Source organism: Streptomyces macrolidinus (genome assembly GCF_023887685.1).
Classification (GTDB): domain Bacteria; phylum Actinomycetota; class Actinomycetes; order Streptomycetales; family Streptomycetaceae; genus Streptomyces; species Streptomyces macrolidinus.
Map to the genome: position 1 here is coordinate 1 of NZ_JAMWMR010000024.1, position 57,354 is coordinate 57,354.

The window sequence follows — 57,354 nt, forward strand, 5'->3', positions numbered from 1 at the left end:
GGCCGGGTCCAGGACGATGCGGTCGATCTGCTCGGCGGTGAGCCGGCCGCCGTCGAAGACGAGGCCGAGCTTGAGCGCGGGCCAGTCGATCCGCTCGGTCAGGAAGTGCGCACCGAGGAGCCGAGGCGTCTCGGCGAGGCACAGGCCGGTCTCCTCCAGACCCTCACGCACCGCGCAGTCCCACGGTGTCTCGCCCGGGTCCATGTTCCCGCCCGGCCACTGCCATACGTTCGGATCGCGCGCCGCGCGCAGTTGGATCGGGCGGTCGGCTTCGTCGGTGACGAAGAAGCAGCCGTACACCGTGGCCTTGGGCAGCATGGCCACGTACTCGGCGGGCGGCAGCCAGTCGGCGCTCAAGGGCATCTCCCGTGGATCTACCAGGCGTTGGGGTCGGTGAGTTCGGTGAAGGGCTGGCGTGCGGCCCTGGGGATGCCGAGACGTTCGCGGGCCCGGTGCACGGCGGCGAGTTGGTGGGATGCCGACGGACCCCAGTCGAAGAGCTCCGCGGCCTGCTCCGGGGTGGCCAGAACGCGGACGTAGGTGCAGCCGGTGGCGGGGTCGGGCCGCACGGGTCCGACAGAGGTGAGGGCGGCGGCGTACCGGACGCGTGCGTACGGCTCGGCCGGGTCGGTGAGATGACCGAGGAGCAGCGGCTCGCCGAGCCGGGCGTCGGTCTCTTCGGCGGCCTCGCGGATCAGGGTGGCGACGGGGTCGCCGTGGTCCTCGGGTTCGGGTGTGCCTCCTGGGAGGCAGGCGCAGCCGTTGTGGGGCCCGAGGAGGACGAGGACGCGGCCGTCCGGCGCGAACAGCCAGCCCCAGGACTGGCGCACCGTGAGGCCGTCCGGGGCCGGGCCCGGATGGAAGGGGTAGTGGCGCGAGTGCCGGGCGGTGCTCAGGACACGGGTGTTGTCGAGGACGGTGGGGGCGAGCGGGAGGCCGTTCTCCAGCAGCACGGTACCGCCGCCGTTGATCCGTGCCCGCAGTGCGGACAGGGCTCGGCGGGCGTCGCGTGGGGTCATGAGGTCGGGCAGGCGCGCGGGTTCGACGAACTCGATGGCCTCGATCTCGTGGTCGGGCAGCCGGACGGCGGCGATCTGGGCGTCGGTCCAGGTGCCGCCGTCGTAGACGTAGAGGATCTCGCCGGGGAACCGCATGGCGCTCGGTGCGTCGAAGCTGTCGGCGGAGACCCAGTCGACGGCGAGGCCGCGCTCTACGGTCGTGGTGACGCCGAGTTCCTCCTGCAGTTCGCGGGCGGCGGCGTGGGAGGGGGCTTCGCCCTTGTCGACGGCGCCGCCCGGCAGGAGACAGGTATCGAGGTAGTCGACGTGTTCGACGAGGACCTGCCCGCGCTGGTCGGTGATGAGCACGGAGGTGCCGGACCACAGGGAGGCGGAGGCGCGCAGGGCCCCGTAGTCCTCGTCGGTCATCGAGGTGCCGGGCAGCTCGTCGGAGGCGGAGGCGGAGGGCGTTGTGGTCATGTCTCTCCGATCAGGCGGTGAGGCGGTGGTCAGGTGGCGGTCAGTTGATGCGGATCGCCTGGGACGGGGCCAGGCGTGAGCCGGGTGAAGTACTCGGTCTCGATGATCTCGCGGCGGGTTGCTTCGGGCAGGCGGGCGAGGATACCGGGCAGCGACCGCTCACGCGCGACCTCGCTCTGATGTGCGAGGATCCCGCGCCACTTCACACCGACCCACGGCGCCACGTCCACGACCGTGGTCACGTACGCGTCCGGAACACAGAGCAGGCTCTTTCCAACCCCCGTCAGAAGTGGCCCCAGTTGACCGACCCCGCTGTCGGAGTGAGTACCCGCGTACAGCGCTCGGGGCTGCCACGGTTCCCCGGCTTCCCGGTACACGTGCGGGAGTCCGGCCACTTCGAGGGCGAGGAGGGTGATCTGGTGTGTGCGGCGGTGGTCCGGGTGGCCGGTGAGTTGGCCGAGCGCGTCGTGGGTGACGACAATGTCGGGGCGGAACTCCCGTACGTGCCGCACAAGAAGGCCGACAGGTTCGTCGAGCGGCGCGTCACAGAGGCGGGTTCGTCCGGGCGCGGAGGTCGGGTTGCGGGCGTCGGCGTAACCCAGCATGCGTGGCTCACCCGCGCCCAACGCACGCAGGGCGTCGGCGAGTTCGGCAGCACGGTGACTGGTCGCGCTCCATGTGGTGGTGACGACCGCGGTGCGGGCGCCGTGGGCGGCATGCCGGGCCAGCACGCCACCCGCGAGCAAGGACTCGTCGTCGGGATGGGCGAACACACCCAGCAAGGACGGGGGAGAGGGCAGCGTCACGGAGCGTCTCCTTCCACTGGACGGGTCCTCAGATGATGGCGGCTTCGGGGCTTCCGTGGCACACATTCGTTTTGCCGTTCACCGACCGGTTGCCCCAGCACATGACGCGCTCGCTGACGACGGATCCAACCATGCGAGAAGCTGGGGAAGTTCGATCATCGTTTGCGTGAATTCGCAGTAAGCATATGTCAATTGAATGTGCGGTAACGAAGATGGCGGGTGGTTGATCATTTGGAAGACCCTTGACAGGGGAAGTTGTGCGATTGAGCATCGGTGTGCCTCCGCTGACTGGTGGGGGTTCAGTTACGGACGAGACAGGGGGTTTCGTATGTCCGCGATTGTTTCCACGCTCAAGCACACGAAGTACGTCATGGGTTCGATGACGGCGGTGCTCTTCAGCTTCTGCGTCAGCTGACCCGCGGGTGGGGTGGGCGGCCAGGTCGTCCACCCCACCATGGGACGGGACCGGGGAGCGGGGTGAGGGCGGGAAAGGGACCATGTTCGACGCGGGGATACGACAGTTCCGGATGGCGCTGGCCATGGTGCTCGGCCGCCCGATCAACGTGCGCTCCGCCGAGCGCCTCGTAGCCGACGCGCTCGCCACACTCGCCGAGTTCGGCTCACCCGGCGAGGACGTCGAACAGTTGCTGCACGGCGCCTCCTCCGGTGAGGCGCAGATGCGCACCGACCTCGCGAACAGGGCCCTGCGCCGCACCGCGAAGCGCCTCGCGGCGAAGTCACGCTTCTACGCCGACCACTTCGCGGCGGCAGGTGTCGACCCGGCCGCGCTGAACCTCGACACCATCGACACCGTGCCCGTCACCACCAAGACCGACCTGGTCAAGCGGTCCCGGGACTTCCTGTGCAGTGAACCCTTCCTCGCCTCCCGCACCACCGGCACGACAGGCCGGCCCACCGAGGTCTGGTACTCCCGCTACGAGGAGCGCCTGTGGCCCTCACTCGTCGCCCTCTCCCAGGTGCTGCGCGGCAACATCCGCACCACCGACCTGATCCAGTTCAACGTCAGCTCCCGGGCGACCGGCACCGCGTACACGGAGATGCAGGTCGCACGCATGGCCGGAGCGACGATCCGGATGGTGGGGCTGATACCTCCCGCCGAGACACTCGACGTCACCGCGGGAACCGACGAAGCCGCACCGACGCTGATGGTCACCTACCCCAGCTATCTGGCGCAGTTGGTCCGCCTGGCCCGCGAACGCGGCCTCGGCCCCGCGGACTTCCGGCTGCGCACCATCACGGTCGGCAGCGAAGTACTCTCAGCCACCCTCGCGTCCGCCGCCGAGGCGACCTTCGGCGCCACCGTCGAGGACCTCTACGGCATGACCGAGATCTCCCCGGTCGCGGGCGCGATCTGCCGACAGCGGCATCTCCATATCGACGCGGGCGTCGGACTGGTGGAGGTGTGCGATCTCGACACCGGACGCAAGGCCGCGCCCGGAGAACTCGGCACGATCGTCGCCACCCCGTTCTACCCCTACCGGGAGTGCATGCCGGTCTTCCGCTACGACACCCGCGACCTGGTGCGCCAACTCCCCGACGCGCCGCTCGACTGCGAGATGCGGAACGTACCGGCGACCTCGCACATCCTCGGCAAGGCGGACCATGTGCTGCGCACCCATGACGGCCCGGTGACCCCGCGCGACATCGTCGAGGTCCTCGACGCACTGCCCGGCGCCCGCTGGCCGATGCGCTACCGCGCCGACGTGGTGGACGGCCGGCTGCACGTGGAGGTGGCCGCCTCCTCGCTCCCGGAGACGACCGGCATCGCGCGGTACTTCGCCGACGCGGGCATGGACGTCACGGTCGATGTCGTACCGGTGGACGGCACCCGACTGCGGCGCTACCGCAGCGACTTGCTCGAGCACAGCTTCTCCTCCCTCGGGGGCGCCGTATGACCACCGCACAGAACGTGTTCTTCGTCCTGGTGACCCTCGCGATCGCGCTCGGCGTCTCGCTCGCCTCGGTCGGCTACTTCCGCAAGGTCACGCTGCCCCGCCCCGCTGTCGGCGTCTTCAACGGCAAAGACATGGTCATCATGATGGGCTTCGTGATCGCGCTGCCCTTCCTCTATCTCGCCCTCCCGGACTGGCTGTTGCCACCCGTCCTGGGACTGACCCTGGCCGGTGGGCTCAGCGTCGGCTACGGGGCGGTCGTACGGCGCGGGTCGATGCGCTGGGCGATCATCCTCTGTCTGCTGGCCGCCGACTGGATCACCGCGCGCGGCGCCGAGGACGACCCCACCCACGCCCTGCCGTACTGGCTGATCAACAGCGCGGTCATCATGCTGATGGTGGTCGGCGCCGCCAACCTCAACACCCAGGGCGGCCTGAAGCTGCGGCACGTCTCCCGCTTCGCGCTGGCCCTCGCCGTCTACGACCTCTTCTTCGCCACCGTCGTACCGCTCACCCAGAAGCTGTTCGGCGCCGTCCAGGGCTACGCCTTCGCCCCGTCGGCCGGGGTGCGCATCGGTGAGCTGGGCGGCGTCGTGGGCATGGGTGACCTCCTGGTCTACGCACTCTTCAGCACCGTGGCGTACAAGGCGTACGGACGTCGGGGGCTGACCGTGGCCCTCTGCCTGGTCGCCGTGTTCGGCGCGCTGGCACCGACGTTGGCGCCGATCACGGTCGAGGCCTTCACCGGGCACCTTCCGGAGATCGTGCCCGCGCAGATCTTCTTCGGCCCGGCCGCGTTCATCGGCTACCTCGCGCTGCGCCGCATCGGCCCGGAACGACGCATGATCGAGGTCCGCCCGCCCGCGCGCGTCACGTCGAGCGAGGCCGATGAGGAACGGGAGAGGGCGGGCGGGGATGGCGAACAGGAGAGGGCGGGCGCCGGAATTCGCTCATGAATTCGTGTAATTCGCGTCATGCGCGTCATGCGCGTCATGCGCGTCATGTGTGTCATGTGTGTCAGGGGTGTCAGGGGTGAATTCCAGGGCTCATCTGTCGGTGACCGCCGACAGCCAAGCCGTGTCCTCCGGGCCCGGTGCGTCGGGTCCGGGCTCGGGCAGCCGCCGGACCTCGCCCGTGCGCAGGGCGACCGTGGCCCGTGGCCGCATCGGTCCGTCTCCTCTGCGTGAGAGCAGGACGAGTTCCCACACCGTGGCCGTCATGGCGTCGAGCCGGGTGGCGCAGTCGGCGGTGACGCGGCGCGGATTCCGGGTCCGGCCCAGGGACAGATGAGGGGTGAAGTGCTCGGCGTGTCCGACGCAGCGCGGGAACCGCTGCTGAAGCGAGCGGTACAGGCCCGCCCACGGCGCCTCTCCGGCTGCCGTCGGATCGAGCCACACGGTGAAGTACGCCCGGTGCCGGAAGGTACGCAGGCCCTCCAGCCGGGTCGTGAAGACCGGGGTCTCGGCCGCCGCCGCCGCGAGCAGCGGGGCGGCCCGCTCGAAGTCGGACTCCGGTACGAAGCCGAAGAGCACATTGACGTGCGGTGGCCACCGGTGGATCTGCGGGTCGTGGTCCCGGCGGATGTCCTGGATCGGCGGCCACAGCTCCGCGGGCGGGATCCAGGCCACCGCCGTACGGGAGGTCGGTGACACATCGAGGACGCCGACGGGCTTGCTGCTGCCGCTGCTCGCGGCGGTGCCCGGGTCCGCTTGCGCGTCCCGTACCCGGCCCGCCTCCGACCGGTCGACGCGGTCCACGCCCGTGGCCCGGTCCCAGACCACCTCGCCGTCCGCCTCGATGAACACCACCCGGTGCCACGGGATGTCGCCGCCGGGTACGAAGGACGGCAGCGGGATGCGTTCGACGGTGCCCCCGCGCTGGCCGATCCCCAGCACGAACCGGGCCGGATCGAACCTCGGGTCCCAGCAGACCTGGTGATAGATCTCGTCGCTGGTACGCATCACGACCCCTCTCCACCCTCTGCTGGTCACCATCCTGGGCGCTCAGGGTCATGGATTCCACCGCCGGCCTACCGGTCTACCGGGCCTGCTCGGGCTCCGCGTCGGCAGGCCCGAGCACCGCGGCGCGGGCCGGTGCCCGTACCGCCCGTCCCACCTCCGCCCGCAGCGCCACGAACTCCGGCAGGCCCCGCGTCGCGATCTGGTCGCGCTGTGCGGGGAGTCCGACCGGCAGGTCACGGGCGACGCGGGAGTCCGGGCCCGCGGAGAGGACGACCACACGGTCGCCGAGGTAGACGCTCTCGTCGATGTCGTGCGTGACGAACACGATCGTGGCGCCGTCCGTGCGGTGCACCTCCAGGAGCAGGTCCTCCAGGTCCTCGCGGGTCCGTGCGTCCAGGGAGCCGAAGGGCTCGTCCATGAGCAGCAGAGAGGGGCGTACGACCAGGGCGCGCGCGATGGCGACCCGCTGCTGCATACCGCCGGAGAGCTGCCAGGGGGAGCGGCGGGCCGAGGCCTCGAGGCCGACGCGCTCCAGCATGTGCTCGGCCTCGGCGCGCCGCTCGGCCCGGCGCAGGCCCTGACGGCGCAGCGGCAGCGCCACGTTGTCGCGGACCGAGAGCCACGGCAGCAGCGAGCGGCCGTAGTCCTGGAAGACGACCGCGAGCCGGTCCGGCACACCGGTAACCAACGTGCCGTCGATCGTGACCGCGCCCTCGCGGACGGGCAGCAGCCCGGCGATCGTGCGCAGCAGCGTCGACTTGCCGCAGCCGGACGGGCCGACGACACACAGGAGTTGACCGTCCGGCACGCTCAGCGACACATCGCGCAGGACACGGTGCTCGCCGTACGACTGGCTCAGGGAGTCGAGTCGGAGCATCCGGGTCTCACCTCGCCCACGGTTCGTAGAGCACACCCTCGCTGCCGCTGACACGCAGATGGAGGAGGTGGGGGCCGTCGTCGTCGCCGAGCGAGGTCACCGCGCGGTCCAGGGCCGTGCCGAGGTCGCCGGGGCGGTCCGCGTAGTGCGCCGGGCAGCCGAACGACGCGGCGAGCCCGGCGAAGTCGATGCCGCCGATGTCCGTGCCGGGCACCGGGGCGACACCGATCCGACGGCCGAGCGCGCGCACCGCCCCGTACCCGCCGTTGTCGAGGACGACGAAGGTGACCGGCGCCCGGTGCCGGGCCGCCGTCCACAGCGCCTGCACCGAGTACAGCGCCGAACCGTCGCCCAGCACGCACACCACCCGCCGCCGGTCGGCGAGCGCGCGGCCCACGGCCAGCGGGAGGCCCCAGCCGAGCGCACCGCTGCCCGTGGTGAGGAATCCGCCCGGCAGATCGACCGGCACGCGCGCGTGCAGCGCGTCCCGGTGACTGGGGGCCTCCTCGACGAGCACCCGGTCGCGGGGCAGGCGCCGGCGCAGCTCGGCCAGGACCAGTTCGGGCGTGAGGCCTGCGCTCACGCTCACCGGCGCGGGCCGCCCGCGGGCCGGGGGCGGTTCGCGGTCCGACCGGCCGACCAGCTCGGTGAGCCGCGCGAGGGCGGGGCGCAGCGTGGTGATCAGGCTCGTGCCCGTCGGCAGCCACGCCGCCTGGACCGGATCACAGTCCAGATGGAAGAGCGCGGTGCCCGGCGCGAGCGGGGGGCTGTCGTCGGCCACGTGGTACGTGAACACGGGCGCCCCGAGCGCCACCACGACATCGTACGGAGCCAGACGCGCCGCCAACTGGCCCGCGACCGGCGGCAGGAAGCCCTGGAAGAACGGATGGGACTCGGGGAACCCGGAGCGGCCGGACAGCGGGCTGATCCACACGGCCGCGCGGAGCCGCTCGGCCAGCGCGACCGCCTCCGGGAGCACGGCCTCGTCGTCCACACCGGGGCCGATCACCAGCGCGGGCCGCGCACAGGTGGCGAGGCGGTCGGCGAGCGCGGCGAGGGCTTCCGGGTCGGCGGTGAACCCACTGTGCACCGTCCGGGGCTCGACCGGTCCGGCCGCCCGGTCCCAGTCGTCCTCGGGGACGGACACGAACACCGGCCCGCGCGGAGGCGTCATCGCGATGCGGTGCATCTCGGCGAGGACGGCCGGCACATCGGCGGCCCGGTCCGGCTGGCGGGCGGACTTCACGTACGGGCGCGGGAACCGGTCGGGTTCGTCGGCGCCGAGGAACGGGCGCAGTTGGAGCAGGGAGCGCGCCTGCTGACCGGCGACGATCACCAACGGCACCCGGTCGCGGTACGCGTTGAAGACGGCGCCCAGCGCATGACCGACACCGCCCGCCGAGTGCAGGCTGACGAACGCGGCGCGCCCCGTGCCCAGGGCGTGGCCCGCGGCCATGGCCACGGCGCAGGACTCCTGCAGCCCGAGGACATAGGTGAAGTCGTCGGGCCAGTCGCGGAACATGCGCAGTTCGGTGGAGCCCGGGTTGCCGAAGACGGTGGTCATGCCGGTGTCGCGCAGCAGCCGGACGACCGCGTCCAGGACTGTCGTCGTCACGTCTTCCTCCCTGTGCCGAGCAGCCGCCTCTCGACCGCCAGCAAGCCGGTGTTGAGCAGATGACCCAAGACGCCGAGCAGTACCAGCACCGCCCAGACCGTGAGCAGGTCGGAACGCGACTGGGCGTCGGTGAGCAGGAAGCCGATGCCGTTCTCGGTGCCCGGCAGCAGCTCCGAGAACACCATGAGGATCAGCGTGAGCGACAGGCTGAGCCGCAGCCCGGCGAAGACACGGGGCAGCGCGGAGGGCAGGATCACGTACCGGAGCCGTTCGGCCGGGGTGAGCCGCAGCACGGCGGCGACGTCCAGCCGCAGCGGATCCGTGGCGCGGGCGCCCTCCGCGGTGTTGACGAGGATCGGCCATACGGCGCTGAACACGATCGACGCGACCTGCATCGGCGTACCGAAGTCGAGGACCACGACGAAGACCGGGACCAGGGCGGGCGGCGGAACGGCACGCGCGAACTGCACCACCGGATCACACAGCGCCCAGGCCCGCCGGGAGCGGCCGATCGCCACCCCGAGGGTGATCCCGGCGACGGCGGCGAGCACGAAACCGGTCGCCATCCGGCCGAGGCTCGGCCCGATGGTGTCGAACGCGGCGTCGGTGAGGAACAGATGACTCACCGGGCCGGAGAACCACAGGTCGTAGGCGTGCCGCACGATGCGGGACGGCGGCGGGAAGAAGACGCTGCCGCGCGCCCGTGCCGCAGACTCCCAGACACCGACGGCCACGGCCAGGACCGGCCAGCGCAGCAGGGCACCGAGCGCGGGCCGCGTCGGCCCGGCCGACGGCACGGTCGTCACGTCCGCACCGCGCGCCGCTCGGGCGCCCACGGGAACAACCGCCGTTCCCCCCACACCAGTACGCCATTGACGACCAGGCCGAGCGCCCCTGCCCACACCACGCCCGCGAGCACGTCCCGCGTGCCGTCCGTGGCCAGTTGGGCCTGCGCGATGAAGATGCCGAGGCCCTCGCCGAACCCGGACAGCAGTTCCGTGGCCACGGCCAGTACGAGCGCGACGGCCGCCGAGATACGGACACCGGCGGCGATGAACGGTGCCGCACCGGCCAGTTCGACCCGCCACAGCACCGCGGCCCGTCCGAAGCCGAAGGCGCGGAGCGTGTCCTTGGCCAGCGGCTCGCTCTCACGGAGGCCGTACATCGTGTTGAACAGGATCGGCCATACCGAGGCGTAGGCGATCAGCGTGACCTCGGTCCGGGTGCCGGAACCGAGCAGCAGCGACACCAGCGGGATCAGAGCCACGGACGGCAACGGCCGCAGGAACTCCACGATCGCGCGCATCGCGGCCTCCACGACGGGCACGCTGCCGAGCAACAGGCCGAGCGGCACGGCGATCACACAGGCGAGGGTGAGCCCCAGCGCCCAGGCGCGCACCGTGGCACCGATGCCGTCGAGGAACGCGGAGTCTCCCGCCAACTCGACGGCGCGGGCGAGGACTTCGGACGCGGGCGGCAGATACGTGCGCCGTACGATCCCGGCTCGTGACACGGCCTCGCACGCGCCGAAGGCCAGCAGTACGCCGAGGACGCCGAGTCCGACGTCCCGACGGCCGCGCCGACTCACTTGACGAGCAGCGTCGACGGGTTCACGGCCTTCTTCAACAGTCCCTGCTTCCGCATGAGTTCGGTCAGGCGGCGCAGTCGGCCCGGATCCGTGGCAGCCGGATAGGCGGGCAGTCCGATCGACTTCGCCTGCGCCGCTGACACCTTGGCGTACTTCGGCAATTCCTCGCGTACGGCGGACGGGTCCTGGTGCGCGATCTTCGACGCGGCCTCGATCGCGCGCCGGAACGCGGCGGCGGTGTCCGGGTGTTGTTTCGCGTACCGCGCGGTGGTGACGTATCCGCTGATGGGCAGCGACTCGACGGGGGACGCGCCGCCGTCGACGAGGACACGGGCCTGCAAGCTGTCCTGGATCGCGCTGTCGAAGGGCTCGACCACATGCACCGCGTCGACCCGGCCCTTCTCCAGGGCGGGCCCCATCTGCGGGAACGCGATCTGCCGGTAGACGGGCCCACCGGCCCCCTGCTGCTCGAGAATCGCGTTCAGCGTCAGCGTCTGGATGTTGTTGAGGATGTTGACCGCGACCTTCTTGCCCTTGAGGTCGGCGGCGGTCTTGAGGGGGGAGTCCTTCGGCACCAGCACGTCCATCATGTGCGGAGCGACCCGTACGCCCTCCGCGAGGACGCGTATGTCGAGGGCGCCCTCCTCGTACGCCTGCAAGAACGTCACGTAGTTGGCGCTCGCGATCACGTCGACCTGGCCCTTGGACAGGGCGGGCAGCGCCTGGATGCTCTGCTGCACGGGCTGGATACGGACCTTCAGCCCCTCCTTCTCGAACAGGCCGCGGTCCCGGGCGATGTACAGCGCCGCCGAGTCCGTCAACGGCAGGGCGGCCACGGTGACTTGGGCCCCCTTCCCGTCACCGGCCCCACCCGAGCCGCCGGCCCCGCAGGCCGCGACCAGCAACGCGAGTGCCGCCACGGCCGCCGCCGTCCTTGTCGTTTCCGTCCTTAACCGACGTAACGTCATAACCTCCTGTCTATCAGGGACATGACGGTGATCGCCACAGTCGGCGCGTCGCTCGTACGACAGGTACGGGCCGCCTTCACCCGGCCAGGTACCGGAGTTGCTCGTCGACAGCGGCAGCGAGCGGTTCGGCGAGCCGGCGGTCGGGGTCGGTGACCGCGCTCAGGACGGCTCCGGTGTGGTGGTGGGTCATCGTGACGGCCAGCGGATGGCCCGGCCCCAGCGGCGGGAGGGCCGCCGCGGCGGTGAGCCGGGCGGTTCCGAGAGTGAAACCTCCCGGCGGGCTGGGCACGCTGCTGCACAACAGCGAGAAGTACCGGGGAGAGTCGACGTATCGGCCCGCGGCCGTGCCGAAGGCCGTGAACCGCTGCGGTCGTGAAGAGACCACGTCCGCCTGGGCGTTCGCGCGCTGGTGAAGGCGCGCTCCGCGGATGCGCTGCTCCATGGCCGTCAGCCGCCGGTACGGATCTCGGTGGGTGGGCAGCGGCAGACGGACCGTCGCGTAGTGGTTGCCGAGCAGCGCCGCCTGCGCGGCGGTGCGCACATCGACCGGGACCAGGGCGCAGACCCCGGGAAGCCCCGGGAACCGACCGGTCAGCCCCAGATCCTGGAGCGCGCCCGCGACCGAGGCGAGGAACACCGCCGTGTTCGACGCCCTCGTACCTGTCTTGAGGCCGTCGCGCGCAGCGGTCAGCACCTCGCGGGGCAGGCGGCTGAAGGCGATGTCACGACGGGGCCCGACGGGACCGTGGAACGGCAACGGCCGTCCCTTGGGCAAGAGGTCGTCCAGCGCCCACGCGACCCTTCTGCCGAGCGACGGTGCGGACGGTGCGACCGACACCCGCTCCTGCCGTGCGGCGCGCGCCGGTTCCGGCAACGGGCCGGTGTCCAGGAGCGCGTAGAGCACGGTACGGAGGGACTGGCCGTCCAGCAGCGCGTGATGGGCCCGCAGCAGGAGGGCGAACCCGTTCTCGGCCGGGAGCAGGTGCAGTTGCCAGGGTGGGCGCCCGTGATCCAGTGGCTTCGCCAGGAGTCGGTCGAGCTTCAGTGGCGCAGGGCTCATGTCGCCGGGGGCGGTGATGTGGTGTTCGACATCCAGTTCGTCGGATTCCCGCCAGTGCGGCCAGTTGTCGATGCCGGTTCTGTCGTCGGTGAGGGAGTGGGGCAGGGTCCGTAGCCGCCGGAACGGCTGGAGACGTTGACGCGCTCGGGCGCGCAGCGCCTCCAGCGTGGGTGCCGGTCCCTCGAACCAACTCACGTACAGGGCGGTCATACAGGCCGCGCCACCGCTCTGCTGCCGGTGGAGCCATGCGTCCAACGGCGGCATGGCCGCGATCCGTGTCGGATCGTCGGAGCCGGGCTTCTCGGCGCGGGGGGACGCGGGCGGGTGGAGTGACACGGAAGGCTCCCGGTCTGCGGGTCGTTCGTTCGGCTGTGTCGCCGATGCTCAGGCGCGGCGGGCGAGGGCGTCCGCGACGGCTCCGGCCCCGTCCTCCCGCGCGAGTTCACGGGCGACGGCTGCCGCGTTGCGGCGCAGCGCCTCGCTCTGCGTCGCTGCGGTGAGCGCGTCGGCCAGACGGATCTCCGTCAACTCGGCGTAGGGCAGGGCCCGCACGCTCACGCCGAGGCCCACCAGCCGCGCCGCCCACCAGGGTTGATCGGTCATGACCGGTACGGGGACGGCAGGCACGCCCGCGCGCAGACCGGCCGCGGTGGTGCCCGCTCCGGCGTGATGGACGACCACGGAGGTGCGCGGCATCAGCCAACTGTGCGGAACGGCACCGACGGTGATGATGTCGTCGTCGATCACGTCCAGCCCTGCCCAGCCGGACTGGACGATGCCCCGCAGCTTCGCACGACGCAGCGCACCGGCCGCGAGCCGACCGAGCCGCTCCGGGTCGCCCGGCATCATGCTGCCGAACCCGACGAGGACGGGAGGAGGCCCCGCGGCGAGGAAGTCGGCCAGCAGATCGGGCGGTTGCCAGTGCGGGCACTCGTGGGCCCACCAGTAACCCGCCACCTCCGACCCGGGGCGCCAGTCCGCCGGCCGCGGCAGTACGGAGGGGCTGTAGCCGTGCCAGATCGGCCAGTTGCCGCGCTCGCGCTCGGTACGCAGTCGACGGCTGCTGCGCGGGGCGAGCCCGAGACGACCGTGCACCGCGCGCACGGCCGGACCGTAGAGGGCGTCGAACGCCGTGTTCGCGATCCTGGCGCGGAGCCGGTTGGCCGGGCCCGGTGGCCGCCAGGCCATGGAGCAGGGGGAGAAGTCCCGGCTGGGGACGTCGGGTTGGAGGAAGGCGCCCATCGTCGGGATGCGGTGGTGCCGCGCGACGACCGAGCCGATCGGGGCCGCGAGTGTCGACAGCAGGACCAGATCGGCCTTGGGGTCGACAGCGGTCAGGATCCCGTCGACCAGGGCGAGCGCGGCCTGCTCGCCGGCTTGGCGGAGTGAGCGCAGCGTCTTCAGCGGGACGTCCGGCCGTCGTCCCCGAGCCTCGCCGCGACGGGTGTGCGCGGTGATCAGAGCCTCGAACGGATCCGCCTCCATGGGGCGCATACGCAGACCGCAGCAGGACACCATGGTCGCGAACCGCGCATGGGTGGCGATCTCGACGTCGTGGCCCTCAGCCGCGAGGCGGTGCGCCAGGCCCGTGTACGGGGCGACGGAGCCGGTGGTGCCCACCGTGACGATCTGGATCCTCATACGTCACACCGCCACCAGCGGCGAGATCCGCTCGGCGGTGCGGAGGTACTCGAGCGCCTCCAGCGGCTCACCGCACAGGAACCGCATGAACAGATCGACGAGTTCGACCGGCCGCTCCACCGGCAGCATGTGATCGGCGTCGGACACCACCGCGAACCAACTGTCGGCGCAGGTGGCGGCGAGGGCGCGGCACTGACCGGGCGTCGTGAAGCTGTCGTGTTCCCCGGCGGCGACCAGCACGGGCATCATGGGCGGCTCGTTCAGGTCGAGCCCTTCGTGGCGGAGCAGACGCCGGGTGTTGGCGATGAACTGCTCCTTGTCGTGCGGAGTCAGGTTCAGCAGCCGCCGCAGCAGGAACCGCCGCACCCGCGCCCCCGCGACCACCGACGCGACCGTGTCGACGTTCATGAGCAGGCCCAGGGTGACATCGGTGAACTCCTCGGTCTGTCCGGCCGTGAGGAGGTCGACGCTCCGGCACATCCTGGCCCGCGCCTGGTCCGGGATATGGGTCATGGTGCCGACGAGCACCATCTTCGCCGCGAGGCCGGGACGCCGCTGCGCGAGCCGGTAGGCGACCGCGCTGCCGTACGAACCTCCGACGAGGTTCACCGAGGGCAGGCCGAGGTCGTCGAGCATGTGACCCAGGGCATCCGCCAGGAAGTCGGTTCCGTAGTGCTCGGGAAGGACGGGGCTGGCTCCCCAGCCGGGCAGATCGACGGTGATGACGTCGGCGAACCCCAGCATCTCGCGCTCCAGACGCCCCCAGCTCTCCTTCGTCTGGAACGCGCCACCCACGAGCACCAGCGGCGCGACGCGCGCCGACCTGCTGCGCACGCATCGCGACTCGCACCGGAAGTCACCCCACTGATGTCGCCTGACGACAGCCTCACCCGGGCTCCCGTCCCGGTCGGCCGCGAATTCGGTCACCGACCTCATAGAACCTCCATTGCTCGGCATTACTCATCGAATTCTGCGCAATCATTCCAGATCCGGAAGGGCACTTACTCGCGTCGAATGCAGAGATGGATGTCGAATGCAGAGATGAATATGGAGGTGCTATGAGGATCATCGGCTGAGCGAATTTGCTCGGCGGTCCGGTATTGAGTGAATTCGCTCGACGATCGGGCGGCCGTGCGAGTTTCGCGGGCGGCGGTGCGAGTTCCGCGCTCAGCGGATATACCGCGCCAGCCCCGTCGCCTTGGTCATCAGCCATTCGAGAGGCCCGCGCCGCTGGAAGCGCGACCAGAGGGTCGCGAACGCCATGGCGGCCAGGATGAAGCCGACCAGCACGTGCAGGGGCGATCCGGGCAGCTCCTCGATGCCTAGGGACCGGATGGCGAAGAGGTGGAAGACATACGCGCTCAGCGACATGGAACCGACCGCGATGACCGGCCGGGCCAGGGTCCGGAGCCGCGGGAGGGCGTCCACCGCGGCCAGGCACACGGCCACGACGAGGATCACCACACCGGTGTTGCCCACGATCGACAGCGTGGTCTCACTGTGCGGGGACGCGGCCAGCAGCCAGGCAGGGGTGTCCCCGGACGGGGAACCCGAGGTGTCCGACCACCACATGCTCGTCCCGTCCCCGGCCCCCGCCGACGCACCGATGGCGTCGGCGACGCCGGGGAGGTGCAGCGCCAGCCAGGAGCCTCCATAGCCGATGACCATGAGGGTCGTACCCGTGACGGCCAGGCGGGCCCGGACGACGGTGGACGCCAGATCCAGGCGGGCCACGGCCATACCGGCGATCACGAACGGGACCCACGACAGCGCCGGGTAGGCACCGGTGAAGAGCAGCGAGACGAGGCCGTCGGCCTCACCGGGCGCGCGGACGTCGTCACCGATCGTCTGCTGCACGACATAGAGGACCTGTGGCAGCACGAGTGCCGTGCCCGCGGCGATCGCCGCCAGAGGGCCCGGGCCCAGCCGGTACAGCGGCAGCACGAGCAGGAAGTACAGACCGTAGAAGGCGAGGATCACATCGACCGGGGTGCCGCTCACGGTCAGCCAGGTGCCGAGGCCCAGCAGGATCGCGGCCCGGATCACTATCTTGGCCTGTGCCTGGCGCCCGGCCGACCCGGTCTTCGGCGCGCCGCGTCCGGTGATGAGGACGACGGCGAAGCCCGCCAGGAACGCGAAGAGCGCGGAGGACCTGCCGTGGGCCAGCTCCATCAGGAACCCGGTCACACCGCCCTGCTCGGGGTCGGGACCCACATGGGCCGCGTACATGCCGAACACGGCGAGTCCGCGCGCCAGGTCCAGCCCGATCAGGCGGCCTGCGGGTGCCTTCCCGCTGTCGCGTACGGGGGCAGGCGCGTTCACTGCGGGAGCTGCGACGTCTGAGTACTGAGCCATGCCGTCCAGAGGTGGGAGTGGGTGTGATCGCCGGGTGACCGGCGGATGTACGGGCCGCCCCCACCACGCGGCGGGGGCCCACCCGCCGGGTGTCCACGGCCGTGCCACTGCTCACGGAGCCGCCTCCGGGCTCGGTGCCGCAGTACAGCGAGTACGGACAGCCATCGGCGTGTGTACTACGAAGGTACCGGCAAGGATCGCGATACAGGAGGTATGGAGCAGAAGGTGTGACTCGACTCATTTCCGGCACGCGCAAGGCCGCCGGAGTTCCCCCGAGACCTGTCATATGCATGCCCTAGGGTTGCGGACATGTCATCGCAGCAGCCGCAGTACAGCACTCCCGTCCCGTCGGCCTCACCGGCACAGGCACCGGCATCGGCGGCGCCCCGGCGCCCCGGCCTCGTCCCGGTCGCCCTGCTTGTGACGGGTCTCCTGGTCGGCGGGGGCGCCGTGGGCGCGGCATGGGCCCTGAGCGGTGGCGACGGGGCCGCCACGGGGTCCGCCCCGGCGGACGACGCGCGCGACGCGTGCCGCGCCCTCGACGGATTCGACGAGTCGAAGTACATCTCGAAGGGACCGGAGTCCGAGATCGCGGTGAACCGGTTCACCGCGGCCGGTGCGCTCTCGCAGGCGGCGGCTGCGGGTGACAAGCAGTACAAGCCGCTCGCCGAAGCGGTCCGGCGAGCGCAGGACCTCCATGCGCGGACCTTCGAGTTCGGCAAGGAAGTGAAGCAGGAGCTGGCAACGGCCCGGAATGTCTGCGCTGACCTCTGACGAGGCCCGTCGCTCAGCGAGCCGTGGTGCGTCGGAGCGGGTGATCCGGTTCACGGACTCCCGTGCCGAGCGCCACGGCCCGGCGCAGGGGCACCGCCGAAGCGAGGACGAACAGGCCGAAGAGGGTGATGGGGAGCAGCCCGACGGGGCGCAGCAGCCAGGTCCAGTCTTCCCGCACCTGCGGCCAGTTGGTGATCCAGTTCGCGGTGACGTCCAGCGCCATCACCGCGCAGGCCGACCAGATGCCCACAGGCCGTAGGAGTCCCACCAGGACGACGACCAGCGGATCCAGGACGGCCAGGCTGACGAAGAACACCTGCAACGGGAGCGGGGCGAAGGACGCGTAGACGTGGATCCCGCCCCTGAGCAGGTCCAGGACATGAGCACAGGTCCCCTCGAGGAAGCCGATCACGTACACCGCGAGGGCCCGACGCACCCACCGCGGCTGGTCCCTCCACCGTTCCCGTGCTCCACCCCTCACCTGGCCAACCTATGCGGCGCACCGGCATCGATCAAGGTGACGGAACGGGGTGGGCGGGCGTCCTGTCCGGAGCCCCGCTCATGCATGCCCCGGTCATGCGCTTCACCAGTCCCAGGCGTCGAAGTAGGCGGCCACGCCCGTGCGTCGGGCCTCCGCCACGGCGCTCAGGCGTGCGAAGTCCCGGGGCGGCATCAACGCCTTCCAGTCGGGCAAGGGCAGGACCCGGACCTCGTCGTGCTCCTGCGGGTTCACGACGATGGCGCGGATCTGCGCCGTGGTGAGCCGACCGCCGTCGAAGACCAACCCCATCGTGCTGTACGGCCATTCGGCGCCGGGCAGGCTGTAGACCATCGCCAGCAGCCGGGGCGGCCCGGACGGCGTGAGCCCGGTCTCCTCCTGGCACTCGCGCACGGCCGTCTGCCAGGGGCGCTCGCCCGGATCCATCGTGCCGCCCACCAACTGCCAGGGGTGGAAGGGGGAGTAGACGGAGTGCAACTGCAGCGGCCGGTCGTTCTCGTCGGTGAAGTAGAGGCACGCGAAGGCCGTGGCCTTGAGCACTGTCTCGGCGTACTGCTCGGGCGGCATCCAGACGTGTTCGTGATCCCGCTCGCTCGGGACGGCCGGTTCGTCGGTGGCGCGCAGCCGCGCGATGCCCTCGGCGTCGGCGGGCACGGCAGCGTGGACCACCGGTCGCCCGGCCGCGGCCGACGAGTCGGCTGCGGTGAACGGTTCGGCGGGTGCCAACGAGTCGGCAGGGGCCATGTCGCGGTTCATGAGACGTCTCCTTACGGCGAGTTGAGTACGCGGCACGGGGCGTGCGGTCGGGTCGGATTCCGTCGCCTCCACGGGCGGCACGAGGCGGAGACGGTCGGCTCCCGGGTCGTGGGCGATCGTGTCACCGGGCAGTTGGAAGTGAACCGCGAGCCGTGCGCCCGCCGCGTAGGCGTCCAGTCCGGCACGGCAGTACGCGACCATCGGGGCGGGCAGCGCGTCGAGGCGCACCCACTCCATCGCGTCGCAGACGTCCGGCTCCGCGATCCGTGGTTCCCCCGTCCACCGTCGCACCTCGAAGAAGACCCCGGTACGGGAGGAACCGGCCGGGGACCGGTGGTGCACGGTGACGGCGGCCCGCACGTCCGCCGGTTCGACGACGACGCCGGTCTCCTCCCGCGCCTCACGCACCACGGCGGTGACGACGTCCTCGTGCGGGCCGTCCAGATGCCCGGACGGCAGATGCCACAGCTCGGCAGCGTAGACCGCGCCGGCCCGCCGCGACAGCAGGATCTCCGGTCCGTGGCCGGTCTCCCGGCGCAGGATCAGATGGACGTCCAACGGCTCGGTGTGCCGCCCCGCCCCGCCTGTGCCGCTCATGCCTCACCCCAGCCCAACTCCGAGTACACACGGCCCGCGAGGACCCCTTCGATGGCCACGCGGGCGTACGGGACGATCTCCGTCGGCAGCTCTCGCGGCTCCCACCAGCGCCACTCCACGCACCGGTCGGGCTCCAGCACCCTGGGCGTGCCGGTCCAGGACCGGGCCCGGAAGACGAGTTGCATACGGGGCCGCGCGCCCGGGGAGCCGACGACGTGGACCGCGTGGACGAACTCGACATCGGCGGAATCGATGACCAGACCGGCCTCTTCCTCGGCCTCCCGCACCAGACAACTGACGGCGGACTCCCGCTCGCAGTGCCCGGCCAGGAAGTGCCAGACGCTCCCCGCGTACGCCGAGTCGGGATGCCGCAGACCGAGCAGAAGGCGGCCCTGGTCGTCCTCCAAGTGGAGGTGGACGCCCACGACATGGAGCTCCGTGCCGTTCAACGGGCGCGCGGTGTCGGCCGGAACGTGCTCGGCAGCGTGTCGGCGGATCAGGGCGCGCGTGGACGGAGCCAGGCGCAGCCGGTCCAGCAGATCGGGGGTGAACCACCGGAGAAGGACGCCTTCGTGCAGGTCCACCGCGTCGGGGTCACCGTTCCAGCGGCCCGAGTAGACCTGGATGGGCACCGAGAGGCCCTCGACGCTCGTCTCCTCCTCCATCGCGTACGGCTTGAGGTCGACGACCTCCAACCCAGGTGTCTCTTCCGCGAGTTCGCGCCGCAGCGTGGCTTCCGGAGAGGCGTCGCCGGGCTCGCGGCCTCCGCCGAGGAGCGCGAACGCGCCTGGTTCCCAGATGCCGTCGTAGTGATCCCGGAGATGGAGCAGATAGCGTCCGCGGCCGTCGTGGATCAGGGCGGACGCGTTCACCGGCTCAGGTCTGCCGTCGAGCGAGGAGTCCAGCAGCTTGGCGCGCACCGTGGGCTGCGTGACCTCGGCGAACGGTTGCCACACCGCCCCGGACACCTCTTCCTCCTGTAACTCGATCACCGGTGGCTGGTCGGCCGCGAGGTAGAACACGTACCGGAAGTCGTAGTGCCGGTGGACGGGTTCACCCTTGGCCGGGTTCGCGTCGAAGGTGTGGATGTCGATGTCCAGCGGCGTACCGAGGAACTGCGGGGTCAGGCACAGGGCACCGGGTCGGATCCCGGTCTCCTCGCGCAACTCCCGTAGCGCAGCGACCTGCAACGAGCCGTCGTCCGCCTCGACATGGCCGCCCGGAGCGAGCAGCAGTCCGGTCACCTTGTGCGCGATGTGCAGCACACGCCGGTCACGATCGATGACGACCGCGCTGCATGTGACATGGCCGGGGAGGGTCGCGCGGTCGTACGGGTCGCCGGGGCCGTCGAGGGCGGCCAGCAACTCGGCCAGGGCGGCGCGCTCCCGGGGATGCCGGTCCAGATACGTATCGACGGTTTCGCGCAGGTGGGACCGGGTGAGCGGCATGTCATCTCCTCATACTGGACGGGGACTTGGGGCACGGGTGGACCCCAGGGGGAAGCAGCCAGGACCGTCGTCTCACGAGGCGTCTTCCTCGACGGGTGAGGCGTCTTCCTCGACAGGTGAAGACGGGCGACGGGCCCCGGGCACCGATACACCCGGCGAGGCCGTGAGCCCGTACTGGGCCGCCTGGGCGATGAACATGCCTTGATAGAGGCCCCCTTGACGTGCCATCAGCTCATCATGCGTGCCCTCTTCGGCCACGCTCCCCTGATCGAGTACGTAGATACGGTCCGCCTTGGCGGTCGCGGCGAGCCGGTGGGTGACGAGGACGACCGCGTGCCCCTGCTTGGCCAGGGACCACAGCCCCTCGAACGCCGCGATCTCCGCGTGCGGATCGAGCGCGGACGTCGGCTCGTCGACAAGCAGGAACGGCGCTCCCCGGTACAGGCTGCGCGCGGTGCCCAGCTTCTGCCACTGTCCGCCCGAGAGCTGCACCCCGCGCTCGTAGCCCTTGAACACGATCGAGTCCCAGCCGTGCGGGAGGTTCTCGATGAGCGAGAGGACGTTCGCGGCCCCGGCGGCCTCCTTGACCCGGTCCATGTCCCGGACGCGGTCGCCCGCGCCGATGGCCACGTTCGCGGCGGCGGTCATCTCCCAGCGGGGGAAGTCCTGTGCGAGCAGCCCCACTTGCCCGAAGATCCGGGTCCGGTCCGCCTCCCGCAGTTCGACCCGCCCGCCCTGCTCGTCCTCCCACCACACCTGCCCCTCGGTGGGCAGCAGCAGCCCGGCGAGCACCTTGGTCAAGGTGGTCTTGCCGGAGCCGTTCGCCCCCACCAGCGCGGTCACCTCGCCTCTGCGGACCGACAGGCTCACCCCCTTCAGCGCGGGGGAGTCGGCTCCCGGATACGTGAACGACACGTCGTCGACGCGTACGTGGTCCACGGCAGCGGGCAGGGGGGTGCCGGTGGACGGGATGGCGTGCTCGGTGGCCACGTCGATGGCCGACTCGGTGTCGGTGAGGAACAGCAGTTCCTCGTAGAGCCGGTTGACCTGCTGGATGAGGGAGGTCAGGCGCGAGGTCGAGTTGCGGATGGCAATGACCGCGGTCCCGCCCACGGCGAGCGGCAGCCCACCGCTCGCCAGCAGCCACCACAGGAGCCCGTAGCACGCGAGCGACGCCAGCCCGGCGAACCCACCGGCCACCAGGTCCGTGGAGGCCTGCGCGCGTGCCAGGCGCCGCTGCTCGGCCTCGGTCTGCCGCGACATCTCCTCGTAGCTGCCCAGGAGTTTGGTTCCGGCCGCGTGCACGCGGATCTCACCTGCCGCGTGCGGGCGGGTCAGATAGGCCAGGAGCGAGGCGATCGCCCGTCGGTGGTCGACCCAGTGCAGCCGCGAGATGTAGTCGCGGCGCGCGGAGCGGACCGCGCCCCACCCCTTGGGCAGCGCGATCGCCAGCAGCATCGGCAGCAGGGTCCAGTGCAGCGACGCGAGGACGACCGCGGCTGCCGCCATGCCGATGAGCACGCTGCCCACGCCCACCGACAGCCGCAGCATGTTGCGGGCGGAGTCGGTACCGAACCGGCCAGCCTCCAGGACGCGTTGGACCTCCGGCCGCTCGGTCGCCTCCACCTCGACCCCGGTGACGGCCGTGTAGTACCGCGCCGACACGGCCCGCTCCACCTGCGGCTCCAACCGGCCCGACATCGCCGTCGACCACGCCGACAGCAGCGCCGTCGCCACCGCGGTGACGGCCAGTACCAGCAGCGAGGGCAGTGCCTCATGGAGCTTGTCGGCGGTCGGGCCGTTCGCGAACAGCTTCGTGAGGACACTGTTGACCGCGACCAGCCCCCAGGCGGCCGTCACCCCCTGCCCGAGCTGGGACACCACGACACCGGTCAGCGCCCGGCGGTCCGTCTGCCATCCGGTGCGCAGCACCATGGTCACCATGCGCGGCAACGCGGCTGCCATGTGCCCGAACGACAGCCGTGCCAGCGGCCCTTCGTGGCGTACGAACGACTCGTCGTAGCGGAGCCTGCCCCCGTACAGCTCGCGCTCCGCATTCGAGATCCCGTCCTCGACCGCCTTGGCTCGCGTGTTCTTACGCGCCTGACGGCGTTCTCCGGCCGATGTCAACGTCGGTCCCCCTGGCGCTCGCGGTTCTGTCTCCGGGCTCAACGACGCGGCGCGAATTTCGAACACATGTATTTCGGTCGCTCCGGGAACCCCGGTACTGAGCGGGTTGCGACGGCTGCGCACCGCACCGGCCCTTGTGCCGCAAGAGCGCTCCGGTGTGCCGGAGTTGGCCGAAACCCGACGTCTACGCCGCTCCGTGCAGGCGTCGTGCTGTCGTGGTGACCGGGGCCCCTCGCACCGAGGTCACGTCCGCGGAGTGAGCGAAGGCGTCGCACGGCGGGCGGCCGGGCGTGCCCGGCCCCCGGACTTCACAGGGCGTTCGGCCGCAGCAACAGGCATACGACGCCGACGAGGGCCATCAGCCCTTCCACGATCCACTTCGAGGGGCTCGCCCCGAGCAGCGCGCCGTGGATCAACTCGGAGAACGGCATGGTCAGCCAGAGCCACCCGAAGGTCGGCAAGGTGAGCAGACCCGCCGGTCGTCCGCTGACCGCGACCCACACCGCCACGCCCAGGAGCAGCCACAGGACGGACAGACGCCGTCGCACGGAGTCGTCGGCCGGAGCCTCGTACGTCGCGGTGTGCCCGCGCACCGTCATCCGCACCACCGCGCCGTGCCATATCCGCAGCTCCGCGGGGTCGCCACGGCGCACGTCGTCGTACGTGTCCTTGCCGATGCCGCGCCACGCCGTGCGCTCCCCGTAGCGCAGGTGCAGACGGTAGTACGGGGTGCAGCTCCGCACACCGTTGGAGTCCGTGGTGCAGTTCTGACCGGCCTCCTTGCCGGTGACCGTTCCTGTCGCCTGCGCGACGCAGTCGGCCGCCGGTCCGTTCCGGCAGGCAGGCGCGTGCCGGAAGGTCACGACGGCGTCGTACGCCTCGGCCACCCATCGCGAACAACCGACGAGTCCGACGACGGCCGCCGCGAGGATCAGTACCCGCAACCACCGCCACATGCGCATGTGCCAAGCTCTCATGACCTTTCGCCCCCGTGTCTCTCCCCGTTGGAGCGCTTCCAGGCCGGTGACGTCTACGGGGGAGGGTGCCCTCCCTGGCGTCGGTGGGAAACACCGACGAGCCGGACAGACGACCGCTGTTGACGAACTCGGGGCGAGCGGGCGCGAGTCAGCGCACGACCGGAGGGGTCCACCGGGCGTGGCGCAGGATGGTACGGACGGTCACGGCCGAAGGGGCCAGCCGCATCGCCGTGTTGCGTACGGTGATGGCTGCGGGATGGGTCAACTGCTGCCCCATCCGCCCTGCTTGGCGGGCCGCGCGGGCAACTGCCTGGCTGCGCGGGCGGCGCTCGGTGTCGTACCGGGCCAGGGCGCCTTCGACGGTGGACTCGGCGGAGAGCGCGGCGGTCAGCACAGCAGCGTCCTCGAGCGCCTGGCAGGCGCCCTGACCGAGGTTGGGTGTCATGGCGTGGGCGGCGTCGCCGAGCAGGGCGACGCGTCCTGCGGTGTAGGCGGGCAGGGGGACGACCAACTCGTCGATGTCATGGTGCAGTACGGCCTCGGGCCTGGTCGCCGCGAGCAACGAGGGGATCGGGGCATGCCAACCGCCGCACCTGCGACGTACTTCCGTCAGCGGGTCGGCGAAGCGCGTACGGGCGGGGGAGTTGAGGACGGCGTGCCACTCCGCCCGGCCGTCCGCGAAGGCGATGTGGCCGAACTCCGCACCCGGGCCCCAGGTCAACTCGAAGTCGGCGTCCAGGGCGACGGGGCCTTCGGTGACGGCGCGCAGCACGGTCGATCCGCTGTAGGCGGGGCCGGGGTGGTCGGGGAACAGCTCGGTGCGCAGACGGCTGTGGAGACCGTCGGCGCCCACGACCAGGTCGGCGTCGAGGTCGCCCTGCTTCAGACGGACGCGCGGCCGTCGCGGGTCCGCACGGTCGACGGACACCGCCTCCGCGCCGACCGACAGGCACTCGGGCGGCAACGCGTCACGCAGCAACTGGTGCAGTACGGAACGCGGAATGCCGACGATCGGGGTGCCGAGCGCGCGCTCCAGGGCCCTGCCGTCCATCCGCGCCAGGCGGCTGCCACGAGGCGTCCGGGTGGCCCCGGTGTACTGCGGATGCGCCGCCGCGCGTACCGCCGCGCCGACGCCCAGGACGTCCAGCGCGCGGATGCCGTTGGCGTGCAGCGAGATGCCCGCTCCCGCGTCGTCGAGGAGCTGGGCGCGCTCGAGGACCGTCACCTCCCAGCCGATGCGCCGCAAGCCGATCGCCGTGGCCAGCCCTCCGATGCCTCCGCCGACCACCACTGCCCTGTTGCCCATACCGGGCACCTCCCCTACCACACCCGCACTCTTCTACATCTGTAGAAGGAGGCTAGTGCACCTCTTCTACGTCTGTAGAACCGGGGGTGTAGAACAGGGGAGTGACCACAGACCGACGCACCGCGCTCGCCGACGCGGCCATCCACGTCCTCGCCCAGGAAGGGGTACGCGGGCTGACGCACCGCGCCGTGGACCGGGCCGCCGACCTGCGGCCGGGCACCACGTCCGCGTACTACCGCACACGCCAGGCGCTGCTCACCGGGCTTGTGCGACGCCTTGTCGACCGCGACCAGGCAGAGCTTCAGACGCTGGGAGAGGTGGGGCCGAGGCCTCGGAACGCCGATGAACTGGTGGCCGCCATCGCCCTGTTCGTCGACGCACGCCTGACGGGCGAGGGCCGCGAACGGTCACTCGCCCGTTACGCCTGCGCCGTGGAGAGCGCGCGCCATCCGGAGCTGCGGGAGATCCTCACACCGCGCCGCAACGCCGCTCGCGACATCGTGCGCGACTTCCTGACGGCCCGAGGTGTCACGGACGCGGAGGGGCGGACCCTCACACTGCTGGCCTGTGTGGACGGCCTTGTCTTCGACCGGCTGGTCGGCGGCGGGCGCGTACCGGAAGCGGAGATCCAGGGACTTGTCGAGGCCGCTCTGCGGTAGACGACGGAAGGCGCGGTCGGGGAGGCGGGTCGTTCACGCGATGCGGCCGACCTCGACCGCGACCGGTCGGACCATGACGAACAAGCCGGACAGTCCTCAGAGGTTCGCCAGCAACTCCGCGACCCTGTTGACGGCTTCGAGGACCGGCTGGCCCAGTGCTCCGGCGGTCGCGGCGATGGTGGCCACGGCGATCAGGGCGCGGTGCCGCTCCTGCGGGGGGCTCGCCTGGGAGGAGAGTGCGGGCAAGGAGTCGTCGATGACCCGCGCGGTCGCGGGCGCCACCTGGTTGCGCAACTCCCGCAGGAGGCAGGTCAGTTCCTCGATCGCTTCGAGGAGAGCCGGGGGCACCGGTTGCGCCGCGCCGGAGTACTGGTTCATGACGATGCCCGTGTTGTTGGTACCGCCGTACATGTTGACGGTCTCGCCGCTCACTTCTTCAACACCCCCACATTGCCCACGCCGCCGTACATGTTGACCCGGTCGCCATAGTGGTACTCCCTGCGGTTGAACTGGACGGTCTCCACTCGTGTATGGATCGTCTTGTCCGGGTTCTCGACAGCCTCCACGATGGCGCCGACGAGCCTGCGCAGTTCAAGGTGGTCCGGCAGTGTCACCAGCGCGCTCGCCGCTCCGGTCGTATCGATGACCAGCGCGAACTTGCTCGGCGACGTCAGCACCTTCACGAACCGCGCGAAGAGCGCGACCGCCGCGAGGATGCCCAGGAACCGCAGTTCCGGCGCCGCCTTCGCCACCGCGAGCCCGGCGCCGCCCCCGAGCACGAAGTACCAGAACGCCTCTCCTCGCTTGGGCTTGAACTCCGCGGTATAGACCCGCGCGATGTTCTGCAGCGGATAGGCGGCCTCGCCCAGCCAGAGCAGGTGCTTGCCGACCCGCAGTTCGACGGTCTTGCCGTCGTCCGACGGGACCGGCTGCATCGGCGGCGGGCCCAAGGTTCCTCTCGTCTCCACAAGTCCCCCGTACGCCATACGACTCCATGGCCGCGTGGGACCATTAAGCAACGCCGCCTCCCCCTTTGGAAGGGGGGAGGCGGCGGGAACCGAATCTGTCCGATCCGGGGCCGGTGTCAGCGGCTCACGCCTCAGGAGCCCCGGTCTCCGTCAGCTCACCGTCGGCCAGGCGCAGCCACCGGTTCACCCCGATCTCGCGCAGGAACCGTTCGTCGTGGCTGACCACCACGAAGGCTCCCTGGTAGGAATGCAGCGCACTCTCCAACTGGCCCGTGCTGACCAGGTCGAGGTTGTTCGTCGGCTCGTCCAGGAGCAGCAGATGCGGTGCCGGTTCCGCACACAGGACACAGGCCAGCGTGGCGCGCAGCCGCTCGCCGCCGGAGAGCACCCGGACCGGGAGATGGGCGCGGGCGCCGCGGAAGAGGAAGCGGGCGAGCAGGGTCATCCGCTCGGCCTCCGGCCGCCGCGGGGCACGGTCGGCGAAGTTCTCCGCGACCGTACGGTCCAGGTCCAACAGGTCCAGACGCTGCGAGAGATAGGCGATACGCCCCTCGGCCCGCTTGATCTCACCGCTTGCGGAAGTCAGATCGCCGTTGAGCACACGCAACAGCGTGCTCTTGCCCGCACCGTTGGGACCGGTCAGCGCGATGCGCTCCGGACCGCGGATGCTCAGATCGACGCCCTCGCCCGCGAACACCTCCTTCTCGCCGAACCGGGCCCGGAGCCGCTCACCGAGGAACAGCGTGCGACCGGCGGGCACACGGGTGCCCGGCAGGTCCAAGGTGATGCGCTGCTCATCGCGCAGGGCGCGCTCGGCCTCGTCCAGCCGGGCCTTGGCCTCGCCGACCCGCCCGGCGTGCATCTGGCCCGCCCGGCCCGCGGACTCCTGTGCGCCTCGCTTCATGGCGCCCGCGACGATACGGGGCAGACCGGCGCTCTTCAGATTGCGGGCGGCGTTGCCCTGCCGGCGTTCGGCGCGCTCGCGGGCCTGCTGCATCTCCCGCTTCTCGCGCTTCAGTTCCTGTTCGGCGTTGCGGACGTTCTTCTCGGCGACCTCCTGCTCGGCCCGTACCGCCTCCTCGTACGCGGTGAAGTTGCCGCCGTGGAAGCGGAGTTCACCTCGGTCGAGTTCGGCGATGCGCTGCATACGGTCGAGCAGGGCGCGATCGTGGCTGACCAGGAGCAGACAGCCGGTGAAGTCCTCCAGCACGTCGTAGAGCTTGTGCCGGGCGTCGAGGTCGAGGTTGTTGGTGGGCTCGTCGAGCAGCAGGACGTCGGGCCGCTTCAGCAACTGGGCGGCGAGACCGAGGGAGATGATCTGGCCGCCGCTGAGGGTGTCCAGGCCGCGGTCCAGGGTGAGGTCGGTCAGGCCGAGGCGGTCGAGCTGGGCGCGGGTGCGCTCCTCGATGTCCCAGTCGTCGCCGATGGTGGTGAAGTGCCGCTCGTCGACGTCACCGGACTCCACGGCGTCGATGGCCTGGACGATCGGGGCGACCCCCAACACCTCGGCGACCGTGAGGGCTTCGGTCAGGGGGAGGCTCTGCGGGAGGTGGCCGAGGGTGCCGGTGACGGCCACCGACCCGCTACGGGGCCGCAGTTCACCGGCGACGAGCTTGAGCAGAGTGCTCTTGCCGCTGCCGTTGGGCGCGACGAGGCCGGTGCGGCCCGAGCCGAGGGTGAAGGACAGGTTCTCGAAGACGGGAGTGTCGTCGGGCCAGGCGAAGGACAGGTTCGAGCAGACGACGGAGGCGTCGGACATGGAGATGACCTCATGGGGAGTGAGGGCGGGAAGCGCGCTTCCGCCCTGACAGCAGACAAGGGAACGAGGGGACGACAGCGAGACCACACGGCGGCGCGTCCACGCACCGGCCGGTGGCCTGTCGGGTCCGGGTATCACCCGGAGATGTCGTCGTCCACCACCATGTCTGGGCTCCTCGACGAGAGATCAGTGACCACGACAGCGTAACAGTAGGGGGCTTGGGGCGTAGGGGATACGCCGTAACCGGGTCGCCTGGTGCCGGGTGGTGCCACGTTGATGTACCTGAACTCTCCGCGTATGCCCAGCTCAGAGCCGTGCCTCTCAACTCCCCATCAGCTAGACATCATTGAGGGTTGCGGATGGCGCCATAGTGGTGCCACCATTGCGTCATGGACCTCACCCCGTATGTCGACTCCCTTCGCCGCGAACTCGCGGTGGCCGCCGAAGCAGGCGGTGACGAAGCCCGCGAACTGGCCGAACGGCTCACCGCTCCCTTGGAGTCGGCGACCCGGCTGACGATGCTCAACGTGCTCTCCGCCGCGATGGACGAGATCACCCGCGAGCTGGCCCCCGGCTCGGTCGACGTACGACTGCGCGGGCTGGACCCCGACTTCGTGGTCACGCCGCCGCCCGCCGACAGGGGACCCGCGGAAGCGGCGACCGCGCCCCTCGAACCGCTGAAGGCCTCGATGCCCGCCGACGGTGACGAGGGTGGCACCGCCCGCGTCAATCTGCGCCTGCCGGCGCACCTCAAGGCGCGCGCCGAAGAGGCCGCGAGCCGCGAGGGTCTGTCGGTCAACGCCTGGCTGGTGCGGGCCGTTTCGGCCGCGGTCGAGGGCGGCGCGCGACCACGTCCGACGGAGCGGGCCCGCACCGTCGGACAGAGCTTCACCGGCTGGGTGCGCTGACCGTACCCCGCGCCCCGCCCCACTTCACACTCCACCCGACTTCACACTCCGCCCCCCTTCACACTCCGTACCGCCCCACACCACTTCATACCCACACCACGTCCCACCTGCAGGGACGTCACGAAGACCCAAGAGGACGGGACAGCCATGCCTTCCTTCGACACCCCTGAGCCGATCGCGGTCACCGCACGCGTGGAGGCCGGCTCCATCCAGTTCACCGCGGGCGACCGCCTCGACACCCTCGTTCAGGCGCGGCCCCGCGACCCGAAGCGGGACCAGGACGTGCGGGCGGCCGACCAGACCGAAGTCACGTACAGGAGCGGTGTTTTGAGCATCAGGACACCCAAGTCCAACCTGTTCGGCCGGACCGGCACCGTCGACGTGACCGTCGATCTGCCCACGGGCTCGCGCATCGACATGACCGGGGCCTGGGCCCAAGTCCTCGGCGAGGGACGGCTCGGCGAGGTACGCGTGAAGACCTCGTCCGGCGACGTCCGCCTCGACGCGACCGGCCCGCTCCGACTGACCGCCTCCCACGGCTCGATCACCGTCGACCGCGTCGAGGGCCTGGCCGAGATCACCACCAGCTCCGGCAGCCTGCGCGTCGGCCTGGTCGACGGCCCCGCCGTCCTGAAGAACTCCCACGGCACCACCACCGTCGGCGCCGCGACCGGCGAGGTGCGGGTCAGCGGCTCCAACGGCGACATCGAGATCCGGCGCGCCGAGGGCTCGGTCACCGCCACCACCGCGCACGGCACCCTGCGCGTGGGTGAAGTGGCCCGTGGCACCGTCCAGTTGGAGACCTCCCACGGTGCCATCGAGATCGGTGTCCGCGACGGCGCCGCCGCCTGGCTCGACGTCGAGTCCGGCTCCGGTCAGGTGCGCAACACTCTCGCCTCGGCCACGGCCCCGGAGGACACCGAGGACACCGTCACGGTCCGCGCCCGCACCCGGTACGGCAACATCGACATCCGCCGCGCCACGGCCTGAGCACCGGCCCGCGCACTCGCTCACTCATCAACGCACCCCAGTTGCCTGACCCTTCGAGTCGGAGGACTCCGTGCCTTCATCTGTCATGCCCACGTCTAAACGGGGCGACGGTTCACCGTTACCCGCCGCCATCTCCACCACCGGCCTGCGCAAGTCGTACGGCGACAAGACCGTCCTCGACGGCATCGATCTGCGGATCCCGGCCGGTTCCGTCTTCGCGCTGCTCGGACCGAACGGCGCAGGCAAGACCACCACCGTGCAGATCCTGTCCACGCTCATCAGCGCCGACGGCGGACGGGCCCAGGTAGCGGGCCATGACATCGCCACCGCGCCGGACGCGGTGCGCGCCGCGATCGGTGTCACCGGGCAGTTCTCCGCCGTCGACGGGCTGATCACCGGCGAGGAGAACATGCGCCTCATGGCGGACCTGCACCACTTGTCGAAGCGCGAGGGTCGCCGCGTCACCACCGAACTGCTGGAGCGGTTCGACCTCACCGACGCCGCCAAGAAGCCCGCCCAGAGCTACTCCGGCGGCATGAGGCGCCGCCTCGACATCGCCATGACCCTCGTCGGTGACCCGCGGATCATCTTCCTCGACGAGCCGACGACCGGCCTCGACCCGCGCAGCCGCCACACCATGTGGCAGATCATCCGCGAGCTGGTCACGGGCGGTGTCACCGTCTTCCTCACCACCCAGTACCTGGAGGAAGCGGACGAACTCGCCGACCGTATCGCGGTGTTGAACAACGGCGGGATCGCCGCCGAGGGCACGGCCGAGGAGTTGAAGCGGCTGATCCCCGGCGGGCACGTCCGGCTCCGCTTCTCCGATCCGGCCGCGTACCAGGGCGCCGCCGCTGCGCTGCGCGAAGTCACCCGGAACGACGAGGCGTTGACGCTGCGGATCCCCAGCGACGGCAGCCAGCGCGAACTCCGTTCCCTTCTCGACTGGTTGGACTCCGCCGGTGTCGAGGCGGACGAACTGACCGTGCACACGCCCGACCTCGACGACGTCTTCTTCGCCGTGACCAGCAGCACCGTGACCGGCAGCACCGTGCCGAGCCGGCCGGGCCAACACCAGGAGGACGTCCGATGAGTTCCCTCTCCCTCGCCGTACGTGACTCGTCCACGATGCTGCGGCGCAACCTGCTGCACGCGCGGCGCTACCCGTCCATGACCCTGAACCTGCTGCTGACGCCGATCGTCCTGTTGCTGCTGTTCGTCTACATCTTCGGCGACGTGATGAGCGCGGGCATCGGCGGCGGGGGCGCCGATCGCTCCGAGTACATCGCGTATCTCGTCCCGGGCATCCTGCTGATGACCATCGGCAGTACCACGATCGGCACCGCGGTGTCCGTCTCCAACGACATGACCGAGGGCATCATCGCCCGCTTCCGCACGCTGGCGATCCACCGCGGGTCGGTGCTCATCGGGCACGTCATCGGGAGTGTGCTCCAAGCGCTCATCAGCGTGGTGCTCGTCGGTGCCGTCGGTGTGGCCATCGGCTTCCGCTCCACGGACGCCACGTTCCTCGAGTGGATCGCGGCGTTCGGACTGCTCGCTCTGTTCGCCCTGGCGCTCACCTGGATCGCGGTCGGGATGGGCCTGATCAGCCCGAACGCCGAGGCGGCGGGCAACAACGCGATGCCGCTGATCTTCCTGCCGCTCGTCTCCAGCACCTTCGTGCCGATCGACGCGATGCCGGGCTGGTTCCAGCCGATCGCCGAGTACCAGCCGTTCACTCCGGCCATCGAGACCCTGCGCGGGCTGCTGCTCGGCACCGAGATCGGTTACAACGGATGGCTGGCCGTCCTGTGGTGCCTGGGGCTGGCCGTGCTCGGCTACTTCTGGTCCACGTCGACGTTCAAGCGCGACCCGAAGTAGTACCCGAGGCCCGGTCGGTACGGACCGGTCGACGCCGTGCGGGCCGCACCCCGAGGCGGGGGTGCGGTCAGCGGCCGTTGGCGTGCCACTCGGGGGCCAGGATCGCCCAGATCTCGGTGTCGTGACGGACGCCGCCGTAAGGCCAGGACTCGCGCTGCACACCCTCACGTGTCATACCGAGCCGCCGGGCCACGGCGGCGCTGCGCCGGTTGTCGGCCCGGCAGTGCCACGCGGCGCGGTGCACACCCCGGGAGGTGAACGCCCACTCCAGCAAGGTGTCGCACGCCCGCGTGATCAGGCCTTGGCCCTCGGCGGCCGGCTCCAGCCAGCAGCCGATCTCGCACGAGCCCCAGGCGGCGTCGAACGACACGAACATCACACCGCCGACCAGCACACCGTCGAGCCAGATGCCGTAGAGACGGGCGCCGTCCGCGGCCTGCCGCTCGGCGTACCGCCGCAACGTGGCCCGCGCACCGTCGAGGTCATCGGTGACGAACGCGGCCCCCACCCACGGCCGGATGTGCTCGCGGGCCCGGTCCATATGGGCGGCGAACTCCTCGGCGTGCCAGATCTCGAGCGGACGCAGACAGGCGTCGTCCCGCAGGGGGAGGGAGAACATGATGACCTCATTCACACAACAACCGTTATGGATATGTACGGTAGCAGCATGCCACGTACCAAGGGGGACCACGATGCCCGCCGCCGCGACGTCTCCGAGGCGGTCTGGCGGGTCCTGGCCGCGCACGGCTTCGGCGGGCTGACCATGCGCGCCGTCGCCACGGAACTCGGCGCGACCACCGGCCTGCTCACCCACTACTTCCCCACCAAGCGCGACCTGGTCACCTACGCTCTGGACCTGCTCGACACACGCAGCGCCTCCCGCCCCCGGCGCACCGCGGGCACCGGCATGTCCGCCGTGCGGGCCGCGCTGCTGGACATCCTGCCGCTGACCGGCGACGCCACCGTCAGCAACCGGATCTGGGTGTCCTCCTGGGACACCGCGCTCGCCGACCCCGAACTGAGCGACGACTACGCCCGCAAATACGCCCGAAGCCGCGACAAGCTGCGCGATCTGGTCGCCGCGGCCCAGGAGTCGGGCGAACTGCCCGCCGGGGACCCGGCCCGTATCGCCGCCGGCGCCCAGTCCTTCGTCCTCGGCCTGGTCGTACAGGCCCTGTTCGCCCCGGAGACCTTCCCACCCGACCGCCAAGCGGAGCTGCTTGACGACTACTTGGCGGCACTGGTCTCCCTACCCTCACCCAACGACGGCCGTGCAGTGCGGACTTGACCAGAACGGCGCCTCGCCCTGCTCAGCGATCACGCCACGCCGGAGCCACGGCGACGAGCATCACGGCGGCCGTGAGGGCGAACGCGGCCGGGTAGCCGGTGTGGGCCGCCGCCGCGCCGAAGCCGAGCGCGCCGAGGCCCATCCCACCGTCGTAGGCGATGTTCCACAGCGCGCTGACCGTCCCGTACCCGGACTCCCGTACCCGCGCGTACATCAGTGTGAGCGTCGCGTTCTGCGTCACCCCGAAGCCGACCCCGAACAGCGCGACCCCGGCCAGCACCGCCACCGGGCTGCTCGTCACCGCCGTCACCGACAGCCCGGCGGACGACGCGAGCAGGCCGGGCAGCACCAGGCGGCCCGGACTGTGGCGGTCCCCGAGCCGCCCGGCGTACCAGCGGGCCACGGTCGCCATCGCGGGCTGGGCGAAGAGCGCGACCGCCACCAGCCCGGACAGCGACGCGGGGACGGCGACCGGCAGGAACGTCACGATGATCCCCGCGCCCAGCGCGGTCGTCGCGAACACCAGGGTGGGCCGGGCCAGGGCCCCGGTGCGCAGGCCCGCGACGAGACCGGCGTCCCGGCCCGCGGACCGTTCCCGACCCGGCAGCCCCGGCACCACCACGATCACGGCCAGGGCCACCGCCCCGCCGGCCACACACACCGGCGTGAACCCCACGTGATGGGCCAGCCACACCCCCAACGGCAGGGCCACCAGGGACGGCACACCCGACACGATCCCCACCAGCGCCAGCCCCTCCCCGCGCCGCTCGGGCGGGATCAGCGAGGCCGTCAGCGCGCCTCCTGCGACGACGGTGAGGGCGAAGCCCACCCCGCGCAGCAGACACACCACCGTGATCCACACCATGCCGTGCCCGGCGGTCAGCACCAGCGCGGGCGCGCCCAGCAGCACCAGCCCCACGGCCAGCGCCACCCGGTAGCCGTACCGCGCGACCAGGCGCGGGGTCGCCAACTCGCCCACCACCGTGGCGAACATCAACGCACCGGTGGTCAAACCGGCGTCGCCACCGCTGCGTTGGGCGTACAGCGGCACCACCGACAGCAGCAGGAAGAACCCGGCGGAGGCACCGATCACCGTCAGGAAGCGCAGCAGCAACGGCCGTGTCACCAGCGGAGGTCGGGCAGGCGCGGGACGGGTGTCCGAGGGATGCGCGTCCGAAGGGCCCTCGGTCATGTCGTCGGACGGACGGCTGGATGGCGTGGTCATGCATCCGACGGTAGAGACCGTCCGGCCCCTCGATAAGCTCCATTTCCATGCCGCTCGAGTGGTCCGGTCTGTCGCCGGAACTGTTGCTCACCCTGGACCGGGGGAGCGGGGAAGGACTGCGCGCACAGCTCGAACGCCAGATCAGGGACGCCATCAGGGCCGGCCGTCTCGAGGTCGGCGAACGGCTGCCGTCCTCCCGAGAACTGGCCTGCCGTATGGGGGTCTCCCGCGGCCTGGTCCAGGACTGCTACGCCCAACTGCGCGCCGAGGGCTACCTCGCCACGCGGGTCGGTGCGGCCACCACCGTCGCGGCCCGCGCCTGCCCGCGCCCCGCAGCACCGGCCCCCGCACCGCCGCCCGCGCCACGGCTCATCGCCGACTTCCGCTCCGGCGTCCCCGACCTCGGCTCCTTCCCGCTCGCCGACTGGCTGTGGGCGATGCGCGAGGCCGCCCGCGCGCTGCCGACCGAGGCGCTCGACTACGGCGAGCCGCAGGGGGCGCCCGTACTGCGCGAGGTCGTCGCCGGATACCAGCGGCGGGTACGGGCCGCCGCGGCCGACCCCGAACGGACCGTCGTCTGCTCCGGCTACGGGCAGGGTCTCGGCCTGGTACTGCGCGCGCTGGCCGCCCACGGCATCCGCACCCTCGCCTACGAGGACCCCGGCTCGCCCGGCGCGACGTCCCTGGCCGCCGCGTACGCCGGGACGACCGCCGTGCCGGTGCCCGTCGACGAGGACGGCATCGATGTCCGGGCCCTGGAGGCGACCGGCGCGCGGGCGGTCCTCGTCACGCCCGCGCACCAGTGGCCCACCGGAGTCGTCATGGCCGCCGAGCGGCGGCGCGCGCTGATCGCCTGGGCGCAGCGCCGTGACGCCTTCGTCATCGAGGACGACTACGACGCCGAGTTCCGCTACGACCGTGAGCCGGTCGGCTCGCTGCAGGGCCTCGCCGCCGACCGCGTCGTGGCCATCGGCACGGTGAGCAAGTCCCTCGCGCCCGCACTGCGGTTGGGCTGGCTGCTGTGCCCGCCCGCCTTGGTCGCATCCGTCGTGGCGTTCAAGGGGGCGGACGACCGCGGCTCACCCACCCTGGACCAGGTCGCGCTCGCCCGGCTGATCGCGTCCGGGCGCTACGACCGGCATCTGCGGCGGATGCGGACGGTGTACGCGGACCGGCGCGCCACCCTGGTCGAAGCGCTCGCGGCGCACGCCCCCGGCGTACGGCTCACCGGGCTCGCCGCGGGCTTCCACGCCGTGGCCCATCTCGGCGCGGGCCGCACCGAGGAGCAGGTCGTGGCGGCGGCCCGTGCCCGACGGGTCGGCCTGTACGGCATGGCGGCCAACCGCTCGGCACCGGGCACTGATGGGGCCCGGCTCGTGCTGGGCTTCGGCAACGTGAGCGAGCGGGCGGTGGCCGAGGGCATCGCCGCCGTGGGTGACCTGCTGGCCGACTGACCTCCCTGGAGGTGGTGTCAGCGCCGGGGCGGCCGGACGGTGAGAGGCGCGCTCTCGCGCCCCGCCCGGTCGACCGAAGTGACGCTGTACGTCGCCTCGTCGGGGGCCCCGGGAGCGGTCCACTCGGCGTGGCGGGCGGCCGGGAGCACCGCCACGAGACCCTCGCCGTCGGCGGTGTGCTCGCGCAGTGCGTACAGCGCGGGGGCATGGTTGCCGCGCGAGCGTACCTCGATCCGTATCCGGCCCTCGGCCGTTCTGCTCGCCGACGCGAGCGGGGGCAGGGGAGCGGGCCCGTGGGCGAGCCTGGGCAGGAGGGGTGGCAGCGCGGGCCGCTGCCAGTGGTCGGCTCTCAGCCGCTCGACCGCACCGATCCGGTCGGCACCGACGTCCACGGCGCTGAACAGGATCTCGCCGTCGATCTCCGGCAGCCCCTTGTCCAGGGCCAGATGCCGGGAGAGTTCGGCGGGGTCCTGCCAGGGGGCCGGTTGGTCGGGGTCACCGGCCTTGTACACGGCCTGACCGATCCACAACTGCACGTCGGTGCCGCGGACCGCCTGCGCCCACCACGGCGCGAGGACGGCGTAGTCGGCGACCTGGAGGCCGATGCTCCAGTAGAGCTGCGGGGCGATGTAGTCGAGCCAGCCGTTGCGTACCCAGCCCAGGGTGTCGGCGTTGAGCGCGTCGTAGGACTGGGTGCCGGCGGTGGCCGAACCGCGCGGGTCGTTTGCGGCGTTGCGCCAGATGCCGAACGGGCTGATCCCGAACGCTGCTTGGGGCCGGACCGCGCGTACTCGTGCGCCCATCTCCCGCACCAGCAGGTCCACGTTGTGGCGGCGCCAGGCGGCCCGGTCGCTGAAGCCGGTGCCGTACGCGGCGAAGGCGTCGTCGTCGGGGAAGTCCTGGCCGCTGACCGGGTAGGGGTAGAAGTAGTCGTCGAAGTGGACGCCGTCGATCTCGTAGCGTTCCACCGCGTCCATGATGGCGTTCTCGACGAAGGCGCGGGCGGCGGGGATGCCGGGGTTGTAGTAGAGCTGGCCACCGTAGGAGACGACCCACTGCGGATGCAGTCGCGCCGGGTGACCCGGTGCGAGCCGGGTGAGGTCGGACTGGAGCGAGATGCGGTACGGGTTGAACCAGGCGTGCAGGGCCAGTCCGCGCTCGTGCGCGGCGTCGACCATGAAGTCCAGCGGGTCGTAGCCGGGGTCCTGGCCCTGGGTGCCGGTCAGGTACTGCGACCAGGGCTCGTAGCGGGAGGGCCAGAACGCGTCGGCGGCCGGGCGGACTTGGGCGAAGACCGCGTTGAGTCCGAGCGCTCGGGCGTGGTCGAGCCGTGCGATGAACTCCGCCTGCTGCACGGCCGGGCTCAGCCCGGTCCGCGAGGGCCAGTCGATGTTGGCGACGGTGGCGATCCACTCGCCGCGCAGCTCGCGGTCGCGGTGCGCGGGCGCCGCGGGCTCGGCGGCGGTGGCCGCCGCGGCGACGGGCAGGGACGTACCCGTGGCGGCCAGACCGGCCATCAGTCCTGCGGCCCGCAGCAGGACGCGGCGCGTGGGGCGACGTACGGCGGAACTGTGGTGCGCGGTGTCGGTCACGCGGACTCCTCGGAAGAGACGGGAGCGGCTTGATCGGCCCACGGTTCCCAGTACGCCGCGCCCAGTCAACGCGGGGGGCCGAAACAGTTACCGAACGGCAGGACGGTTCACGCGCTTCCGACGAGTGCCCCGGACACGTGAGCCGTCTTCGTCCTCGCATCACGTTCGAAACACCCCCATGGCCTGGCAGCGGTCAGGAAGGCGCGAACAGCGAGGGGGAGACCGGCGATCGGCCTCCCCCCATGTGTCGCAGGATGTGCTGATGTGCTCAGTGCAGGCGCAGCGCCTCGCGGATCGTGGTGAACAGGTCGGTCTGGTCGGTGACACCGAGGACGCGGTAGGCCTGCGGGCCCTGCGCGGCGATACGGACCTGGGTGCCGGTGTGCTCCTGGGACTGGCCCGGGGTGTTGGTGGAGTAGTTGACCTTGAGCTGCTGACCCTCGTCGGTGACGAGCGTGGAGGACAGGCCGGGCGGGGTGGCTTCCAGCGGGACGATCTGGCTGCTGTGACCGTGGTCGGCCGTGGTGACGACGAGGGTGTCGGGGTGCTTGGCCGCGTAGTCACGGGCCACCTTGACCGCGCGGTCGAAGGCGGCGGTCTCGCCGATCTGGCCGCAGGGGTCGGCGGCGTGGTCCTGCTTGTCGATCGAGGCGCCCTCGATCTGCAGGAAGAAGCCCTGCTTGGAGCGCTTCTGCTTGGCCTCGAGGAGCTGGATCGCCTTGGTGGCGGAGTCGGCCAGGGTCGGGGTCGTCGACGGGCGGGCGGGGTTGGAGGTCACACACCGCTGCGGGGCGGTGCCACCGACCGCGGCGCCCTTGCCGGTCCACTCGGTGGGCACGTTGCCCGAGGAGAACAGGCCGAGCACCCGCTGTCCCGCCTTGACCTTCTTCATGCCCTTGTCGTCGGTGACGACCTCGTAACCGAGCTGACGGGCCTGCTCGGTGACGGTCTGGCCCTTGTAGCGACCGGCGGTGACCTTCTGGTCGAAGCGCTGCTTGCCGCCGCCGAAGAGGACGTCGACCTTGTGGTTGACGGACTGCTCGGCGATCGAGCCGGGGCCACCGGCCGCGATCGTGTCGGTGGGGCAGTTGGCCATGTCGGCCGGGCCCTGGCAGGAGCGGTCCGTGACATGGGAGGCGAGGACCGCCGGGGTGGCGTCGGTGAGTTCGGCGGTGGTGACACTGCCGGTGGCGTAGCCGTTCTTCTGGGCGAGTTCCAGCAGGGTGGGAACGGCCTTGTCGGTGCCGGGGGTCTTGGAGATACGGCCGTTGACCGTCTTGACGCCCGTGGCCCAACCGGTGCCGCTGGCGGCGGAGTCGGTGACGTAGTCCGGCGTACCGTCGGCGTGGACGGAATACGTGGTGTAGGCGCCGGTCAGCGGGAACTTGTCCATGTTCAGACGGCCGCTCGCGCCGACCGTGTAGTCACGGGCGAGGGTGATCTCCGAGTCGCCCATACCGTCGCCGATGAGCAGGATGACGTTCTTCGCCTTCCCGTTCTGGATCGCGCCCTTCGCGTGGTCCTTGCCGTCGGAGGCACCGGCGGTGGTGGTGACCGCCGCAGCGGCCGTGGTGACGGCCACCAGCGCGGTGGCGATCGTGAGGTGACGGCGGGTGGATCTGTGCATGGAAGTGACTCCTTGAAGCGTCCGACGACGAATGCGGGGACCAACGGAAGCCACATCACCATGGGCTCGCAAAGCAGAGGTGAATGACTGATTGAGTCGGCGTATCCAGGACATGACACACCAGGCCGAACGCCAGGTCCGATTCACGCCAGCGTCCGGCGGTGGTGGCTGTGATGCTCGACGGCATGAAGCGATGCGAAGGAAACGTAGCCGTGATCACGGGTGGAAGCAGGGGGATCGGCGCGGCCGTGGCCCTCCGACTGGCGGAGGAAGGCGCCGACATCGTCATCACCTATGAGAGCAGCGCGGAGCGCGCCGCCGACATGGTGGAACAGATCAAGGCCAGGGGGCGCCGAGCACTGGCCGTCCAGGCCGACAGCGCGGTACCCGAGGCACTGACCGCGGCGGTCGACGAGGCCGCGGCGACGTTCGGCCGACTGGACATCCTGGTCAACAACGCGGCTGTGTTCCTCGTCAGCCCTCTGGACGACCTGAGCCCGTCGGACATCGACCGCACCCTGGCGGTGAACGTCCGGGCCCCGTTGGTGGCATCCCAGGCTGCGGCACGACACATGGGCCGGGGCGGTCGCATCATCAGCATCGGCAGCAATGTCGCCGACCGCGCGCCGTTCCCTGGGCTGGCGCTGTACTCGATGAGCAAGACGGCTCTCGTCGGGATGACCAAGGGCCTGGCCCGAGAGCTCGGCCCACGCGGCATCACGGTCAACCTGGTGCACCCGGGCCCCACCGACACGGACGCCAACCCCGCCGACGGCCCGAACGCCGAGACGATCGCCGGCCTCACCGCACTGGGCCGCTACGCGGAATCCACCGAGATAGCGGCCACGATCGCCCACTTGGCAAGCGAGGACGGCAGATACATCACCGGAGCCTCGCTCCACGTCGACGGAGGCTTCACCGTCTGACCCGTGAGAAGAACCTGCGGGCGGTAGCCCTCAAGTGACCTACGCGGTCATGACCCGCGCCTGGATACTGCCCATCATGCTCGTACTGATCGGCAGCGCCCACCAGTTGCACCCGGCCGACATCTGACGCGACCCGGCCGGAGCGGCAGCGGTGAGAGCGGCCGACGACGGCAACGAGACGGTGCCCACGGTCGTCGTGGCGGGCCGCCCCCACACCACCCCCGACGCCGCATGGGTGGCAGTGGCGGGGGTGGTGGCGGTGGCGGCGTGTGCGGCGGTCGTCACGGTGGCCGCGAGGACCGCCGTACACGCCAGGAATGCCTGGATTCGTCGGGAAGTGGACATGTCTGCACTCTAGGAACGCTGGGCACGTCGACACACTCCGGGAAGTCCCTGAAACCGGGTGGGGTCGACCCTGATCTTCGGCTACGGGACAGCCCTGAGAGCGACCCCTCGTCCCGCGAAGAACCGGGGCAGCGCCTGCCATGGCACCTCGGCGAAGCGCTGGGAAACACCGGGCAGGCCCGACGGGTTGTGGATCCGGAGGTGATCGGGCGAGCAGCCGACAGCGAGGACCAGGTGCCCACCGCGGCTCGGCGGCGTGGTGCGCGGCTCGCGGATCGACGGATGCACCGAAAGCATGACCAGCTTGCCGTCTCTGAGGAGATCCGGAATCTCCTCAGGCGCCAGCCTCCCGTGCACCTCGGCCTCGATGTCCCACCTCTTCGCCACGTGTTCGGCGAACGGCGCGTAGATGAGCCCCTCCACGCCATCACCGTTCGCACGGCGTACGTAAGCGCCGGCGTCCAGGAACTCCCGGGCCAACGTGACAAGGCCCGGCGACTCGAGGCCCCAGTGCTCCAGGGCCATCCGCAGACAAGCCATGCCACAGATCCGCCAGGACCAGAAGGCGTAGTCCGCGGCGGACTCCGCCCCTGACCGCCGCCAGAGGCGGTCGTCCTCGGCCTTCACACGGCCGGACAGCAGATCGGGGACGAGTGCGGCGGACTCCCATTGCGAGGAGTACGGCACATCGTGACTGACGGAGATGGCTTCCATGGTTCCTGTTCTGTAGGTCGACTTCGGTGCTAGCGGGCCTGATCGGTGGGTGCCAGGCCGGAGTCCCAGGCCCAGGCCGCGATGCCCACCCGGTTGCGGACCGCCAACTTGCGTTGCAGTCCGGCCATATGGGATTTGACGGTGGCGAGTGAGATGAACAGTTCCTCGGCGATGTCCATGTTGGACAGTCCCCCGGCCACCAGGGTCGCGACCTCCCTCTCGCGTGGGGTCAGTGGCTCGGTGGGTGGTCTCCTCTCCCGGGGGACCGGTGGGACGAGTCGGCGCAGCATGCGCGCGGTGATCTGGGGGCTGATGAGGGCGTCGCCGGACATCGCCGCGCGCACCGCTTCGACCAACAGCGTCGGCCCGGAGCGTTTCAGCAGGAACCCCGAGGCTCCGGCGCGGAGGGCGGTGTGGACGTAGGTGTCGAGGTCGAAGGTGGTGACCACGACGACCCTGACGGGCGGGTCGGTGCCGAAGTCGGCGAGTCGCCGGGTCAGTTCCAGGCCGTCGAGACCCGGCATCCGTATGTCCGCGAGGAGCACGTCGGGGCGGAGCCGCAGGGCGGCGTCCAGTGCGGTGACACCGTCCGCCGCCTCGCCGATCACGGTCATGTCCGGTTGGGCGTCCAAGACGAGGCGGAACCCGGCACGGATGGTCTCCTGGTCGTCCGCCAGCAGGATCCGGATGGGGCCACGGCCACTCATACGACGCTCTTCTCGGGCAGGGGGAGCGTGGCCCTGACCTGCCAGCCCGCGCTCCCGTGCGGCCCCGCGGTCAGCACGCCGCCGAGAGCCTCGACACGGTCGGTGAGCCCCGCCAGCCCGAGACCGCCCTGTGCGCGCTCCGGACGCGGGAAGATTCGCCCACCGGCCTCGGCCGAGTCGGTGACCGTCAGACGCAGAGCCGTACCGCCGCCGTACGGGACCCGCTCGGCGGCGATACGGACGGCGACGGCGGCGGGGGCGTGGCGCCGTACGTTGGTGAGGGACTCCATCACCACGCGGTAGCCCGTCGCGCTGACCTCCGCGGGCAGCTCCTGCAATGTTCCCTCGGGCACGTCGAGATGGGCCGACGTCGTGCCGGTGCGGGTGAACCTGGCCGTCAGGGCGGGCAGTTCGGACAGGTCACGTCGACGGTCGCGGGAGGGCACGACGTGCTCCGTACGGGGTGGTCCCCCCGGCGGCTGGGCGGTGACGTCGCCCGAACCCGACGCTTCCCCTTCACCGTTGAGTGTCCAGACCGTACGGTCCATCGCGGCCATCGCGTGCATACCCGCCTCCTCTATCCGCGGCAGCAGCGCCAACGCCCGATCCGGCTCTTCGCGCGCCAGCAGCCGAGCCGCCTGGACGAGGACCACCACGCCCATGACGTCGTGTGACGCGAAGTCGTGCAGATCGCGGGCCACTTCGAGCCGCTGCTCGCGAGCCTGGTCCGCGAGTGCCCTGCGTCGTTGGGCGTCCTGGCCGCGCAGATACCCGCCCAGCGCCGCCGCACCCGCGGCCAACAGGGCCCAGAACAGGCACAGTACGCCGGTCTCCGCCGGTGCCGAGGGTGGCGTCATGTGCGGGCCGAGCCGCAGGGGCAGCACCGCGATCGCCGCGCCGTGCACCAGGACGCAGGCGACCGCCCCGGCCCGCCTCTTCATCCGGCGCACCATGGGCCCCAGAAGAGCGAGCAGCGCGCATGTCTCCACGGCCCACCACCAGCCCGTGGCATTGACGACCGGCCCCTGATAGCAGGCCGTCAACGCCAGCGAGGCAACGGCGGCGAGCCCCGGCATCCGCCGTACCGCGGAAGGCAGCGGCAGGCGGACCGCCGTCGCCACTGCCGCACCGGCCGTCAGCAGACCCACCGCGACGATCGCGACACCCGCGCCGGACACGGTCGCCCACCCGGCGGCGATCAGTCCCAGGAACAGCAGCCCACCGAGGACGCGCAGGACGGGCAGGATGCGCGGGACGGGCAGGTGTCGATCGATCACGGGCAACGACCCTACGGGACGCGGTAGTTCGCTCGCGTGGCGGTCCGCGTCCGGCGTCGGGATCAGTCCCGCTCGGTCCACCACGGCCGGGTTCCGGACATGTCGCGCAGTGCGTTGGTCGCGCAGTGGACCTCACCGCCGACCGTGCCGCGGTGGTGAGAGTAGTCCCAGTCCTCCACCCAGGAGATCCGGGTGCCCGTGCCGCTCAGGGCCTTCTCGGTCACCCGCTCGAAGACGTCCTGGCCGTCGCTCTTCGGGGCGTGCTGGCGCGGCGCCAGGTAGACCCCGGTACCGGTACTCACACCGTTGGCCGCGCCGGGAAGGTAGTTGGCGACCACGTTCCGGCGCGGATACCCGGCGGGCAGGTCAAGTCGGTTGAAGAGGGCGGGTACACGGACGACGTAGCGCTCTGTCAGCCCCGCCTCCTCGCGCAGGGTGCGCAGCGCGGAGTCGATGCCCTTGCGGGCGATCTCCGTGCCCTCGGTGAGCGAGGGCTTCCGCAACGCGTCGGCGACCGTGAGACCGGGATCCTCGGTGTCCTCCGGCGCGATCCCGCGCACCAGCGGCTCTCCGCCCCGGCCGTCCGCCGCGAGATCTTCCAGCAGTGACCGCCCCAGGTCGGGGTCGGCCACCACGGCCACCCAACCGCGGTCGTTCCGAGCCGGGACGAAGGACAGGAACTCGTCGAGGTGACCCACCCCCAGCCAACTGGTGTCCACCGCTGTCGGCCGCTGGTAGCCCTGCGCGGCGAGCATCCGCGTGAAGGTGGCGTCCGGTGACTCCTTGCCTCCCGTACCTCCGTAGAGGACCCGGCCCACCGGATAGTGGTGGCCCTGCCAGGTGTACGGCGGGAGGGTGCCGAAGTTCCCGGTCGAGCTGAACGAGCCGTAGTACTGGCTGTCATCGCTGCCGACGCGCCCGGGATCGTACTGCTGGATCACCCCCGTACCGGGACCGCGCAACAGCGGGAACGCGCTCCGTGAGGCGTCCCTGAGCGGGAAGTCGGCGGTGGCCGTGCCGGGCATCACGTCCGCGGACCGCACGATGACGGTGACCCGGTGTTCCCGGCCGCCCGGCGCGGGGATGGACGCGTAGGCGGTCTTGAACAGGTCCTGCATCCACACGTCGCCGCCCGTGGGGTAGTTGTACAACGGGGCGGTCAGCCCGGCCTGGTCGAGACCACGGCGCAGATCGCGACGGAACTCGGCTTCCCCCGGCTCCACGGGCTCGGGCTGCACGGCGGGATCGTAGGGCTTGCCGCGCTCCACTTCGGCGGGTTCGGTGCCGTGATCGGCCGTCATCATGTGCTGCATCGGCATCAGGTCGTGCTGGAACACCAGCGGCGCGACCCGTAGGCGTACTCGGTCCTGCGTCGTGGTGCCGCCGCGGTTCACCGTGAGCACGATGTCGGTGAAGCCCGCCCACTTCCGGGGGTCGCGTACGAAGTCCTTCGCCTCCACGCCCAGTTGGATACCGTGACGCAGTTCGTCGGCGGTCAGCCGGTCACCGGGTCTCAGCTCGACCATGCGGCCCTCGCGCTCGGCGAAGATGCGGACGTACTTCCGGGAGGCCGGGTCGGCTGCGACGGTGGCTGTGGTGTCAGTCGTCGTGTGCGGGGCTGCGCTGATACGCAGCGGCGCGAGGTCGGCAAGGTCGGCGGGGCCGTTGACGACGTTGTCCGAAGCGTCGTCGCAGTCCGCCAGACGCTGGTCGGGCAACCGTACGCCGTCGGGGCCCGCCGTAGGGCAACTCCGCTGGTCATCATCCATGTTGGGCAGCATCAGCGCACCGCGGTCGCGGGTCCAGGTGTCCTTGCCTGCGTCGTCGTCCGCGGTGATCCGGCCGTCCCGATTCGTATCCGCTCGGATCACCGGTCCGGGAGGTGCCGCGTACGCCGGTTGCGCCGGGAGCGTTCCGGCCGCGACGGTGAGGAGAGCGGTTCCCAGCGCACTCACGCTGGCAGGCATCAAGCGGCGCTTGGCAGCAAGGGGGCCGGAGCCCGAAGTGACAAGCGGTGTCTCGTCGTTCATGCTCCAAGCCTCGGCCAGGATCCGCGAAGGGGGCATCCGTCCGATGGCTGGTTCCCGCGCGGGGGAGGGGCAGTCACCTCATCCTTTCGGCTGACCGGCCACCCAGCCGCCTGTCATCTACGGCCTATCGCCTACCACCTACGGCTTATCGCCTACCTCCTATCGCACCGCCTCCTGGCTCCCGTTGAGGACGGGCGGTTGTCCCGCAGATCGCTGGCGGCGAGGGGAAAGCAGGAATTAGTCTCGGGCCACAAGGTCGCAACCGTCGATGACGACCATGCGAGGAGAGACGTGGAACCGCAAACGTTAGAGGACCAGGTCAGCCCCGAAGTGCTGGACCGCGTCCAGTCCAGCTTCGACCGGCAAGGACTCATGCGTCATCTGGGCGCCCGTATCACGCATATCGCTCCCGGCCGTGTGCACATCACGCTGCCCCGAGCGAAGGAAGTCTCCCAGCAGCACGGTTACATTCACGCGGGCGCCACCAGCGCCATCGCCGACAGTGCGGGCGGCTATGCGGCGTTCACGCTCTTCCCCGAGAACTCCACGGTGCTCACGGTGGAATACAAGATCAACCTCCTGGCCCCGGCCGGGGGTGACCACATCGAGGCGGTGGGTACCGTCCTCAAGTCCGGTCGCACATTGACGGTGTGTCAGCTCCAGGTCTTCAGTCACACAGAGGACGAGAAGAAGCTCATCGCCACCGGGCAGCAGACACTCATCTGCCTTGAATCACGGCCGGATCAGTGAGGACCTGACCCCGTCCGCCCCCGCATTCGGGAGTCGGCCGACCGGACGTGAAGGCAGGTCCGGTCGGCCACCGTGCTCAGTCCTCGTAGCCGTCGAGGTCGGTGAGGCGGATCTTGGACACCGTGTACGTACCCTGGCCCGCTGCCACGAGCTTGCCGCTGTCGCTGTAGACGTCGCTGCGCGTGACATAGATGGTCCTGCCCGCCGTCACCACCTCGCTGGTGGCCAGGATGCCCTCGTGCCGCACCGGCCGGATCAGGTTGATGTGGTAGTCGACCGTGAGGACGCTGTAGGTCTCCTCCATCGAGTTGGCCGCCATGAATCCGGCGGTGTCCGCGACCTCGAACAGCATCGCCGCGTGCAGGAAGTCGGCGTTCTGCGTCAGATCGCCGTGGAAGGGGATGGCGACCCGCGCCACCCCCGCCTTCTCGATCTCGATGGTCTTGTTCAGGAACTGGGAGATCCTGCACTTCATACAGCAGCGGGTGAGCTTCTCGAAGTGAGTCGACGCGGAACCCAAGACGGTCTCCTTCTCTCCTGCCGAACGTTCTGAGCGCGGTGTCACGGTTGTTCGTGGCTATGCGCGCGACACGACGAGACTGGCATTGATCCCGCCGAAACCGAAGGCGTTGATCAGACAACGACGCAGCTCGGTCTTCCGCGCCTCACCGGCGATATCGACGCCGGTGAACGCGGCATCGCTCTGTTCGTACTTCAGCGTCGGTGACACGGTCTGGTGGCGAAGTGCCATCAGCGCGGCGGCGAGGTTCATCGGGCCGTTCGCGGCGAACATGTATCCCGTGTGTCCCTTGATGGACGTGACGACCGGCCGACGACCAGCGCCTGTCAACAGCTCGCGCACGGCGGCGAGTTCGGCCGCGTCTCCCCGGACCATGCCGGACGCCTGCGCGTACACGCAGTCGACGGCGTCCGCGGCCACGCCCGCGTCGGCGAGTGCGCCGTCCATGCACCGGACGACATGGGGAGTCGAGATGCCGGTGAGGTCGTCGCATCCGCTGTTCGTGGCATAGCCGACCAGTTCGCCGTACACCTCCGCACCGCGCGCCTCGGCATGCGCGCCGTCTTCCAGTACGAAGACGGCCGCCCCCTCACCGACGACCATCCCGTCCCGGCGACGGTCGAACGGGCGCGGCGTACTGGCCGGATCCTCGTCGCGGCTCAGAGCCATCATGGCCTGGAAGCCGGAGTAGGTGATCGGAGTCGTCACGGCCTCCGCTCCGCCCGCCAGCGCCCAGGTGCGGTCACCGGACCGGATCGCGCGCATCGCCTCACCCACCGCCTGGCAGCCACTCGCGCAGGCACCGGCGATCGTCACCTGCTCGTCCGCGATCCCGTGGCGCAATGCGATCGCGCTCGCCGCCATGTTGGGGATGAGCGAGGGGATGAGGAACGGACTGGTCTTGCGCACCCCTTGGCGCTCCTGCTTGAGGACACCGGCCTCGATGCTGGGCAGCCCTCCCATGGCCACGCCCAGGTAGACGGCTCCCCCTGACGGGAGACCCGGCCCCACCCGCGGGGCGCTCCCGCCGCTGTACGCCTCTCCGACCGGCCCGTCGCACGGCTCTCCGGTCAGTCCGCTGTCCTCGACCGCCCGCTCCGCGGCGAAGAGCGCGTACCGCACGAACGCGCTCATCCGCTTGAACTCGAACGCGTACGGACCCGGCGAGAGTGTCACCTCGGCGTCGTCGACCTCACCCGCGAGACGGCTGTGGAAGCGGGCCGGGTCGAAACGGGTCACCGGGGCGATTCCCGAGCGGCCGTCGAGGAGGCCCTGCCACAGGTCGTCGACCGTCGAGCCGAGCGAGCAGACCACTCCCGCACCGGTGACCACCACACGTCTGCGCCGCACCGAAGGACCGTGTCAGGCCTGCGGCCCGGACACGTCCTGGGCCTCTCGTATGTAGCTCTCGAGGTCCTGCATCGTCTCGAGCTTCTCCATGACGGATTCGTCGAAGTCCACGGAGAAGCAGTCCTCCAGGTAGAGGAGCAACTCGATCATCTTGAGCGAGCTCATCCCTTCGATAGAGGTGCCGAGGTTCGACTGCGGGGTCAGATACGAGACGTCGCGCTCCACGAACTCACCGATGTGCCCGACGATCCGGGCGAAGAGTTCCTGGTCCTGCGTCGCATCCTGCTTCTCGCCCTGCTGCTCTTCCTGCTTCTCATCCTGCATCGCGGGTTCCCCTTCGGAGGTCATGCTCGTCGGCTCACTGGTGCGGCGGCCCGTGGTGCGGAGCCGTCGGTCGCGCGGTCGGTGGTACCCGCCGAGGAGGCTGCGGATGCCGCCCCAATGGCCCCGTCCTCGATCAGCTTCCGGCACAGATGGCGCTGGATCTTGCCACTGGTCGTCCGGGGCAGTTGCGCCCGGGGCACCCAGTGGTAGGTGACACCGCTGATCCCGAACGCCTCGTCCAGCGCGCGGCTCACCTGGCCGGTGACCTCCTGCCGGTCACGGCCCTCGGCGAGCCGCTCGTCGAGCAGGAGATGGAGCTGCTCCGTGTGCAGCGTCGCGTCACGGACGCCGACCGCGACGACCGCCGGAGTGCGCGGGCTCCGGGTCACGCTCTCCACGAACCGCTCCACCTGGTCGGGAACGTAGTTGCGGCCCGCGATGATCACGATGTCCTTGCTGCGGCCGGTGACGTACAGCTCGCCGTCGACCAGATAGCCGAGGTCGCCCGTGCCCAGATGACCGTCCGGTCCCTTGAACGGTTCCTCGCCCGTGCCATCCGTGCCATCCGCGCCGTCCGCCCCGGTAGCCGGGGTGTCGTCGGGCTCAGGAAGATACCCGTCGATCACGCTGGGCCCCGCGACCTCGATCTCACCGATCACACGATCGGGCAGTGGCTTCCCGTCCGGGCCCACCACCCGCACCGTATGACCGGGCACGACCGGGCCCACGCACATCATGGCCGTCGTGCGCGGGTCACCGGACGGGCGGGGCTCGGCGTATCCCTTCGCCGCGGCGGCCTCGGCGTCGACCCGGTCGACCGCGTACGGCCGTGTGACATCGGAGATGGTGACCGCGAGCGTGGCCTCCGCGAGCCCGTACACGGGCCTGAGCGTCGTCTCGGGCAGCCCGAACGGGCCGAACGCCGCCTGGAATTCGCTCAGGGTGCCCTCGTGTACGGGTTCCGCCCCGCACAGCGCGACACGCCACGTCGACAGGTCGAGATCCTTGGGCGGCCGACGTCGTGCGACGCGCGCGCAGATGTGGAACGCGGAGCTGGGCGCGGGCGACAGAGTGCCTCGGAAGCGGCTCATCCAATGCAGCCAGGACATCGGATTGCGCAGGAAGTTGACGGGATCGGAGAGCACCATCGGGATGCGCGCCTGCAGCGCGTACGAGATCCCGATGAGCCCCATGTCGTGGAAGAGCGGGAGCCAGCTCACCAGTGTGTCGTCGGCCGTGCCCCGGATCGCTTCGGCGATCGCCCGCACGTTGGCGACGATGTTGCCGTGCCGGATCATGGCCAGCTTCGGCACACCGGTCGAGCCGGAGGTGGCCTGGAGATGGGCGAGCGACGTCGGTGTCGCGCGGGGCGCGTCCAGCGGTACGGGTGTGCCGCGCAGGGCGTCCGGCGTGGTCACCGGCACCGGCAGCGAGGGGGTGAGGACGGCCGCCAGTTCCGGAGTGGTGATGACCCGCCTGGCCTGTGCGTGTGCCACGAGCCGGCCCAGGTGTGCGGAGTAGCGGGACGTGTCGCCGGTGGTGGGCTCCGCCGCGACGATCGGCACGACCCCGGCGTAGAGACAGCCGAGGTAGACCGAGAGGAAGTCCCGCGACGTGGGCAGGACGACGACCACGCGCTCGGCCGCGTCGATCCCCTGCGCCGCGAGCCCGGAGACGCTCTGCGCGATCAGATGGCACACATCGGCGTAACTGAGCGAGAAGGTGTCCTCGGAACGTTCGATGACATGGAACGCCGACCGGTCCGGGGTGCGGGCCGCGCTGTCGAGGAGCGCGTCGATGACGGTCGTCGCCGGGTGAGAGCCGGTCATCGGGCGTATCCCTTCACGAACTCGACGTCCGAGCGCTTGGACGACCGTCCCAGCCAGGTGCGCAGGTCGCCGTACCGCGCGTCGAAGTCGGCCTTGAGCAGGTCCTCCTTCAAGGTGCCGGACGAGGTGTAGTACGGCTTCTCCAACTCCGCCAGGAATCGGATGTGTTGCTCCATACCGGCCCGCCCGCACTCGACGCTGCGCTGGTACGCCTTCAGCCGAGCCCGTCGTTGCGGTCGCCGCTCGATCTCGAACGCCCGCTTGAAGAAGATCCCGTAACTGTCCAGGATGCCCTGCTGCAGTTCACTGGGGCGCATGTGGCGGGGGAAGATGCCGACGAACGAGTAGTGCTGGTACGTCGGCACCTCCATGATGATCCGGTGGTCCTCGATGTCCTGGCGCGCCCCGTACAGCAGGTCCTGGAACGGGTACTCCGCCAGGCATACGAAGACGGGGTGCATGATGCGCGCCTCTGCGCACCAGTACGCGGTGGACTCGATCGCCTGACGGTCCTGGACGTCCAGCCCGAAGATGATCGCGGAGTGGATCGCGATGTCGTTCTCCGCGAAGCGCACCAGGCGCCGGGTCTGTTCCGAGGGGTCCACACGCTTGTTGAAGGCCTGGAGGACGCTCGGATCCTCCGACTCCACCCCGAGGCAGTACTCCTCGAAACCTGACCGCTTGAGGTCGAGGACCAGGTCCATGTCGTCGGCGTGGTTGATCCGACTCATGGCGATGAACTTGTAGTCGCGGTCGCGGAACGTCTCGGCGATCTCGCGGCAATAGCTCTTGCGGGTCGTGAAGTTCAGGTCCGTGACATAGAACCGGCTGCAACCGGTCTGCTCGTGGATGGCGTCGAGTTCGCTGCGTACGTCCTGCGCCGTCTTGGTACGGAAGCGGCGTCCGAGCAGCCGGATCGCGTAGCAGAACGAGCAGTTGAACGGGCAGCCGCGCGACATGGAGACCGTCGCCCAGTGCAACTTCGGTGCGCGCGTGAGGAATTGCGGATTGATCGCGTTGGCGAAGCCTCCGTACCGGGTGACCTTGTTCAGTGTCAGCTCGCCGTCGGCGCCGATGTAGGCCAGGTTGTCCACGTCGGTGACGGGCTGCCCGGCCTCCAGCGCCGTGATGAGCTGGACGGTCGGGATCTCTCCCTCGGCGGTCACCGCGTAGTCCGCGTAGCGCAACGCCTCGTAGGGCGCGAACGCCGCGTGCGGCCCGCCCATGACCACCACGCAGTCGGGCCGCTTGTGGCGCTGGATCAGCTCCAGCGTCTCGATGTTGGACCAGAAGTGGGTCGCGAGCGCCGAGATCAGGATGTAGTCGTAGTCGGCGAGAGGGAAGTCCTCGGGCTTCTCGCCCCAGAACATCTGACACATCTCGACCCGGGCCTGCGGGAACTCCTGCTGGACGAACGAGGCGACGTAGTAGATGCCGTCGTTGTAGGTGGTGGCCAGCGTCGACGCGTCGGGATACGCCTCGTGGAACCCCAATTGCACACAGAGGATGTTGAGGCCCGTCATGACGCGGAGCCCGACGACGTGATCTCCTGCGCGGCGTGCCGGCGCGCGAACTCCTTGCGCACCTTGTCCTTCATCTCCTGCTTGAGCTTGGCGGCGATGCGGTCGGGGTCGTTGACCCGTCGCTGCGCCCAGGCCAACAGGTCCCGCGCTTCGCTGCGGTTCATCTTCGGGTGCTTCCACACCAGGTTGTACAGGTCGTGCTTGCTCAGATCCGGCTCGTCGACCAGATGCTCCATCTGCCGGTACAGCCGGGTGCGGTGGAACGGGGTCAACAGAGTCAACTGACAGGCGAACAGCCCCTCTTGACTGAGCTGCTCGATGTCGAACTGCATGTCCTCGATGCTGTCCTCGGCGAACCCGACCATGAAGGTGCCCAGCGCCCGGCGCCCGTTGTCGATCAACTCACGTACCGTCTGCCGGACGTTGTAGACGTCGTCGCGCTTCTTCACATCGGCGATGTTCTTGTCGCGGTACGACTCGATGCCGACGATTGCGCCGTCCATGTAGCGGTCGGTGAGTTCCGGGATGCGCCCCCGGATCAGATCGGCGCGGGTCAGACAGATCCAGGGCAACTCGCGCTCCGCCAGGGCGTCGACCACCTGTTCCGCGAGCGAGTTGGTGAGGAAGAAGCTCTCGTCGTAGATGATGACGTGAGCCACCTTCGCGTCCCGGTACGCGTCGAGCGCCGCGTAGGTGTCCTCCATGAAGATGGCCTCTTCTTTGGGATTGAAGAGCGGCGTCGAGCAGAACGTGCACCCGATGTTGCAACCGCGCTTCGAGTACAGGTATCCGACGGGAGAGCTGATTCCCCTGAATCCGCTCTGCCCCATCATCGCGGGGTGCCGGACCCGGGGCAGCGGCCGGTCGTAGACGTACTGATGGATCGGCGCCTCGCCCGCCCCTTTCACCAGCCTGGTGAAGTACTGGTCGATATCAGGCGTGAGAACGCCGTAGTTACCGCCCCAGATCTCGGGTACTTCCGCCTCGCGCGCGGCCTTGGCCATCTCGATCGCGACCGGCGTGGACCAGGTGTAGAAGCTGATCCCGACCATGTCCCACGGCTCGGAATGCAGGGCGTCGAGATACTCCTGCCACGTCGGGTATTCGAGGATCTCGACGTCCGGCACATTGTGCTTGATGAAGCGGAGACCGGTCGGCGGACACGTCACGGAGAGCCGGTCCTCGATATCCACGGCACAGGTCCAGGCCATATAGGTATCGGTACGGTCGTACCAGTTCCCGCCTACTCCGTTGGGCTCGATCAACGCCTCTTTGGGGGCGGTTGTCAGGAGCACTCTCTTCATGTACGTCCCCTCGCTTGGAATTCGTGGTCCCGCGAACAAGCCGTGATCGACAGCACGCCAAAAGGTGGTGCGCATTGTCGGTTGAATAGCCAGGAAAGAACTGGAGGTGCTCCAAGCCCGTGACCCTATGAGCGGCTGATCTTAGGTGTCAACCCGTTCAGTGGTCCTGAGATGTGACGGCAGCCGTATTCAGGCCACCCGTATACCGATACCGCGATCGCTTCCGGCTGTGCGGGCGGCGGTGCGCGCACGCGGTGGAACGGGAACGGAAAGGAAAGCGCGACGTCAGCGGGGCGGGAAGAGACGATCTTGCCTGCGCTGTTTCGATCTTGACTGCTTCGTGGAATCGGAAACGCAGACGGAAAAGCGTTCCTGGGTGTTCCCGGGCGTTCTCGAGGCGTCGATGGGGCGTCGATGGGGCGTTGATGGGGTGGTGACGGGGTGCCGATGGGATGGTGATGGAGCGTAGATGGTGTCGGTGGGATGTACCAGGAAGCCGAAACTTGATCGTTATGCCGGAACCGTCCAGCCCGGCACCCAGGTACCGGTGGCGTCGTGGTCGGCCGTGGTGGCGGCGAGGTGGGCGCGGAGGGCGGCCAGTGCCGGGTGGGGGTTGTCGCGGTGCCAGAGGAGCGAGTGCGGGTAGACGGGCGTCGGGTCGGTCACCGGGATACGGCGCAGGCCATGGCCGGCGGGCCAGACGAGACGGGTCGACTCGCCCATGAAGGTGGCCAGGGCCGGGGTGTCGGCGACGGTGTCCAGGAGCGCGTCGGAGCCGAAGTTGGGGCCGGTCGCCTCGATGGTGAGGCCGAACTCGGCGACGAGATCGTCGTAGTAGGCGCCCCATTCCGTGCCGGGGACGATGCCCGGCATCCAGATCCGGTGCCCGACGAGCTGGGCGAGGGGCAGCGACCGGGCGCCCGCCAGCGCGTGGGCCGGGCCGGTGAGGAGCTGGAGCCGCTCGTCGAGCACCCGGACGGACTCGATGTCCTCGGGAAGGGGACGGCCGGGCATGGCGACGGCACGGAAGGAGGCGTCGATCGTGCCGGACCGGATGGCGGCGACAGCCGCCTCGATGTCGAACAGCATGACCACGTCGAGGTCGATCTCGGGATGCGCACGGTGGAAGTCGCGCAGCAGGCCCGACTGCGCGCCACGCGAAGAGATCACGTCGACGCGCAGCGGACGGCGGCCGGGGCGCACGGACGCGACCGCGCGCTCCGCCACGCGCAGCAGCTCGCGCGCGTGGGGCAGGAACGCCTGTCCGTCGATGGTGAGCCCGGAGCCGCGCGCGGTGCGCGTGAACAGCCGCACGCCGAGGGTGCGCTCCAGCGCCGCGATGCGCTTGGAGACGGCCTGCTGCGTGACCGCCAGCTCGGCGGCGGCCTCCTGGAACTGCCCCGCGTCGGCGGCGACGACGAAGGTCCGGACGGTGTCGAGATCCATACCGACACCCTAGGGACACAACCAGTAGTTGTGGCAGGCGGCCCTGTGCTTGTTTGATCCCTGCACACGACACTCGCTTCTATGTCATCGAACGCGGATCGGTTGTACAGGTGAGCGGGCGAGTGGCGAGTGGCGAGCGGCGAGGGGCGGCGGGCATGAGGAGCGGGCACCGGCTGGGGCATCTGCTCGGCCACCGGCTGGGGTGGCGGTTCGGGTGGCTCTGGGCGGCGTACGGGACCAGCGCGCTCGGCACATGGCTCGCCTTCGGCGCGTTCCCGCTGATCGCCGTCCAGGTGCTGCACGCCGGACCGACCGAGGTCGCCGCGCTCTCCGCCGTGGGCACCGCGGTGGGCGCGGCCGTGGCGGTGCCTCTCGGCCCCTGGGTGGAGTTCCGCCGAAAGCGGCCCGTACTGATCACGATGGACCTGCTGCGGTGCGCGGCGCTGCTGACGATCCCCACCGCGTACGCGCTCGGCGTCCTCACCTTCCTTCAACTCCTGCTGGTCTCGGTCGCCGTCGCGTCGGCCGACATCACCTTCCGTGCCGCCTCCGGCGCGTATCTGAAGACGCTGCTGCCCGCCGAGGACCTGCTCGTCGCCAACGCCCGCTTCGAGTCCACGTCCTGGACGACCACCATCATCGGTCCACCGCTGGGCGGCGCGGCCATCGGGCTCCTCGGCCCGGTGGCGACCGTGCTGGCCGACGCGGTCAGCTACCTGCTCTCGGCCCTGGGCATCCGCGCGACCCGTGGCCACGAGCCGCGGCCCGAGCGCCGCGAGACCACACGCATGCGGGCCGGGGACCTGCTCGACGGCTGGCGGTACATCCTCGCCGACCGGGCGTTGCGTCCGCTGTTCTTCAACACCGCCCTCTTCAACGGCCTGGTGATGGCCACCTCGCCGCTGATGGCCGTCCTGATGCTCGGTCAACTCGGCTTCTCACCCTGGCAGTACGGCCTCGCGTTCGCCGCGCCCTCGATCGGTGGACTGCTCGGCTCCCGACTGGCCCGACCGCTCGTCACCCGGTACGGCCGGCATCAAGTCCTGGTCGCGAGCGGGGCGTTGCGAGCGCTGTGGTCCATCGGCCTGGCCTTCCTGGGGCCGGGCACGGGAGGCCTGCTGCTCGTGATCGGCGTCGAACTCGGGCTCATCTTCTGCTGCGGCGTCTTCAACCCCGTCTACACCACCTACCGCCTCGAACGCACCGCGACCGACCGGGTCACCCGCACCCTGACCGCCTGGGCGGTGACGACCAAGGGCTCGGCCGCGCTCCTGACGGCTCTCTGGGGTGTACTGGGCAGTCTGCTCGGCCCGCGAACGGCCATCGGCCTGGCGGGTGTGCTCCTCCTGGCGACCCCGCTGCTGCTTCCCCGCCGCGTGGCAGCGACCGGATCCGAGCCGGAGTCGAAGACGGGGCCGGAGCCTGAGCCGGAATCGCAGTCGTCACCGAGCCGCACCTGAAGGGCTGCCACGGTCGTCACCGCGCTCGGTCGGCGCGCCTCGACGGATCTACGAGTGGTCAACTCCCCTATGATTCCCCCTCATGCGGGGTCATTCGGGGTCATGCAGGTTCATGCGCGTTCACAGGCGCCACGTCGTGCGAGTGGGATGAAACATGGGAGAAGTGACCGTCGCCGAGGCCGACGCGCTCGCGGACCGGGCACACGCCGGACAGGTCGACAAGATCGGCGTACCGTACGTCGACCACGTCCGCGCCGTCGCCGCCGGACTCGCGCCGCTCGGCCCGGCTCTGGAAATGGCCGGTCTGCTCCACGACATCCTCGAGGACACCGACTGCACCGCCGAACAGCTCCGCGCCCTCGGCATCCCGGACCGGGTCGTCCGCATCGTGGAGGACGTCACCAACACCCCTGGTGTCGCTTACGAAGAGAAGATCCGGCGCATCACCTCCAGCCGGGACGCCACCCTGGTCAAGATCGCCGACAACGCGCACAACTCCCGTCCCGACCGCGCCGCCCGACTCTCCCCGGAGCAGCGGGCACGCCTCGCGGCGAAGTACCGGGCCGCGCGGGACATCCTGTGGCCCACCGTCGATCCCGAGCAGATCGAGACCATCGTGTCGATCGTCAACCCGGCACTCCTCGACGAACTCCGCTGACGGGCGGGGCGACGGCAGGCGCCGGAAGCACGGCGGGAGGCGCCGGTGGTACGGCGGCAGGCGCCGATAGCACGTCGGCAGATTGCTCCAGAAATTCTGGAGAACCCGCGTAATGCTCGCGCGGTAGCGCGCTCTCTTCCCATGTCCGGGCGGCGTACCGGACCGACCAGGGCTCGCGGAAGCCGACCCTTCCGCGCGTCCGAGGTTCGGTCGTCCGCCCATCCGCGCGTGACGTCGTCACGCCCAAGACATGGAGGGGCCATGCCTGCAACCCGGGTGACAGAGGAGTCCCCGACCACTCGACGTCGGCGCGCTCCGCAGCTCCCGCTCCCGGCGACCGGTGCGATCGGCGGCGGGGCGACGGTCAGCGTCCTGGCGTACGTCGGTGCCCCCTGGTGGGTGGTGCTGTGCTCGGTGCTGTGCACGGCGATGGCGAGCGTCGCCGCCGTACTTCTGCCGCAGGAGTCCAAGGACCGGTCCGCCGTGGTCCAGGGGTACTTCCGCCACCGCGAGCGGATGTACCGACTGAGGCGTGAACCGTCGCAGCGGCGAGCGGAAGAGAGGGCCGAATGACGGTTGTACGCCCCCGACCGTCACGAAGGGCTGAACGGCAGCCGGACAGGCCCAGTTGCCGCGCGATCCACCGCCCGTGCTCAACGACCGGGCGGCGGTGGCGCGATACGGAGGTACGCCTCCAACTCGGCCGCCCCGGCCAGCATCGCGCGCCCGCGGGTGGCCAACCGGTCGTGCCAGTCGCGCAACGTGGCCTCCAGCGGCTCGGGTCCGCCTGCCGCCCGGACCTGGGCGATCAGCGGGGCGATCTGCTCCAACAGGTAGCCTCCGCGCCTGAGTTGGTGTGCCAGCCGGGCATCCCGTACGTCGGCCTCGCTGTAGACGCGGTACCCGGTCCGCGGGTCGCGGCGCGGGCTCACCAGCCCCGCGCGCTCCCAAGTGCGCAGCGTGGCGGGGTGGATGCCGAGGCGCCCTGCCAGCGGGCCGATGAACCTGACGGGCCCGGACGGCGCGTCGGGCTCGGGTGGCGCGGTCGGTTCCAGGCCGCCGAGGGCGCTCTCCACGGCCTGGAGGGTCCG

51 protein-coding genes and 3 pseudogenes (1 of these 54 only partly in view) are annotated in these 57,354 nt (G+C 70.4%); 15 read left to right on the plus strand and 39 right to left on the minus strand.

What is annotated here, in order from left to right; genetic code table 11:
* From NGF19_RS23210 to NGF19_RS23220, 3 genes are all read right to left on the minus strand, one after another.
* On the minus strand, positions 1-357 hold a 357-nt coding region (locus NGF19_RS23210; RefSeq protein ID WP_252427146.1), incomplete at its 3' end, for an NUDIX domain-containing protein.
* 17 nt (positions 358-374) lie between these two features.
* Positions 375-1,478, minus strand: a complete 1,104-nt coding sequence (locus tag NGF19_RS23215) for an NUDIX hydrolase (RefSeq protein ID WP_252427147.1) — start codon at positions 1,476-1,478, stop codon at positions 375-377.
* A 29-nt stretch (positions 1,479-1,507) separates the two neighbouring features.
* On the minus strand, positions 1,508-2,284 hold the full coding sequence (locus NGF19_RS23220) for a PIG-L deacetylase family protein (RefSeq protein ID WP_252427149.1): 777 nt from the start codon (positions 2,282-2,284) through the stop codon (positions 1,508-1,510).
* A 497-nt stretch (positions 2,285-2,781) separates the two neighbouring features.
* Here NGF19_RS23220 and NGF19_RS23225 point away from each other — a divergent pair, with 497 nt between their 5' ends.
* Positions 2,782-4,200, plus strand: a complete 1,419-nt coding sequence (locus tag NGF19_RS23225) for a phenylacetate--CoA ligase family protein (protein ID WP_252427151.1) — start codon at positions 2,782-2,784, stop codon at positions 4,198-4,200.
* Complete coding sequence (locus NGF19_RS23230; RefSeq protein WP_252427153.1) at positions 4,197-5,153, plus strand: hypothetical protein; 957 nt, start codon at positions 4,197-4,199, stop codon at positions 5,151-5,153. Before NGF19_RS23225 ends, NGF19_RS23230 begins: the two co-directional genes overlap by 4 nt.
* 168 nt (positions 5,154-5,321) lie before the next feature.
* On the opposite strand, the pseudogene NGF19_RS23235 reads toward NGF19_RS23230, so the two are convergent.
* The 10 genes and pseudogenes from NGF19_RS23235 to NGF19_RS23280 form a co-directional block, all read right to left on the minus strand.
* A pseudogene (locus tag NGF19_RS23235) lies at positions 5,322-6,158 on the minus strand (RNA repair domain-containing protein); the annotation flags it as partial.
* Between the two features lie 76 nt (positions 6,159-6,234).
* Positions 6,235-7,035, minus strand: coding sequence for an ABC transporter ATP-binding protein (locus NGF19_RS23240; RefSeq protein WP_252427157.1), 801 nt, complete (start codon positions 7,033-7,035; stop codon positions 6,235-6,237).
* A 7-nt stretch (positions 7,036-7,042) separates the two neighbouring features.
* Positions 7,043-8,650, minus strand: coding sequence for a benzoylformate decarboxylase (mdlC, locus tag NGF19_RS23245; RefSeq protein WP_252427159.1), 1,608 nt, complete (start codon positions 8,648-8,650; stop codon positions 7,043-7,045).
* Entirely contained in the window at positions 8,647-9,456 is an 810-nt protein-coding gene (locus tag NGF19_RS23250; RefSeq protein WP_252427161.1) for an ABC transporter permease, read from the minus strand. Before NGF19_RS23250 ends, mdlC begins: the two co-directional genes overlap by 4 nt.
* Positions 9,453-10,238 (minus strand): ABC transporter permease, encoded by a 786-nt coding sequence (locus NGF19_RS23255; protein WP_252427163.1) that lies wholly within the window; start codon positions 10,236-10,238, stop codon positions 9,453-9,455. The genes NGF19_RS23250 and NGF19_RS23255 overlap by 4 nt, the downstream gene beginning before the upstream one ends.
* A complete protein-coding gene (locus NGF19_RS23260) occupies positions 10,235-11,158 on the minus strand; it encodes an ABC transporter substrate-binding protein (protein WP_252427164.1) in 924 nt (307 codons plus the stop codon). Before NGF19_RS23260 ends, NGF19_RS23255 begins: the two co-directional genes overlap by 4 nt.
* A 124-nt stretch (positions 11,159-11,282) precedes the next feature.
* A complete protein-coding gene (locus tag NGF19_RS23265; protein WP_252427166.1) occupies positions 11,283-12,602 on the minus strand; it encodes a wax ester/triacylglycerol synthase domain-containing protein in 1,320 nt (439 codons plus the stop codon).
* A 48-nt stretch (positions 12,603-12,650) separates the two neighbouring features.
* On the minus strand, positions 12,651-13,907 hold the full coding sequence (locus NGF19_RS23270) for a glycosyltransferase (RefSeq protein ID WP_252427168.1): 1,257 nt from the start codon (positions 13,905-13,907) through the stop codon (positions 12,651-12,653).
* Positions 13,908-13,910: 3 nt separating this feature from the next.
* Complete coding sequence (locus NGF19_RS23275; protein ID WP_252427169.1) at positions 13,911-14,741, minus strand: alpha/beta fold hydrolase; 831 nt, start codon at positions 14,739-14,741, stop codon at positions 13,911-13,913.
* Positions 14,742-15,074: 333 nt separating this feature from the next.
* On the minus strand, positions 15,075-16,262 hold the full coding sequence (locus NGF19_RS23280) for a DUF418 domain-containing protein (protein WP_252427171.1): 1,188 nt from the start codon (positions 16,260-16,262) through the stop codon (positions 15,075-15,077).
* A gap of 309 nt (positions 16,263-16,571) precedes the next feature.
* Between NGF19_RS23280 and NGF19_RS23285 the strand changes: the two genes are divergently transcribed.
* Positions 16,572-17,036 carry a hypothetical protein gene (locus NGF19_RS23285; protein ID WP_252427173.1) on the plus strand — a complete coding sequence of 155 codons (465 nt, stop codon included), beginning with the start codon at positions 16,572-16,574 and terminating at the stop codon, positions 17,034-17,036.
* A 13-nt stretch (positions 17,037-17,049) separates the two neighbouring features.
* On the opposite strand, the gene NGF19_RS23290 is transcribed toward NGF19_RS23285, so the two are convergent.
* The 6 genes from NGF19_RS23290 to NGF19_RS23315 form a co-directional block, all read right to left on the minus strand.
* The gene (locus tag NGF19_RS23290; RefSeq protein ID WP_252427175.1) at positions 17,050-17,472 is read right to left on the minus strand and encodes a hypothetical protein; all 423 of its coding nucleotides are present in this window, start codon (positions 17,470-17,472) and stop codon (positions 17,050-17,052) included.
* Between the two features lie 147 nt (positions 17,473-17,619).
* Positions 17,620-18,888, minus strand: a complete 1,269-nt coding sequence (locus NGF19_RS23295; RefSeq protein WP_252427176.1) for an NUDIX domain-containing protein — start codon at positions 18,886-18,888, stop codon at positions 17,620-17,622.
* Positions 18,885-20,336 (minus strand): NUDIX domain-containing protein, encoded by a 1,452-nt coding sequence (locus tag NGF19_RS23300; protein WP_252427177.1) that lies wholly within the window; start codon positions 20,334-20,336, stop codon positions 18,885-18,887. Before NGF19_RS23300 ends, NGF19_RS23295 begins: the two co-directional genes overlap by 4 nt.
* A gap of 72 nt (positions 20,337-20,408) precedes the next feature.
* Positions 20,409-22,466 carry an ABC transporter ATP-binding protein gene (locus NGF19_RS23305; protein WP_252427178.1) on the minus strand — a complete coding sequence of 686 codons (2,058 nt, stop codon included), beginning with the start codon at positions 22,464-22,466 and terminating at the stop codon, positions 20,409-20,411.
* Between the two features lie 308 nt (positions 22,467-22,774).
* Positions 22,775-23,443 carry a hypothetical protein gene (locus tag NGF19_RS23310; protein ID WP_252427179.1) on the minus strand — a complete coding sequence of 223 codons (669 nt, stop codon included), beginning with the start codon at positions 23,441-23,443 and terminating at the stop codon, positions 22,775-22,777.
* A gap of 148 nt (positions 23,444-23,591) precedes the next feature.
* Positions 23,592-24,749: an FAD-dependent monooxygenase gene (locus NGF19_RS23315; RefSeq protein ID WP_252427181.1), complete on the minus strand. Its 1,158-nt coding sequence runs from the start codon at positions 24,747-24,749 to the stop codon at positions 23,592-23,594.
* Positions 24,750-24,850: 101 nt separating this feature from the next.
* On the opposite strand from NGF19_RS23315, the gene NGF19_RS23320 reads away from it, so the two are divergent.
* Positions 24,851-25,408, plus strand: a complete 558-nt coding sequence (locus NGF19_RS23320) for a TetR/AcrR family transcriptional regulator (protein WP_252427183.1) — start codon at positions 24,851-24,853, stop codon at positions 25,406-25,408.
* Positions 25,409-25,504: 96 nt separating this feature from the next.
* Here NGF19_RS23320 and NGF19_RS23325 read toward each other — a convergent pair whose 3' ends face one another.
* The 3 genes from NGF19_RS23325 to abc-f form a co-directional block, all read right to left on the minus strand.
* Positions 25,505-25,840: a hypothetical protein gene (locus tag NGF19_RS23325; protein ID WP_252427185.1), complete on the minus strand. Its 336-nt coding sequence runs from the start codon at positions 25,838-25,840 to the stop codon at positions 25,505-25,507.
* Positions 25,837-26,358: a DUF6232 family protein gene (locus NGF19_RS23330; RefSeq protein ID WP_252427187.1), complete on the minus strand. Its 522-nt coding sequence runs from the start codon at positions 26,356-26,358 to the stop codon at positions 25,837-25,839. The genes NGF19_RS23325 and NGF19_RS23330 overlap by 4 nt, the downstream gene beginning before the upstream one ends.
* 142 nt (positions 26,359-26,500) lie before the next feature.
* Positions 26,501-28,135, minus strand: a complete 1,635-nt coding sequence (abc-f, locus tag NGF19_RS23335) for a ribosomal protection-like ABC-F family protein (RefSeq protein ID WP_252427189.1) — start codon at positions 28,133-28,135, stop codon at positions 26,501-26,503.
* Positions 28,136-28,524: 389 nt separating this feature from the next.
* On the opposite strand from abc-f, the gene NGF19_RS23340 reads away from it, so the two are divergent.
* The 4 genes from NGF19_RS23340 (at position 28,525) to NGF19_RS23355 (ending at position 31,914) form a co-directional block, all read left to right on the plus strand.
* On the plus strand, positions 28,525-29,043 hold the full coding sequence (locus NGF19_RS23340; RefSeq protein WP_252427191.1) for a toxin-antitoxin system HicB family antitoxin: 519 nt from the start codon (positions 28,525-28,527) through the stop codon (positions 29,041-29,043).
* A gap of 147 nt (positions 29,044-29,190) precedes the next feature.
* On the plus strand, positions 29,191-30,033 hold the full coding sequence (locus NGF19_RS23345) for a DUF4097 family beta strand repeat-containing protein (RefSeq protein ID WP_252427193.1): 843 nt from the start codon (positions 29,191-29,193) through the stop codon (positions 30,031-30,033).
* Positions 30,034-30,118: 85 nt separating this feature from the next.
* A complete protein-coding gene (locus tag NGF19_RS23350) occupies positions 30,119-31,126 on the plus strand; it encodes an ATP-binding cassette domain-containing protein (protein WP_252427195.1) in 1,008 nt (335 codons plus the stop codon).
* Entirely contained in the window at positions 31,123-31,914 is a 792-nt protein-coding gene (locus NGF19_RS23355; protein WP_252427196.1) for an ABC transporter permease, read from the plus strand. Before NGF19_RS23350 ends, NGF19_RS23355 begins: the two co-directional genes overlap by 4 nt.
* Before the next feature lie 67 nt (positions 31,915-31,981).
* On the opposite strand, the gene NGF19_RS23360 is transcribed toward NGF19_RS23355, so the two are convergent.
* Positions 31,982-32,533, minus strand: coding sequence for a GNAT family N-acetyltransferase (locus tag NGF19_RS23360; protein ID WP_252427198.1), 552 nt, complete (start codon positions 32,531-32,533; stop codon positions 31,982-31,984).
* 48 nt (positions 32,534-32,581) lie between these two features.
* Between NGF19_RS23360 and NGF19_RS23365 the strand changes: the two genes are divergently transcribed.
* Entirely contained in the window at positions 32,582-33,202 is a 621-nt protein-coding gene (locus NGF19_RS23365; RefSeq protein WP_252427200.1) for a TetR/AcrR family transcriptional regulator, read from the plus strand.
* Positions 33,203-33,224: 22 nt separating this feature from the next.
* Here NGF19_RS23365 and NGF19_RS23370 read toward each other — a convergent pair whose 3' ends face one another.
* Positions 33,225-34,427 (minus strand): MFS transporter, encoded by a 1,203-nt coding sequence (locus NGF19_RS23370; RefSeq protein ID WP_252427202.1) that lies wholly within the window; start codon positions 34,425-34,427, stop codon positions 33,225-33,227.
* A gap of 47 nt (positions 34,428-34,474) precedes the next feature.
* On the opposite strand from NGF19_RS23370, the gene pdxR reads away from it, so the two are divergent.
* Positions 34,475-35,881 (plus strand): MocR-like pyridoxine biosynthesis transcription factor PdxR, encoded by a 1,407-nt coding sequence (pdxR, locus tag NGF19_RS23375; RefSeq protein WP_252427204.1) that lies wholly within the window; start codon positions 34,475-34,477, stop codon positions 35,879-35,881.
* A gap of 332 nt (positions 35,882-36,213) precedes the next feature.
* Here the strand turns inward: pdxR and NGF19_RS23380 are convergent.
* Positions 36,214-37,398: pseudogene (locus NGF19_RS23380) on the minus strand (glycoside hydrolase family 10-like protein); the annotation flags it as partial.
* Positions 37,399-37,741: 343 nt separating this feature from the next.
* Positions 37,742-39,100: an alkaline phosphatase gene (locus NGF19_RS23385; RefSeq protein ID WP_252427206.1), complete on the minus strand. Its 1,359-nt coding sequence runs from the start codon at positions 39,098-39,100 to the stop codon at positions 37,742-37,744.
* Positions 39,101-39,285: 185 nt separating this feature from the next.
* On the opposite strand from NGF19_RS23385, the gene NGF19_RS23390 reads away from it, so the two are divergent.
* Positions 39,286-40,026 (plus strand): 3-oxoacyl-ACP reductase family protein, encoded by a 741-nt coding sequence (locus NGF19_RS23390; protein WP_252427208.1) that lies wholly within the window; start codon positions 39,286-39,288, stop codon positions 40,024-40,026.
* Positions 40,027-40,065: 39 nt separating this feature from the next.
* On the opposite strand, the gene NGF19_RS23395 is transcribed toward NGF19_RS23390, so the two are convergent.
* The 5 genes from NGF19_RS23395 to NGF19_RS23415 form a co-directional block, all read right to left on the minus strand.
* A complete protein-coding gene (locus NGF19_RS23395; RefSeq protein WP_252427302.1) occupies positions 40,066-40,371 on the minus strand; it encodes a hypothetical protein in 306 nt (101 codons plus the stop codon).
* An 81-nt stretch (positions 40,372-40,452) separates the two neighbouring features.
* A complete protein-coding gene (locus NGF19_RS23400; protein WP_252427210.1) occupies positions 40,453-41,085 on the minus strand; it encodes a C39 family peptidase in 633 nt (210 codons plus the stop codon).
* A gap of 29 nt (positions 41,086-41,114) precedes the next feature.
* Positions 41,115-41,792 carry a response regulator gene (locus NGF19_RS23405; RefSeq protein ID WP_252427211.1) on the minus strand — a complete coding sequence of 226 codons (678 nt, stop codon included), beginning with the start codon at positions 41,790-41,792 and terminating at the stop codon, positions 41,115-41,117.
* Positions 41,789-43,069: a sensor histidine kinase gene (locus tag NGF19_RS23410; RefSeq protein ID WP_252427213.1), complete on the minus strand. Its 1,281-nt coding sequence runs from the start codon at positions 43,067-43,069 to the stop codon at positions 41,789-41,791. The genes NGF19_RS23405 and NGF19_RS23410 overlap by 4 nt, the downstream gene beginning before the upstream one ends.
* A 62-nt stretch (positions 43,070-43,131) precedes the next feature.
* Positions 43,132-45,024 (minus strand): protein-arginine deiminase family protein, encoded by a 1,893-nt coding sequence (locus NGF19_RS23415; protein WP_252427215.1) that lies wholly within the window; start codon positions 45,022-45,024, stop codon positions 43,132-43,134.
* A 366-nt stretch (positions 45,025-45,390) separates the two neighbouring features.
* Between NGF19_RS23415 and NGF19_RS23420 the strand changes: the two genes are divergently transcribed.
* The gene (locus tag NGF19_RS23420) at positions 45,391-45,849 is read left to right on the plus strand and encodes a PaaI family thioesterase (RefSeq protein WP_252427217.1); all 459 of its coding nucleotides are present in this window, start codon (positions 45,391-45,393) and stop codon (positions 45,847-45,849) included.
* A gap of 76 nt (positions 45,850-45,925) precedes the next feature.
* Here NGF19_RS23420 and NGF19_RS23425 read toward each other — a convergent pair whose 3' ends face one another.
* From NGF19_RS23425 to NGF19_RS23455, 7 genes are all read right to left on the minus strand, one after another.
* A complete protein-coding gene (locus NGF19_RS23425; protein WP_252427219.1) occupies positions 45,926-46,369 on the minus strand; it encodes a PaaI family thioesterase in 444 nt (147 codons plus the stop codon).
* A 57-nt stretch (positions 46,370-46,426) separates the two neighbouring features.
* The gene (locus NGF19_RS31020; protein WP_252427221.1) at positions 46,427-47,719 is read right to left on the minus strand and encodes a beta-ketoacyl-[acyl-carrier-protein] synthase family protein; all 1,293 of its coding nucleotides are present in this window, start codon (positions 47,717-47,719) and stop codon (positions 46,427-46,429) included.
* A 12-nt stretch (positions 47,720-47,731) separates the two neighbouring features.
* Entirely contained in the window at positions 47,732-48,043 is a 312-nt protein-coding gene (locus NGF19_RS23435; protein ID WP_252427223.1) for an acyl carrier protein, read from the minus strand.
* A 20-nt stretch (positions 48,044-48,063) separates the two neighbouring features.
* Positions 48,064-49,872, minus strand: coding sequence for an AMP-binding protein (locus tag NGF19_RS23440; RefSeq protein ID WP_252427225.1), 1,809 nt, complete (start codon positions 49,870-49,872; stop codon positions 48,064-48,066).
* Positions 49,869-51,395, minus strand: a complete 1,527-nt coding sequence (locus NGF19_RS23445) for a B12-binding domain-containing radical SAM protein (RefSeq protein ID WP_252427227.1) — start codon at positions 51,393-51,395, stop codon at positions 49,869-49,871. Before NGF19_RS23445 ends, NGF19_RS23440 begins: the two co-directional genes overlap by 4 nt.
* A complete protein-coding gene (locus NGF19_RS23450; RefSeq protein ID WP_252427229.1) occupies positions 51,392-52,699 on the minus strand; it encodes a B12-binding domain-containing radical SAM protein in 1,308 nt (435 codons plus the stop codon). Before NGF19_RS23450 ends, NGF19_RS23445 begins: the two co-directional genes overlap by 4 nt.
* Positions 52,700-53,209: 510 nt before the next feature.
* A complete protein-coding gene (locus NGF19_RS23455; RefSeq protein WP_252427231.1) occupies positions 53,210-54,145 on the minus strand; it encodes a LysR family transcriptional regulator in 936 nt (311 codons plus the stop codon).
* Positions 54,146-54,300: 155 nt separating this feature from the next.
* Between NGF19_RS23455 and NGF19_RS23460 the strand changes: the two genes are divergently transcribed.
* From NGF19_RS23460 to NGF19_RS23470, 3 genes are all read left to right on the plus strand, one after another.
* Positions 54,301-55,605 (plus strand): MFS transporter, encoded by a 1,305-nt coding sequence (locus NGF19_RS23460; protein WP_252427232.1) that lies wholly within the window; start codon positions 54,301-54,303, stop codon positions 55,603-55,605.
* A 154-nt stretch (positions 55,606-55,759) separates the two neighbouring features.
* Complete coding sequence (locus tag NGF19_RS23465) at positions 55,760-56,263, plus strand: HD domain-containing protein (RefSeq protein WP_252427234.1); 504 nt, start codon at positions 55,760-55,762, stop codon at positions 56,261-56,263.
* Positions 56,264-56,524: 261 nt separating this feature from the next.
* Positions 56,525-56,836 carry a hypothetical protein gene (locus tag NGF19_RS23470; protein ID WP_252427236.1) on the plus strand — a complete coding sequence of 104 codons (312 nt, stop codon included), beginning with the start codon at positions 56,525-56,527 and terminating at the stop codon, positions 56,834-56,836.
* 80 nt (positions 56,837-56,916) lie between these two features.
* On the opposite strand, the pseudogene NGF19_RS23475 reads toward NGF19_RS23470, so the two are convergent.
* Positions 56,917-57,354: pseudogene (locus tag NGF19_RS23475) on the minus strand (TioE family transcriptional regulator) (it continues 311 nt past the right edge of the window).

Excerpts from the sequence above, each read along its gene's own strand:
- NGF19_RS23215 (WP_252427147.1), bottom strand. The coding sequence starts at position 1,478 with ATGACCACAACGCCCTCCGCCTCCGCCTCCGACGAGCTGCCCGGCACC.
- NGF19_RS23225 (WP_252427151.1), top strand. The coding sequence starts at position 2,782 with ATGTTCGACGCGGGGATACGACAGTTCCGGATGGCGCTGGCCATGGTG.
- NGF19_RS23230 (WP_252427153.1), top strand. The coding sequence starts at position 4,197 with ATGACCACCGCACAGAACGTGTTCTTCGTCCTGGTGACCCTCGCGATC.
- NGF19_RS23240 (WP_252427157.1), bottom strand. The coding sequence starts at position 7,035 with ATGCTCCGACTCGACTCCCTGAGCCAGTCGTACGGCGAGCACCGTGTC.
- NGF19_RS23270 (WP_252427168.1), bottom strand. The coding sequence starts at position 13,907 with ATGAGGATCCAGATCGTCACGGTGGGCACCACCGGCTCCGTCGCCCCG.
- NGF19_RS23280 (WP_252427171.1), bottom strand. The coding sequence starts at position 16,262 with ATGGCTCAGTACTCAGACGTCGCAGCTCCCGCAGTGAACGCGCCTGCC.
- NGF19_RS23285 (WP_252427173.1), top strand. The coding sequence starts at position 16,572 with ATGTCATCGCAGCAGCCGCAGTACAGCACTCCCGTCCCGTCGGCCTCA.
- NGF19_RS23295 (WP_252427176.1), bottom strand. The coding sequence starts at position 18,888 with ATGAGCGGCACAGGCGGGGCGGGGCGGCACACCGAGCCGTTGGACGTC.
- NGF19_RS23300 (WP_252427177.1), bottom strand. The coding sequence starts at position 20,336 with ATGCCGCTCACCCGGTCCCACCTGCGCGAAACCGTCGATACGTATCTG.
- NGF19_RS23310 (WP_252427179.1), bottom strand. The coding sequence starts at position 23,443 with ATGAGAGCTTGGCACATGCGCATGTGGCGGTGGTTGCGGGTACTGATC.
- NGF19_RS23315 (WP_252427181.1), bottom strand. The coding sequence starts at position 24,749 with ATGGGCAACAGGGCAGTGGTGGTCGGCGGAGGCATCGGAGGGCTGGCC.
- abc-f (WP_252427189.1), bottom strand. The coding sequence starts at position 28,135 with ATGTCCGACGCCTCCGTCGTCTGCTCGAACCTGTCCTTCGCCTGGCCC.
- NGF19_RS23340 (WP_252427191.1), top strand. The coding sequence starts at position 28,525 with ATGGACCTCACCCCGTATGTCGACTCCCTTCGCCGCGAACTCGCGGTG.
- NGF19_RS23345 (WP_252427193.1), top strand. The coding sequence starts at position 29,191 with ATGCCTTCCTTCGACACCCCTGAGCCGATCGCGGTCACCGCACGCGTG.
- NGF19_RS23350 (WP_252427195.1), top strand. The coding sequence starts at position 30,119 with ATGCCCACGTCTAAACGGGGCGACGGTTCACCGTTACCCGCCGCCATC.
- NGF19_RS23355 (WP_252427196.1), top strand. The coding sequence starts at position 31,123 with ATGAGTTCCCTCTCCCTCGCCGTACGTGACTCGTCCACGATGCTGCGG.
- NGF19_RS23360 (WP_252427198.1), bottom strand. The coding sequence starts at position 32,533 with ATGTTCTCCCTCCCCCTGCGGGACGACGCCTGTCTGCGTCCGCTCGAG.
- NGF19_RS23365 (WP_252427200.1), top strand. The coding sequence starts at position 32,582 with ATGCCACGTACCAAGGGGGACCACGATGCCCGCCGCCGCGACGTCTCC.
- NGF19_RS23370 (WP_252427202.1), bottom strand. The coding sequence starts at position 34,427 with ATGACCACGCCATCCAGCCGTCCGTCCGACGACATGACCGAGGGCCCT.
- pdxR (WP_252427204.1), top strand. The coding sequence starts at position 34,475 with ATGCCGCTCGAGTGGTCCGGTCTGTCGCCGGAACTGTTGCTCACCCTG.
- NGF19_RS23385 (WP_252427206.1), bottom strand. The coding sequence starts at position 39,100 with ATGCACAGATCCACCCGCCGTCACCTCACGATCGCCACCGCGCTGGTG.
- NGF19_RS23390 (WP_252427208.1), top strand. The coding sequence starts at position 39,286 with ATGAAGCGATGCGAAGGAAACGTAGCCGTGATCACGGGTGGAAGCAGG.
- NGF19_RS23395 (WP_252427302.1), bottom strand. The coding sequence starts at position 40,371 with ATGTCCACTTCCCGACGAATCCAGGCATTCCTGGCGTGTACGGCGGTC.
- NGF19_RS23400 (WP_252427210.1), bottom strand. The coding sequence starts at position 41,085 with ATGGAAGCCATCTCCGTCAGTCACGATGTGCCGTACTCCTCGCAATGG.
- NGF19_RS23405 (WP_252427211.1), bottom strand. The coding sequence starts at position 41,792 with ATGAGTGGCCGTGGCCCCATCCGGATCCTGCTGGCGGACGACCAGGAG.
- NGF19_RS23435 (WP_252427223.1), bottom strand. The coding sequence starts at position 48,043 with ATGCAGGATGAGAAGCAGGAAGAGCAGCAGGGCGAGAAGCAGGATGCG.
- NGF19_RS23440 (WP_252427225.1), bottom strand. The coding sequence starts at position 49,872 with ATGACCGGCTCTCACCCGGCGACGACCGTCATCGACGCGCTCCTCGAC.
- NGF19_RS23445 (WP_252427227.1), bottom strand. The coding sequence starts at position 51,395 with ATGACGGGCCTCAACATCCTCTGTGTGCAATTGGGGTTCCACGAGGCG.
- NGF19_RS23450 (WP_252427229.1), bottom strand. The coding sequence starts at position 52,699 with ATGAAGAGAGTGCTCCTGACAACCGCCCCCAAAGAGGCGTTGATCGAG.
- NGF19_RS23455 (WP_252427231.1), bottom strand. The coding sequence starts at position 54,145 with ATGGATCTCGACACCGTCCGGACCTTCGTCGTCGCCGCCGACGCGGGG.
- NGF19_RS23460 (WP_252427232.1), top strand. The coding sequence starts at position 54,301 with ATGAGGAGCGGGCACCGGCTGGGGCATCTGCTCGGCCACCGGCTGGGG.
- NGF19_RS23465 (WP_252427234.1), top strand. The coding sequence starts at position 55,760 with ATGGGAGAAGTGACCGTCGCCGAGGCCGACGCGCTCGCGGACCGGGCA.
- NGF19_RS23470 (WP_252427236.1), top strand. The coding sequence starts at position 56,525 with ATGCCTGCAACCCGGGTGACAGAGGAGTCCCCGACCACTCGACGTCGG.